49 protein-coding genes are annotated in these 53,045 nt (G+C 44.4%); 32 read left to right on the top strand and 17 right to left on the bottom strand.

Translation table 11 applies throughout. The annotated features are described in order from the left end of the window. Positions 1-65: 65 nt before the first annotated feature. Positions 66-278 carry a hypothetical protein gene (locus ABFW99_RS13550; protein WP_440707527.1) on the bottom strand — a complete coding sequence of 71 codons (213 nt, stop codon included), beginning with the start codon at positions 276-278 and terminating at the stop codon, positions 66-68. Then, positions 275-1,147, bottom strand: coding sequence for a sodium-dependent transporter (locus ABFW99_RS13545; protein ID WP_440707526.1), 873 nt, complete (start codon positions 1,145-1,147; stop codon positions 275-277). The genes ABFW99_RS13550 and ABFW99_RS13545 overlap by 4 nt, the downstream gene beginning before the upstream one ends. Before the next feature lie 179 nt (positions 1,148-1,326). On the opposite strand from ABFW99_RS13545, the gene ABFW99_RS13540 reads away from it, so the two are divergent. From ABFW99_RS13540 to ABFW99_RS13505, 8 genes are all read left to right on the top strand, one after another. Continuing rightward, complete coding sequence (locus ABFW99_RS13540) at positions 1,327-4,305, top strand: protein O-mannosyl-transferase family (protein WP_349354426.1); 2,979 nt, start codon at positions 1,327-1,329, stop codon at positions 4,303-4,305. 60 nt (positions 4,306-4,365) lie between these two features. Continuing rightward, complete coding sequence (locus ABFW99_RS13535; RefSeq protein WP_349354427.1) at positions 4,366-4,812, top strand: hypothetical protein; 447 nt, start codon at positions 4,366-4,368, stop codon at positions 4,810-4,812. A gap of 10 nt (positions 4,813-4,822) precedes the next feature. Then, positions 4,823-5,281, top strand: a complete 459-nt coding sequence (ybeY, locus tag ABFW99_RS13530; protein ID WP_349354428.1) for an rRNA maturation RNase YbeY — start codon at positions 4,823-4,825, stop codon at positions 5,279-5,281. A 33-nt stretch (positions 5,282-5,314) separates the two neighbouring features. Further along, positions 5,315-5,767 carry a hypothetical protein gene (locus tag ABFW99_RS13525; protein WP_440707525.1) on the top strand — a complete coding sequence of 151 codons (453 nt, stop codon included), beginning with the start codon at positions 5,315-5,317 and terminating at the stop codon, positions 5,765-5,767. Between the two features lie 149 nt (positions 5,768-5,916). Next, on the top strand, positions 5,917-6,453 hold the full coding sequence (locus ABFW99_RS13520) for a DUF445 family protein (protein WP_440707524.1): 537 nt from the start codon (positions 5,917-5,919) through the stop codon (positions 6,451-6,453). Between the two features lie 43 nt (positions 6,454-6,496). After that, the gene (locus tag ABFW99_RS13515) at positions 6,497-8,167 is read left to right on the top strand and encodes a S8 family peptidase (protein ID WP_349354430.1); all 1,671 of its coding nucleotides are present in this window, start codon (positions 6,497-6,499) and stop codon (positions 8,165-8,167) included. Positions 8,168-8,170: 3 nt separating this feature from the next. Further along, positions 8,171-9,607 (top strand): phytoene desaturase family protein, encoded by a 1,437-nt coding sequence (locus tag ABFW99_RS13510; protein WP_349354431.1) that lies wholly within the window; start codon positions 8,171-8,173, stop codon positions 9,605-9,607. A 34-nt stretch (positions 9,608-9,641) separates the two neighbouring features. After that, a complete protein-coding gene (locus tag ABFW99_RS13505; protein WP_349354432.1) occupies positions 9,642-11,336 on the top strand; it encodes an ABC transporter permease in 1,695 nt (564 codons plus the stop codon). A 303-nt stretch (positions 11,337-11,639) separates the two neighbouring features. On the opposite strand, the gene ABFW99_RS13500 is transcribed toward ABFW99_RS13505, so the two are convergent. Further along, the gene (locus tag ABFW99_RS13500; protein WP_349354433.1) at positions 11,640-12,659 is read right to left on the bottom strand and encodes a Fe(3+) ABC transporter substrate-binding protein; all 1,020 of its coding nucleotides are present in this window, start codon (positions 12,657-12,659) and stop codon (positions 11,640-11,642) included. 76 nt (positions 12,660-12,735) lie between these two features. On the opposite strand from ABFW99_RS13500, the gene ABFW99_RS13495 reads away from it, so the two are divergent. Beyond that, positions 12,736-13,842, top strand: coding sequence for an aromatic ring-hydroxylating oxygenase subunit alpha (locus ABFW99_RS13495; protein WP_349354434.1), 1,107 nt, complete (start codon positions 12,736-12,738; stop codon positions 13,840-13,842). Between the two features lie 6 nt (positions 13,843-13,848). On the opposite strand, the gene ABFW99_RS13490 is transcribed toward ABFW99_RS13495, so the two are convergent. Beyond that, positions 13,849-14,193 (bottom strand): DUF971 domain-containing protein, encoded by a 345-nt coding sequence (locus tag ABFW99_RS13490; protein WP_349354435.1) that lies wholly within the window; start codon positions 14,191-14,193, stop codon positions 13,849-13,851. A 43-nt stretch (positions 14,194-14,236) separates the two neighbouring features. On the opposite strand from ABFW99_RS13490, the gene ABFW99_RS13485 reads away from it, so the two are divergent. From ABFW99_RS13485 to ABFW99_RS13475, 3 genes are all read left to right on the top strand, one after another. Further along, a complete protein-coding gene (locus ABFW99_RS13485; protein WP_349354436.1) occupies positions 14,237-14,941 on the top strand; it encodes a hypothetical protein in 705 nt (234 codons plus the stop codon). 111 nt (positions 14,942-15,052) lie between these two features. Beyond that, entirely contained in the window at positions 15,053-15,541 is a 489-nt protein-coding gene (locus ABFW99_RS13480; protein ID WP_349354437.1) for a YajQ family cyclic di-GMP-binding protein, read from the top strand. 104 nt (positions 15,542-15,645) lie between these two features. Then, positions 15,646-16,044 carry a four helix bundle protein gene (locus ABFW99_RS13475; protein ID WP_349354438.1) on the top strand — a complete coding sequence of 133 codons (399 nt, stop codon included), beginning with the start codon at positions 15,646-15,648 and terminating at the stop codon, positions 16,042-16,044. Positions 16,045-16,061: 17 nt separating this feature from the next. Here the strand turns inward: ABFW99_RS13475 and ABFW99_RS13470 are convergent, their stop codons facing one another. Next, positions 16,062-16,490, bottom strand: coding sequence for a CoA-binding protein (locus ABFW99_RS13470; RefSeq protein ID WP_349354439.1), 429 nt, complete (start codon positions 16,488-16,490; stop codon positions 16,062-16,064). 88 nt (positions 16,491-16,578) lie between these two features. On the opposite strand from ABFW99_RS13470, the gene ABFW99_RS13465 reads away from it, so the two are divergent. Both ABFW99_RS13465 and ABFW99_RS13460 read left to right on the top strand, forming a co-directional pair. Next, entirely contained in the window at positions 16,579-17,010 is a 432-nt protein-coding gene (locus ABFW99_RS13465) for an FKBP-type peptidyl-prolyl cis-trans isomerase (protein WP_349354440.1), read from the top strand. Between the two features lie 85 nt (positions 17,011-17,095). Next, positions 17,096-18,241, top strand: a complete 1,146-nt coding sequence (locus ABFW99_RS13460) for a THUMP domain-containing class I SAM-dependent RNA methyltransferase (protein ID WP_349354441.1) — start codon at positions 17,096-17,098, stop codon at positions 18,239-18,241. Positions 18,242-18,395: 154 nt separating this feature from the next. On the opposite strand, the gene ABFW99_RS13455 is transcribed toward ABFW99_RS13460, so the two are convergent. After that, positions 18,396-19,631, bottom strand: a complete 1,236-nt coding sequence (locus ABFW99_RS13455; RefSeq protein ID WP_349354442.1) for a glycosyltransferase family 4 protein — start codon at positions 19,629-19,631, stop codon at positions 18,396-18,398. Between the two features lie 156 nt (positions 19,632-19,787). Between ABFW99_RS13455 and ABFW99_RS13450 the strand changes: the two genes are divergently transcribed. Next, entirely contained in the window at positions 19,788-20,660 is an 873-nt protein-coding gene (locus ABFW99_RS13450; protein WP_349354443.1) for a hypothetical protein, read from the top strand. Positions 20,661-20,731: 71 nt separating this feature from the next. On the opposite strand, the gene ABFW99_RS13445 is transcribed toward ABFW99_RS13450, so the two are convergent. Together ABFW99_RS13445 and ABFW99_RS13440 are read right to left on the bottom strand one after the other, a co-directional pair. Continuing rightward, on the bottom strand, positions 20,732-21,226 hold the full coding sequence (locus ABFW99_RS13445) for a hypothetical protein (protein WP_349354444.1): 495 nt from the start codon (positions 21,224-21,226) through the stop codon (positions 20,732-20,734). Positions 21,227-21,258: 32 nt separating this feature from the next. Continuing rightward, positions 21,259-21,918: an O-methyltransferase gene (locus ABFW99_RS13440; protein ID WP_349354445.1), complete on the bottom strand. Its 660-nt coding sequence runs from the start codon at positions 21,916-21,918 to the stop codon at positions 21,259-21,261. 49 nt (positions 21,919-21,967) lie between these two features. On the opposite strand from ABFW99_RS13440, the gene ABFW99_RS13435 reads away from it, so the two are divergent. Further along, positions 21,968-22,633 carry a lysophospholipid acyltransferase family protein gene (locus ABFW99_RS13435; RefSeq protein ID WP_349354446.1) on the top strand — a complete coding sequence of 222 codons (666 nt, stop codon included), beginning with the start codon at positions 21,968-21,970 and terminating at the stop codon, positions 22,631-22,633. Between the two features lie 15 nt (positions 22,634-22,648). On the opposite strand, the gene ABFW99_RS13430 is transcribed toward ABFW99_RS13435, so the two are convergent. After that, positions 22,649-23,716 (bottom strand): hypothetical protein, encoded by a 1,068-nt coding sequence (locus tag ABFW99_RS13430; RefSeq protein WP_349354447.1) that lies wholly within the window; start codon positions 23,714-23,716, stop codon positions 22,649-22,651. A gap of 59 nt (positions 23,717-23,775) precedes the next feature. Here ABFW99_RS13430 and ABFW99_RS13425 point away from each other — a divergent pair, with 59 nt between their 5' ends. The 6 genes from ABFW99_RS13425 (at position 23,776) to ABFW99_RS13400 (ending at position 29,834) form a co-directional block, all read left to right on the top strand. Next, positions 23,776-24,927 (top strand): glycosyltransferase, encoded by a 1,152-nt coding sequence (locus ABFW99_RS13425; RefSeq protein WP_349354448.1) that lies wholly within the window; start codon positions 23,776-23,778, stop codon positions 24,925-24,927. 66 nt (positions 24,928-24,993) lie between these two features. After that, positions 24,994-25,911: a tyrosine recombinase XerC gene (xerC, locus tag ABFW99_RS13420; protein ID WP_349354449.1), complete on the top strand. Its 918-nt coding sequence runs from the start codon at positions 24,994-24,996 to the stop codon at positions 25,909-25,911. 33 nt (positions 25,912-25,944) lie between these two features. Continuing rightward, positions 25,945-26,244 carry a ribosome hibernation-promoting factor, HPF/YfiA family gene (gene hpf, locus ABFW99_RS13415; RefSeq protein ID WP_255135417.1) on the top strand — a complete coding sequence of 100 codons (300 nt, stop codon included), beginning with the start codon at positions 25,945-25,947 and terminating at the stop codon, positions 26,242-26,244. Positions 26,245-26,263: 19 nt separating this feature from the next. Next, entirely contained in the window at positions 26,264-27,295 is a 1,032-nt protein-coding gene (gene hprK, locus ABFW99_RS13410) for an HPr(Ser) kinase/phosphatase (protein WP_349354450.1), read from the top strand. A gap of 84 nt (positions 27,296-27,379) precedes the next feature. Continuing rightward, positions 27,380-28,354: a M23 family metallopeptidase gene (locus ABFW99_RS13405; protein WP_349354451.1), complete on the top strand. Its 975-nt coding sequence runs from the start codon at positions 27,380-27,382 to the stop codon at positions 28,352-28,354. A gap of 106 nt (positions 28,355-28,460) precedes the next feature. Then, positions 28,461-29,834, top strand: a complete 1,374-nt coding sequence (locus tag ABFW99_RS13400) for a M28 family metallopeptidase (RefSeq protein ID WP_349354452.1) — start codon at positions 28,461-28,463, stop codon at positions 29,832-29,834. Between the two features lie 2 nt (positions 29,835-29,836). Here the strand turns inward: ABFW99_RS13400 and ABFW99_RS13395 are convergent, their stop codons facing one another. The 3 genes from ABFW99_RS13395 to ABFW99_RS13385 all read right to left on the bottom strand — a co-directional run bounded on the left by ABFW99_RS13395 (position 29,837) and on the right by ABFW99_RS13385 (position 32,089). Further along, on the bottom strand, positions 29,837-30,493 hold the full coding sequence (locus ABFW99_RS13395; protein ID WP_349354453.1) for a TrmH family RNA methyltransferase: 657 nt from the start codon (positions 30,491-30,493) through the stop codon (positions 29,837-29,839). A gap of 102 nt (positions 30,494-30,595) precedes the next feature. Next, entirely contained in the window at positions 30,596-31,267 is a 672-nt protein-coding gene (locus ABFW99_RS13390; protein WP_290962362.1) for a response regulator transcription factor, read from the bottom strand. Between the two features lie 120 nt (positions 31,268-31,387). Beyond that, positions 31,388-32,089 carry an alpha/beta hydrolase gene (locus ABFW99_RS13385; protein WP_349354454.1) on the bottom strand — a complete coding sequence of 234 codons (702 nt, stop codon included), beginning with the start codon at positions 32,087-32,089 and terminating at the stop codon, positions 31,388-31,390. Positions 32,090-32,253: 164 nt separating this feature from the next. On the opposite strand from ABFW99_RS13385, the gene ABFW99_RS13380 reads away from it, so the two are divergent. Both ABFW99_RS13380 and ABFW99_RS13375 read left to right on the top strand, forming a co-directional pair. Continuing rightward, the gene (locus tag ABFW99_RS13380; protein ID WP_349354455.1) at positions 32,254-32,850 is read left to right on the top strand and encodes a hypothetical protein; all 597 of its coding nucleotides are present in this window, start codon (positions 32,254-32,256) and stop codon (positions 32,848-32,850) included. An 8-nt stretch (positions 32,851-32,858) separates the two neighbouring features. After that, positions 32,859-33,542 carry a DUF2490 domain-containing protein gene (locus ABFW99_RS13375; RefSeq protein WP_349354456.1) on the top strand — a complete coding sequence of 228 codons (684 nt, stop codon included), beginning with the start codon at positions 32,859-32,861 and terminating at the stop codon, positions 33,540-33,542. Between the two features lie 4 nt (positions 33,543-33,546). On the opposite strand, the gene ABFW99_RS13370 is transcribed toward ABFW99_RS13375, so the two are convergent. Beyond that, positions 33,547-33,909: a hypothetical protein gene (locus tag ABFW99_RS13370; RefSeq protein ID WP_349354457.1), complete on the bottom strand. Its 363-nt coding sequence runs from the start codon at positions 33,907-33,909 to the stop codon at positions 33,547-33,549. Beyond that, on the bottom strand, positions 33,893-34,279 hold the full coding sequence (locus ABFW99_RS13365) for a VOC family protein (RefSeq protein ID WP_255135406.1): 387 nt from the start codon (positions 34,277-34,279) through the stop codon (positions 33,893-33,895). The genes ABFW99_RS13370 and ABFW99_RS13365 overlap by 17 nt, the downstream gene beginning before the upstream one ends. A gap of 248 nt (positions 34,280-34,527) precedes the next feature. Between ABFW99_RS13365 and rsmI the strand changes: the two genes are divergently transcribed. Beyond that, complete coding sequence (gene rsmI / locus ABFW99_RS13360; RefSeq protein ID WP_349354458.1) at positions 34,528-35,211, top strand: 16S rRNA (cytidine(1402)-2'-O)-methyltransferase; 684 nt, start codon at positions 34,528-34,530, stop codon at positions 35,209-35,211. Next, the gene (gene lnt / locus ABFW99_RS13355; protein ID WP_349354459.1) at positions 35,208-36,761 is read left to right on the top strand and encodes an apolipoprotein N-acyltransferase; all 1,554 of its coding nucleotides are present in this window, start codon (positions 35,208-35,210) and stop codon (positions 36,759-36,761) included. The genes rsmI and lnt overlap by 4 nt, the downstream gene beginning before the upstream one ends. Before the next feature lies 1 nt (position 36,762). Here lnt and sprA read toward each other — a convergent pair whose 3' ends face one another. Continuing rightward, positions 36,763-44,019, bottom strand: coding sequence for a cell surface protein SprA (sprA, locus tag ABFW99_RS13350; RefSeq protein ID WP_440707523.1), 7,257 nt, complete (start codon positions 44,017-44,019; stop codon positions 36,763-36,765). A gap of 280 nt (positions 44,020-44,299) precedes the next feature. Here sprA and ABFW99_RS13345 point away from each other — a divergent pair, with 280 nt between their 5' ends. Both ABFW99_RS13345 and ABFW99_RS13340 read left to right on the top strand, forming a co-directional pair. Continuing rightward, positions 44,300-45,727 (top strand): LptF/LptG family permease, encoded by a 1,428-nt coding sequence (locus ABFW99_RS13345; protein ID WP_349354461.1) that lies wholly within the window; start codon positions 44,300-44,302, stop codon positions 45,725-45,727. Then, entirely contained in the window at positions 45,720-46,802 is a 1,083-nt protein-coding gene (locus tag ABFW99_RS13340; protein ID WP_349354462.1) for an LptF/LptG family permease, read from the top strand. Before ABFW99_RS13345 ends, ABFW99_RS13340 begins: the two co-directional genes overlap by 8 nt. A gap of 182 nt (positions 46,803-46,984) precedes the next feature. Here ABFW99_RS13340 and ABFW99_RS13335 read toward each other — a convergent pair whose 3' ends face one another. Further along, positions 46,985-47,302, bottom strand: a complete 318-nt coding sequence (locus ABFW99_RS13335) for a DUF3467 domain-containing protein (protein ID WP_349354463.1) — start codon at positions 47,300-47,302, stop codon at positions 46,985-46,987. 46 nt (positions 47,303-47,348) lie between these two features. Continuing rightward, positions 47,349-48,341 (bottom strand): PLP-dependent cysteine synthase family protein, encoded by a 993-nt coding sequence (locus ABFW99_RS13330; protein ID WP_349354464.1) that lies wholly within the window; start codon positions 48,339-48,341, stop codon positions 47,349-47,351. A gap of 183 nt (positions 48,342-48,524) precedes the next feature. Between ABFW99_RS13330 and ABFW99_RS13325 the strand changes: the two genes are divergently transcribed. The 4 genes from ABFW99_RS13325 (at position 48,525) to menH (ending at position 52,973) form a co-directional block, all read left to right on the top strand. Beyond that, the gene (locus ABFW99_RS13325) at positions 48,525-48,800 is read left to right on the top strand and encodes a DUF4290 domain-containing protein (RefSeq protein ID WP_349354465.1); all 276 of its coding nucleotides are present in this window, start codon (positions 48,525-48,527) and stop codon (positions 48,798-48,800) included. 189 nt (positions 48,801-48,989) lie between these two features. Then, complete coding sequence (locus ABFW99_RS13320) at positions 48,990-50,453, top strand: isochorismate synthase (RefSeq protein WP_349354466.1); 1,464 nt, start codon at positions 48,990-48,992, stop codon at positions 50,451-50,453. Further along, positions 50,440-52,155, top strand: a complete 1,716-nt coding sequence (menD, locus tag ABFW99_RS13315; protein ID WP_440707522.1) for a 2-succinyl-5-enolpyruvyl-6-hydroxy-3-cyclohexene-1-carboxylic-acid synthase — start codon at positions 50,440-50,442, stop codon at positions 52,153-52,155. The genes ABFW99_RS13320 and menD overlap by 14 nt, the downstream gene beginning before the upstream one ends. Then, entirely contained in the window at positions 52,152-52,973 is an 822-nt protein-coding gene (menH, locus tag ABFW99_RS13310) for a 2-succinyl-6-hydroxy-2,4-cyclohexadiene-1-carboxylate synthase (RefSeq protein WP_440707521.1), read from the top strand. The genes menD and menH overlap by 4 nt, the downstream gene beginning before the upstream one ends. Positions 52,974-53,045: the final 72 nt, after the last annotated feature.

Here is a 53,045-nt window from a genome sequence, read left to right as displayed (position 1 = left end):
TGTCCTATTTGCTTCGTTCAGTTGTGCCATTTTGGGTGTTTAACCACTGGTGCAGCTTTGAACATCTAGGTTTTCGCATTTATCGTGAAACGCTTTCGCGTTTTTCGTGCGCCGCTTGGCCAGAGTTCAATCATGGAAATCAGGGAACTGAATGCCGCAAAAGTCAATCCAAGGAAAAACAAAATGGCAAATATTCCACCGCCTGCCATTGGTTCAAACAGCTGAGGCATCCAGATAAAGGTAAGCCCGGTGGAAGCCAGTCCGGAGGTTTTCATCACTTCCAGAATTCACCGCTTCCCATCTGTGGGCTCAAAGTGCCAAACACGGTTGAGAAAATGATGATGGCGGCCAGCAACGAAACCATGTTATTCCCGATGCCGGTCTGGAACGCAGTAATGGTAACATCATCGGTCTTGCGCATATATGCAGCATAGGTCAAAATCAGTCCCCAGGCCGCCCCGGTATCCCAGGCATTTTGCGTAAGAGCCTCAAGCCATATTTCCGGCTTCTTCAATGTTGACCAATCCGGGGTGAACAGGTACTCAATTCCAAGTCCGCTGCCTTCAAGTGAAAGTGCTTTGAACAGGGAAACGATTAGTACCAGCAACAGGGAAGGAATCAATACCTTGTTTACTTTCTCTATTGAAGAAATACCTTTAATAACGATGAACCCTCCCACACTCATCACAAATGCGTGTGCAATCAACGGCCAGTTCGAACCCTGGAAACCATCCCATATGGCATTGGCCTGCTGCAGGTTGGCGGGCAAGGCTTCGGTGATGCTGGTTATTAAATAGTAGAGACACCATCCGGCAACCACACTGTAGTAAAACATGATGGCCGTGGCTACAAAACCAACAAAACCACCCAGCCAGCCTTTCTTCTCTCCAATCAATTCAACGAAAGAACCAACCACTCCTTTCCGGCCGTTTCTTCCCATTCCATATTCGGCTATAATGAGGGGAATGGACCATAGGATCAGAAAGCAGATCCAGGCAAACAGAAAAGCACCGGCCCCTTCTTCTCCCCCGTTCTGAGCTGCTATACGTGGAAATCGCCAGATATTACCCGTTCCAATGGCGATCCCGAGCACACTTAAAATCAACCCCAGTTTGGAAGAAAAACGTTCTTTTGTATTCGCTGACATGCAAAAATATTTAAAGTTGAAAATACGATTCGAACTTTCCCGTTTTAGCTGCGAGAAGTTTAAATTCTTATGTATCTTACATTTTGATTAGTATAAGGCTGTGCTTATAATTGCGAGCCTATCATAAAATGTTATCTACGAATATCCAAAAACTTTTTTGAGCAGTTAACCAATTTTACATGCTTTCAGATCATAAAACGACCAACAGATATCTCGCCCTATTTACCTTTGTTGTCTCACTCATTATTTATACGATAACACTTGCACCTACCGCCAGTTTTTGGGATGCCGGTGAGTTTATTGCCGTTGCCCATGGCCTGCAGGTAAACCACCCTCCGGGTGCCCCCTTTTACTCCATAGTTGGCCGACTGTTTTCCATGTTTATGCCAACAGAATACATAGCCGTTAGCATTAACTTTATAAGTGCGCTCAGCTCTGCCTTAACGGTGATGTTTTTGTACCTGATTGTGGTTCGCCTGGTTCGTGAGTGGAAAGGCCATCCGGATTCCATGGAGATCATGGATAAAATCGGGATGTATGGAGGCGCTTTGGTTGGAGCACTTACGTTTGCCGTAACCGATACCTTTTGGTTTAGTGCTGTGGAGGCCGAGGTATATGCCATGTCCATGTTTTTTACCTCTATCGTAGTTTGGATGGCCCTAAAGTGGGCTGAAAATTTTGATAAGCAATACAATGAACGATGGTTGGTTCTGATTGCCTATATGTTTGGTATAGCTATTGGTGTTCACCTGCTGAACCTGCTTGCCCTGTTTTTTGTAGCACTAATTGTGTACTTCAAGCTTAAGGAATTTGAGTGGAAATCATTCTTATTAATGGGTGTCGGAGCTGTTATTGCCTTCTTTTCGGTGTATCCGTTTACCATTCAGATGATCCCGACGATGGCCAACAGTGTGGATGAAGCCACCTATGGACTTATCGGACCAATGTTGTTCATATTCCTGTTTATGGCCGCTGTTGCGTACGCAATATACTACACACATAAACACAAAATGCGCATCGCCAATATCATTGCCATCAGTTATGCCATGATTTTGATCGGTTTCTCCTCCTATTCCGTTATTATGATCCGCTCTATCGCCGATCCCCCCATTGATGAGAATGACCCCGAAACCGTTGAAGCTTTTATCAGCTACCTGAAGCGGGAACAGTACGGAGCTACTCCAATTCTGAAAGGAAATAATTTCAACGACCAAACCGGGCAAATTGACCGCTCTTCCGAAGAGTTTTTCCCCCGTCGTTATTCTCCGGCTCCAAATCATCTGGATTACTATGGCCGGTATAACTCAGACTGGTCTTACTTCTGGGATTATCAGGTTAACCATATGTATATCCGTTACTTCAACTGGAACTTTATAGGGCGTGAAGCAGATATACAGGACACGGGTTGGCGATCCGGATTTGAGGAGCCGGCCTACCCCGACAACCCCGCCAGCAATGCCTATTTCTTTATTCCGTTTTTGCTGGGTTTATTTGGGATGATCTTCCATTTTAGTTCCGACTGGAAACGGGCTCTCGCTATACTCGCACTCTTTATTGTCACGGGGTTGGCGATTATCGTGTTCCTGAATCAACCTCCATATCAGCCGCGTGAGCGGGATTATGCCTATGTCGGCTCCTTTTTTGCCTTTTCGATATGGCTTGGCCTTGGAGTCACCGGAATTATTGAACTCATTAAGCAATACGCCAACAACAGAATTCTGGGATACGCCGCTGTGGTTTTCTGCCTGCTGGCCTCTCCCGTTTGGATGGGCTATCAAAACTGGGATGACCACGACCGAAGCAACAGGTACGTCGCACCCGACTATGCGCGAAATCTGCTGGAATCGGTAGCTCCGAATGCCATTATCTTTACCAATGGTGATAATGACACCTTCCCGCTCTGGTATGCACAGGAAGTGGAAGGTATCCGTACCGATGTCCGTATTGTATGTCTGAGTCTGTTAAATACTGACTGGTATATCAAACAGCTCCGGGATCAATGGTCGCACGAATCAGCCCCGCTCCCTATCTCCCTTTCGGATGAAGAAGTGGAACGGGTAACTGCCGGTATAAGCCAGTGGCAGCCACAGGATATAACCATCCCGGTTGATAAGGAGAAGCTGAAGAATGCATTTTCCGAAGACATGAATTACAAAGAAGCCATCGGAGTTAAACCGGATACCTCTCTGCCTATTCTTCAGAAAGGAGTTGACTTTGAAATGCCTGTAGATTCCCTGGATGATGAAGTTACCTGGGCATTAAACGGCCGTTTTTACGGGCAAAACCAGCAAGGTGATCGTATTTACTATCTGCAGGTTCAGGATCGCTTGATTCTGGATATCCTGCAAACCAACAACTGGTTACGCCCTGTGTATTTTGCGAACACAGTTTCCGGTGAAAGTCAGCTTAACCTGCAAGACTACTTCCGGACCGAAGGTAAAGCTTATCGCGTAGTTCCTAAAGATTTCGGAGCCGGACGCGAAGGACACATCAATCCAAAAATCTTCACCGATCGTGTTGAGAACTTCAAATTCCGCGAATGGAATAACCCGGACGTGTATTTCGACGAGAACATTCGCCGAATGCTCAGCAACTACCGCTTTAACTTTATGGCACTAGCTATGACTTACCGTGAGGAAGGTAAGATTGACAGTGCTCAGTACTGGCTGAAGTGGGGTGAAGAGAAAATTCCATTCCGTGCTTCTGAAACCAATGAGTCGCTTAAGTTACTCTATGCGGTGCGCTATGCTCAGGTAGATCTGCATGACGACGCCGTGCGACTTGCCGGAACCGCTGTTGATGAAATCAAGGAAAAACTTGAGAAGAACCTGAATCGCTTCTCCGATATAGAAGCAGAATTCAACGAGTTAAATCAGCAGCTTCAAAGTGCCCAATCTCGTGGCGATATTCGCACACAACGTGAAATTCGCCCTCAACTGGAGCAGCTGAACAGTGATGCTCAGCAATACCTGACTGCCGTCCGAACAGCCAGGCAATCACTGGTATTGGTTCAGTACACCTATTATCAGGGTAGTAATACCGAAGAAGCAAATGCACTTGCTGAAGAAGTCAACATGCTGATGGGAAGTAGTTTCCCTCCTATGCCGGCTACTAAAGAAGCCAGCGAGCAGGAAATTCAGCGTTACGGAATCAATTAACTCTTTCATTTAAACTTAGGAGAAGGTGCCGTATATTTCGGCACAATTAATTAGCCAGCTATGATTCACCAGTTTACAAAAGAAAATATTGATGCCATCGGCCAGGTTTTGGGAACCAAGCCAAAACCGCTTGGCAACGACGTGTTCAGGTTTGAAGTGAAAAACGAGGAAGAGCCTCGAAAACTGGCCCTGGAAATCCATCTTGGGCTGGATGTGAATGACGAGCAGATGAATATGGTATCTGTTTATGCATACAATACCTTCCTTCAGCTTCACAACTGCACGGCCTTTGTAGCCAGTGAAATGCTTCAGCAGGTTACCTTTTTTGGAAAGTCCGGTGAAAAGACATCCGGGCTTATTGTTGAAAAAACAGCCGGCTGCAGCTTATATGCTAATGTGGACCACTCCATACTTAGTGGCGACTTCACCCAGCTCCCCGAAGATTTGATGATGTGCGGCATCGCCCTCTCCCTCACCGAGTCGATGGACGACGATTTCACCTTCTAAAACCACCGTCTTGAAAACTGATTCTTCCATCCTTCAACTTTTTAATGAAAGCGATGAGAAGGTTCCGTTAAGTCAATCAAAGGCAGAAACAATTCTGCATATAATTTCAGATAAAGAAAATGCTGCTTTCTCTTTGGTTGAACTCGTATTTGTGGATGAACAGGAAATTGTCCGGATAAACAAAGAGCATCTGAACCGCTATTACGTGACCGATATTATTTCTTTCCGCTATGATGATGAAGCCGATTCGGAAGGCAATGAAGCGATTGAAGGCACTCTATTTTGTTGTGCTCCCCGAATCATTGAGCAATCAGCAGAATTCAAGGAGCCGGTAGAAAGAGAATTTCAACGCATCTTTATTCACGGGTTGCTTCACCTGATTGGTTACGAAGATTCTTCAGACAAGGAAAAAGAAGCTATGACGGAGCTGGAGAATAAATATTTAGCTCTCGCTGAAACCAACAAATAAGGAATTTCTGCGTACATCAGTCCAAAACTACGGATGAAAAAACAGGACAACACAGACATTATAAAAGAGCGGAGCAAGCAATATGGTTCCCGGCTTTGGGAGCTCATTCGCACACAGGTTGAGAAACATTCTGCCCTCCCTGAACAAAAGGGCGAACTTGCCATCCCCCCAAAAAAAGTGACGGAACACCGGTGGTTAATGAATCTGCTATTTGTTGTCCCTTACCTTCTTTTGGGTGTTTTCATCATTTCTTTCTTCTGGGATTTCAACGGGATGTCAGCAGAACTCTTTGGACATACTTTTTCTTTCGAGGGGCTTTTACGGATCATCAGCATTAGCGGGCTTATCGGTTTTTTGACCAACTGGCTGGCAATCACCATGTTATTCAGACCTACCCACAAACGTCCCATTCTGGGCAGGGTCTTGTTCCCGCTCAGAAAGACCGTATTGCTTACCGGCTGGCACGTGCAGTCTCCGAAGACCTGATTAATCCGGAAATCATTAAGCAAAAAATTCACGAGTCGCAGGCTATTACAAAATATCGTGAAAAGGCCACCATTTACGTACGAAGTATTATTGACGACCCCGAATTCCGGGGTAACCTTAAAACCCTGGTCGTAAGTTATGTTGAAGAAATGATTGCCGACCCCGAAGTACGTTCATCCATAGCAAAGAAGTTGATTCAGCAGATTGATGATGCCATTGATGAGAATTCCTTCGAGAAAGTAGCTATCAAAGCCTATAGCTTTTTGAAAGGACGGGAAATGCAGGACCTCGTTGAAAGCGCACTGGTTAAACTCCCTACCGGTATCGAAAACGGGCTTAACAAAATGGATGTGTTTTTGGACGACCTTCCTGATAAGCTGGACGAACACGGCTCAGTGATTGAGGAAATGGTCACCAACCTGTTATATAAGCTTATCAATCAGCTTGATGTTCACGCATTGGTGGAAGACAACCTGCGCCAGTACGATGAAAAGAAACTCGAGAAATTGATCAAGAATGCCAGTAACGACCAGCTCCGATACATTCAGTATTTGGGAGCCGTACTGGGAACCTTTGGTGGTTTTATTATCTGGGAACCTGTTGCGAGTATCATGGTATTGACGTTTATTATCGGGTCAACGGTACTTGCCGATTCTCTGATCCTGAGAATGAAAAAGACTAACTGATCGTTATTAATTTTAAATCTGAAATTATCTACAGCAAATTTTTATGAACCCCACATCCAAGCTCTTCACCCTTCTATTCGCCACTCTCTTTACAGTGAGCTGTGCCGGAACCAAATCAACCTCTGAACCTACTTCTTCATCTGAAAAAGAAACAGAAACCGAGATGGCTTCCGAAGCAGAAGCAGAGGAAATCAAAGCTACGGAAACATGGCATCTAACCCCCTCCGATGCGACTCCATACTATGGAACCGGAGTTGAACGTGCCTATGTTGATGTCCTGGCTGGCAAATCTCCCAAGCAAAAGGTAGTTGTTGCCATTATTGACTCGGGTACCGACATCGACCATGAAGACCTGAATGATAATATTTGGGTGAACGTAGATGAAATTCCGGGTAATAATACTGATGATGACGGAAATGGATACGTGGACGATATTTACGGCTGGAATTTCATCGGTGGGCCCGACAGTACTCATATTGATAAAGATACCTACGAAGTTACCCGGCTTTATGCCAAGCTTAGTGAAGAGTATGCGGGAATGAGTAAAGACTCTGTAGCTACAGAAAATCAGGATGAATTTGACTATTACCGGGAAATAAAAGCGGCTTTTGAACGACGTAAAGAACAGAATGACCGTGAACTTACACAGGTTGGTCAGTCAAGACAGGCTATCATGTTTGCCAAGCAGGCACTCGGGGTGTCCAACATCGATTCGTTAAGTGCAGAAGACCTGAAAATCAAATCAAGCGATACCCAGCAGGTTCAGCAAGCCAAGCAAATCATGAACTACCTGAAAAGCAATGGGGCTACCGAATCTGATATACAGGATCTGGAAGATTATTACGAGCATGTGCAGGGATTAGCAAATTATGGCTTGAATCCTGATTTCAATCCCCGGGATATTGTTGGGGATGATTATGATGATCTCAGCAACCGATTTTACGGAAACAATGATGTGACCGGCCCGAGCAGCGAGCACGGTACTCATGTGGCTGGAATTGTAGGTGCTATCCGGGATAACAACCTGGGTGCAATGGGAATTGCGGATATCGAATTGATGATTTTACGAACTGTTCCGGACGGTGACGAGCGCGACAAAGATGTGGCCAACGCCATACGGTATGCTGCAGAAAACGGAGCAGATGTTATCAACATGAGCTTCGGAAAAGGGTATTCTCCTCAAAAATTTTACGTAGATGATGCTATGCAATTTGCCGACAGTGTAGGAGTCCTGATGATTTCAGGCTCCGGTAATGGCAGTGACAATGTGGACAGCACCGACTCCTACCCTACCCGATTTTACGAGAACGGCGGTTTTGCCAAAAACTACCTGAGTGTGGGAGCTACCTCATGGGAATCTGATTCAACGCTGGTAGCAAGCTTCAGCAACTATGGAAAGGAAACCGTTGATCTTTTTGCTCCCGGCGTTGATGTCTATTCCACCTATCCGGATGATGATTATAAAATGGAAAGTGGCACCAGCATGGCTTCTCCGGTTGTGGCTGGTGTTGCAGCATTAATCATGTCGTATTATCCGGAATTAACGGCTACTGAAGTCAAAGAGATTATGCTAAAAACCGTCACCAAAGTAGATCAGGTGGTTTACAAGCCCGGAACCGATGAACCCATTCACTTCTCTGAACTGTCAGCAACCGGTGGAATTATCAATGCCTATGATGCATTAAAAATGGCCGAGGAAAAAGTAAACCCATAAACATTGCCTACTCCCAATCCAGAATACGATGCCGTCGTTGTCGGTTCAGGTCCTAATGGACTAAGCGCCGCCGTTCGGCTTTCGCAGGAAGGATTGAAGGTATTGGTTTTAGAAGCCAAACCGACCATCGGTGGCGGAACCCGAACGCAGGAAATCACCGAGCCGGGCTTTTTACATGATATTTGTGCGGCCGTTTTACCAACAACGGCCGGCTCCCCCTTTCTGAACACGTTAAACCTTAAGGAATACGGACTCGAATTTATTCATCCCGAAATTCCCTATGCGCATCCTTTGCCTGAAGGAGATTCTGCCGTTTGTTATCGATCGTTAGAAAAAACAGCAGAGTCTTTAGGCGTTGACCAAAAAAATTATTCAAAACTGTTCAGCGAGTTTGTTAATCACTGGGATTATCTCTCTGAAGATATATTCGGAACACTGAGAATGCCCAAACATCCGCTTTTAATGGCAAGATTTGGTTGGTACGGGCAATTTTCAGCAAAACACCTCACTGACTCCCTGTTCAAGTCTGCCAGAGCCAAAGCCTTGTTCGCAGGTTGTGCCGCTCACAGCATTATTCCACTTGAAAAAGCTTTTAGCGCTTCATTCGGATTGGTCCTCGGAAGTTCAGCCCACTCGGTTGGCTGGCCGATAGCCAAAGGCGGATCAGCATCGGTTACTAATGCCCTGGCTGAACTATTCAAAAAACAAGGCGGAGAAATACAGACACAGTCAGAAGTAACATCTATGTCGGATATCCCCTCTTCACAGTCCGTTCTGTTTGATTTAACACCACATCAGGTTGTTGATATTGCCTTTAATCACCTTCCCAAAAAGTGCCGGGACCAACTCAGAAGATATGAGTATGGACCAGGAGCTTTCAAAATCGATTGGGCGTTATCAGAACCGGTTCCCTGGCTTAATGAGGAATGCAGAAAGGCCGGGACACTCCATCTTGGTGGTACTTTTGATGAAATAGCTGAAAGTGAAAAAGTTATCTGGGAAGGCAAGCATCACGACAAACCTTATGTGTTACTATCACAGCCAAGTTTATTTGATGATACAAGAGCTCCTGAGGGCAAACATACACTCTGGGGATATTGCCATGTTCCTAACGGTTCCACCAGAAATATGACCAAAGAAATTGAAAACCAGATCGAGCGATTTGCTCCCGGCTTTAAGGATACGATCATCAGCAAACAAACAATGACAGCCCAGAGATTTGAACAGTACAACCCCAATTATGTGGGTGGCGATATCAATGGTGGTGCGCAGGTCTTTAAACAACTTTTTGGGCGCCCTGTTTTGAAATGGGATCCTTATAAAATGCCGGCTGAGGGAATGTATATTTGTTCCTCCTCAACCCCGCCCGGTGGTGGTGTTCACGGTATGTGTGGATATAATGCAGCGCAATCTGTTCTCAAAAATGAATTCGGAATCTGATCTGATAAAAGCTAAGATAAGCGTATCTTAAGGCATGCTTAAAGCGCTACATACGACTATTCAAAATTTGCGGCCCGATTCCTCCAAAATCAGGCAGAAATCACCCAAGTGGACCATATTCAGCATGGTGATCGCACTGTTGATTTCTGTTCCTATACTCACAGTTGTATTCTCCATTTTCACACCATCCGGTGAAATCTGGAGCCACCTAGCCGAAACCGTTTTGGGAGACTATATCCAAAACTCTCTGCTATTAATTTTTGGTGTTTCCTTTGGGGTGATTGTGATTGGGGTATCAGCTGCTTGGTTGATTACCATGTGTGAATTTCCTGGACGTAAAATCTTTGAGTGGGCTTCCATCCTTCCTTTTGCCATTCCCGCTTACCTGATGGCCTATATTTATACCGATTTTCTGGACATTGCCGGACCATTGCAAACCACTATTCGTAACCTATTTGGTTTGGGGATCGATGCCTACTGGTTTCCCAATATCAGATCGATTGAAGGTGCTATTTTGATTATGTCGCTGGCGTTCTACCCCTACGTGTATATGCTGGCGCGTTCTTCATTTCTGGAACAATCTACCTCCCTTCTGGAAGCCAGCCGCATCATGGGATATTCGACCTGGCAAAGCTTCTTCAAGGTGGCACTGCCGGTAGCCAGACCCGGCATAGCCGCAGGACTTGCCCTCGCCCTGATGGAAACCCTGAATGACTTTGGGACCGTACAGTATTTTGGTGTTCAAACCTTTACCACCGGGATATACCGCACGTGGTTTGGATTGGGCGAACGACCAGCTGCTGCTCAGCTCGCAGCATTTTTGATGGGCTTTATAGTAGTGCTGTTAATTCTGGAGCGATGGTCACGAAATAAAATAAGTAATGAAAAAGCTAACTCCAGTCGCTTCAAACGACTAAACCGCTTTAAGCTGAAGGGATTCAAATCATGGTCAGCATTCACAGTGTGCTTCCTGCCCGTCTTAGCCGGATTTATTCTCCCGGTCATACTGCTACTGGAGATGTTCTTTTCAAACCTGAGCCATCTTGATTTTGAGTTTATTGAACTGGCTTTTAATTCCTTCACAGTTTCAGCGATAACAGGATTTCTCGCGGTAGGCATTGCCCTAATTATGGCTTATTCAGCACGACTCAACCCGACTAAATCCGTCAAGTTGTTCAACAGAATCAGTTCGTTGGGTTATGCTATTCCGGGTTCGGTAATCGCCGTTGGTGTACTCATCCCCTTCGGGCTTTTTGATAATTCCGTGGATGCGTTCTTCAGAGAAAACCTTGGATTTTCAACCGGCCTGCTACTTAGTGGGACGATCTTTGCGATGGTGTTTGCCTATCTCGTTCGGTTTCTGTCCGTTTCGTTTGGAGGGGTTGAAGCAAGCATGGAGAAAATCACCCCAAACATGGATGAAGCCGCCCGTGGAATGGGTTATACATTTAGCAAAGTGTTGCGTAAGATTCACATCCCCATGATGTCTGGAGGACTACTCACCGCCGGGTTGCTTGTTTTTGTAGATGTGATGAAAGAACTGCCGGCTACCCTGATCGTCCGCCCTTTTAACTTTGACACCCTTGCCGTTCAGGTGTACAGATATGCTTCGGATGAGCGATTGGCAGAATCAGCCGGAGCCGCTTTAATGATTGTGTTGGTAGGTATTATTCCGGTTATCATTATCAGCCGGACGATTGCCAAATCTAGGAAATCGGAAACGCAGTAGTTTCACCCCATGATGACGCACGCTGGGCTGAACCCCCTGCTTGTGTACCGGAATAGATCATGAATTGAGGCACCCATTGGTAGTGATTACCATGCATTCAAGTACGCAAGCATGCCGTTCACGGCTGAGACCATTAGGGATCGCTCAGCAGGATATCGATCACTGAACGGTGGATATTCCTATGCAATCAGGTAAGCATCGTTTACGGGTTTTCTCCAAACAAAAAAAAGGAACACCAAACTTCGAAGCGGTTACTTCAGAGTTCAATGTTCCTTGTTCAATATTCGTTATTCCGAAGGCGGCTTATTTCCAGCCGGCCCGGTCCATGATTTGAATGGCTTCCGGATTATTTCTTCCAAGTGCTGATACGTTTACCGCATCACTTTTGAATTCCCCAAACTCTTCCAGCACATCTGCCTTCTCAGCTTCGTCATTGATAGGATATTCGTTGTTTCCTCCGATGTAATATTTCTGAGCTTCCGTTGTAGTCAGGTATTCCAGAAATGCAATCGCATTATCTTTGTTGGGTGCATTTTTCAGAATACCGGCACCGCTGATATTAACGTGGGCACCGCGCTCATCTTCCCCCTGGTTAGGAAATACGAATGCAACCTTGGAAGCGGCTTCAAGGTCTGCTTCATCATCACCAGTAAGCATTACAGCAAGGTAATAGTGATTTGCTACGGCTACATCACACACACCAGCAGCAACACCTCTGATTTGATCTCTGTCTCCTCCCTGGGGATCACGTGCAAAATTAGACACAAGTCCTTCGGCCCATTCTTCGGTAGCCTCAGCGCCAATGGTTTCAATCATGGAAGCAACCAGCGACTGATTGTAGATGTTATTGGAAGATCGAATACATACACGACCTTCAAATCGTGGGGCCGCTAAATCTTCATAGGTCAGTTCTTCAAAATTCTCCACTGCATCAGGATTAACCACGAGCCCACGCACGCGCTTGGAAAGGCCTGCCCAAAGTCCATCAGGATGACGGAAAGAAGATGGAATGCGCTCTTCCAATGTTTCAGATTCTAACGGCTGCAGGATATCTGCTTCTTCAGCTCTCCAAAGCCGGCCGGCATCAACAGTGATGAGGATATCAGCCGGTGAATTTATTCCTTCACTTTTAACACGCTCGATAAGTTCATCAGAACCCCCTTCAATAAGGTTTACTTCGATTCCGGTTTGCTCAGTAAATTTTTCATACAACGCCTGATCAGTATCATAGTGACGTGCTGAATACACATTTACTTCTTCCTGTCCCGAACAGGAAGCAAAAATCATTGCCAGTGCAATGAGAGAAAATAGGGTGGATTTCATAAGATTGATTTTATTATTGTAGTTAGATGTTTGATGAGCCCCTAAACTAACCTTTATTTAGATTTATTCTAAACAAATGATGGCAAAAAACAGTAAAAATCTTTTCAGCGAAGAAAATCTGAACGTTGAACCCATACAAAGAGCGAAAACCATTCCCTCTCGCTGGTATTTCGAGCCAGATTTATTCGAATTTGAGCAACATTATTTATTCCAGAATCACTGGCAGTATGTGTGTCATGAAAATCAAATCAGTGAAGTCGGCGATAGTTATACTACCAACATTGCCCGGAATCCTGTAATCATTCTGAGAACGGCAGACCATGAAGTCAAAGCTTTTTTCAACGTATGCAAGCACCGGGGCGGACCGCTGGCCGTAAAGAAAGGAACCAAAACGGTTTTGCAGTGTCAGTATCATGGATGGACCTACCTCGATGACGGTTCACTCCGCGGAATACCTGACTGGAACCTTGTTGAGTTGTTCGACAAGAAAGATTTCGGATTGGAACCGGTAGAAATCAAAGTTTGGCAGGGACTCATATTTGCAAGAATAAGCAAAACCACCCCCGAATTATCCTCACTGTTATCCGGAATTGAGAAACGGATATCCCCCATCAACCTTGGTGACTTACAATTTCACTCGGAGCATGTTTACGATGTAGAATGTAACTGGAAAGTGTATGTAGATAATTTTCTGGAAGGTTATCATATCCCGATTGTGCACCCTGAACTTGCAAATTTACTCGACTACCGTGAGTATGTTACTGAAACCCAAACCTGGCATTCTCTGCAACATAGTCCATTTAAAGCACAAGAGAGTATGTACTCTCAGAATGGCGGTGAAGCCTACTACTATTTCATTTTTCCAAATATGATGCTCAACATTTTGCCCGGAAGACTACAGGTAAACACCGTAGTGCCCGTTTCACCTACAAAATGTAAAGTCATCTTCAGTTATTTTTATGATGATGTAGAAGCAAAGCAGAAATCAGGGCTCATCGACGACGACATCGCGTACAGCCACGATATTCAGCTTGAGGATGTTGAGATTTGTGAAGCCGTACAGTGCGGACTTCAATCCCGTGCATATGATCAGGGTCGGTTTTCGGTAAAACGGGAACAGGGCGTTTATCACTTCCAAAGTCTGCTCAAGAATGAGTTCAGGAAAGCGATTCAAAAATCGTAGTCTTTTCTATTTTTTATTCGAATCCGGCTGGTGATTTTCAGGATCCAGCCATCGTAAAGTTTTCCATTGGTACATTCCGGAATTATGACCATCTCCCCAGGTAATCTGTATAGCATGATTTCCAACTTGTTCTATGTTCCGGATTTCAATACGAGATGGGTTTTCTTCAAAAAAAGCTTCAGGCTCAAAGTCTCCCATGCTGCCGTGTCCACCCCGGCACATTACACAAGGGCAATTTTTTCGCAGTCCATATAGTGGAAAAACAGTGGTATGCCCATCTTCCCAGGATATTTCCAGAACCTGATCTTTATTACTAACTTCAATGCCCGTTGGCGTTGTGGATGCGTCCATCAAATATGTATTTTACTGTTAAATATCTAAGCAAAATTAACCAATGATCTGGATAATTGTATCAGCAATTGCAACAGCCGCCATCAGTACCTGGCTGGGTTATAAACGCCTGTTATATCTCGATCAACTTACCGCACGAAATATATCGTACACCCTCATTGGTGTGCTCACCCTTTTTCTAATACTGCAATGGATGCACCAAATCGGGTATTTCCCGGAAGCTATTGCCGGAGCTGTCATGGCCAATGTGTATTCTTCGCTATTTGGATTTTTTATGGGGGCTGCCATCCAGCAATTTCAGCAGAAAACCAACTGCGGTGAAATTGTATATGTGAACCGGTCTTTTTGGACAGACATTTTCCCAAGCCTGGTAACCATCGGTATTATCCTTTTTGGGATACAAAGAACTTCCTTGTTTTCGGACCTCCCTTTTACTCCTATTCGGGTTACCTCCGGTTTATCCATTATCGCCATCGGGGCGTACAGCTTCACTATCCGTTTGGTTCCAGAGTTGAGGAAGAACGGGCTGATACTGCTGGATCGTAAAATCAGTTGGGAGCAGTTTTTCACCTATTCCTGGTATTCTGAAGGGGTTATTGAAATAGAGTATAAAAGGAATGAGAAAATCCGCAGTTTTAAAACCATGATTCCCAATGAAGATCATCTCTTTGTTGAAAAAATTCTGTCTGAAAGGATTGCCGAAAAGCTGGAGAAAGACGAATTTGACGAATATGAAGAGTTGGAATGATAAAGTGATGAAGTGATGAGTGATGAGTGATGAGTGATGAGTATTTGACTTATTTCACCCTATCACCCTATCACCAAATCACCCCATTTAAAATTAATAAACTGAATACCCATGGCCTCTTTTGATATTGTTAATAAAGTAAATGCACAGGAAGTTGATAATGCCATCAACAACACCCTTAAAGAAATTAACAGTCGCTACGATTTCCGGGGGTTACACACCGAAGTGGAGTTCCATAACAAAGAAAATCGGATCCACCTGGTGGCTGCAGAAAGCATGAAACTGGAAGCCGTAAAAGATATGCTGGCGAAGAATTTCATTAAGCGGGGCATCAGCTCAAAGGTTTTGGATTATAAAGAGCCGGAAGGAACATCCCATGGACACCTGAAAATGGATGTGATTCTCAAAGAAGGAATTGACCGTGAAACGGCGAAGAAAATCACCAAAGAGATCAAAGGAATGGGTGTGAAAGTACAGCCTCAGATTCAGGAAGACCAGGTTCGGGTAGTTGGCAAGAAAATCGACGACTTACAGTCGGTAATCAAAAACCTGAAAGCCAAAGACTTCGGCGTCCCCCTCCAGTTTGTGAATATGAAGTGAAATGGTGATAGGGTGATGTGGTGATGTGGTGATTGGAAGTTTTTATTTGTAAGGAGTTTGGTTATGATCGCTCTTACTTATTGAAATGAAATAAGTTTGACGTGATGCGATTTAAAGAATGGGAGCAAAAAGTACCAAAGCAGATAAAGAATGACGTAATCTGGAAAATAGAAGCTTATCGATTGAGCCTCTATCTATCCGACTTAAGCTGGGTAGATTCTAGTAAAATTATCTCTAATAAGCATTTTGCACTAGCAGATCAATTATACAGATCCGTCGGATCGATTAGTGCAAATATAACCGAAGGCTTTTCAAGACTGTCCAATAAAGAGAAAGCACGGTTTTGTGAAATCGCGCTCGGATCCACCAGAGAAGCAAGAGACTGGTATTTTAAATCCAGACATATAATTGGTGATGAGGCTTCGCAAGCACGAATTGAGATGCTTACCTCAATAGCAAAATTACTCCAAAGCATGATATCTAATCTCAGAACCCTCTATTAAATCACCATATCAACCCATCACTTAAAATACCGGTCCCATTCTACCATGATGCATTTATTACGGATGTAAGGTAGTTTATTTTTCTCGGCAATTTCCTCGGCTTCAGGGGATGAAACATCAAGTTGAGTCCAGATAACGGGGTTTTGTCCGGTTTTCTTTTTCCATTCGGCTATGTCCCGACTTGCATCAGCTGCATATTCTGAATTACGAAATACATTCACGATATCAATTTGGATATCTTTCGGAATGTCGGTGAGGGAATCGTAGCATTTCTCTCCGTAGATTTCTTCAGGACCCGGATTCACCGGTATCACACGATATCCTCTCTCCTGCAAAAACCGAGCTGCGTAGTTGCTGGTGCGATACACATTCTCTGAGCAGCCTATAATAGCTATAGTTTCAGCCTCTGAAAGGAGCTCATTGATATTACTAATTGTTTCAATCATTAAAACCTGTCTTAATCGCCGTCAATTGTATATAAATATCCTTACCTTACGGCACTTAATCACTATGAACTAAAACAAACGATTTATTTTGTCTAAAGTAAAAGACGGTGACACCGTAAAAGTCCACTACACTGGAAAATTAGAAGACGGATCTGTTTTTGATTCTTCTGTATCAAGAGACCCATTAGAAGTAACGTTGGGTGAAGGAAAATTGATTCCAGGTTTTGAGAAAGCTGTTGTTGGTTTAGAAGTTGGAGATAAGACCACCGCTAATATTGAATCTGCCGATGCATATGGAGAGCGCAGAGATGATCTGGAAGTAACTATTGAGCGTGAACAACTTCCTGAAGATATTGAGCCTGAAGTTGGAATGCAGCTTCAACTGAACCAACCAAACGGACAGCCTGTACCTGTACAAATTACCAAAGTAGAAGAGGAAAACATCATTATTGATGCAAACCACCCTCTTGCAGGTAAAGACCTGACTTTTGATATCGAATTGGTTGAAATCATAAACTGATTTCGCTTCTTTGAAACGTAATTGATGGAGTTCTTCGAGAGAAGGACTCCATTTTTTATATCTGCTCCAAACACCAAACATTGCTATGGCCGATTTTTCCCAAAAAAGTACCATCTCCATCACCTGCCCTAAACGTATTACTCCCTATCTGAAAAAAGAGCTGGAAGATCTGGGATTCCCCATTTATAAAGTACGGCATGCAGGCATCGAAACAGAGGGTTCTCTGAACGACTGTATGATGTTGAACCTCTCACTGAGAACCGCACATCGGGTTCACTACCGGCTCAAAGACTGCCGTCCTCAGAATGCAGATCAACTGTACCGGGAGCTGGTAAAAATTCCCTGGGAAGATTATATCGATAAGCACGGCTATGTGAGTGTCACCTCCTTTATCAAAAACAAGACGGTGACGAACACGCAGTTTGCCAATATGAAGGTGAAGGATGCCATCGTGGATCGCATCCGGAAAAAAACGGGCACCCGACCCGACTCAGGACCTAACCTGAACAAGAGCGTTGTTTTTGTATTCTGGAAAAATGACCGGGCACAAATCTATTTGGATACATCCGGGGAATCCGTATCACGGCGTGGGTATCGTACCGAAACCAGTACTGCACCCATGCAGGAAACGCTGGCTGCATCACTGATTCTGGCCAGCAAGTGGAAACCCGGCAATCACTTTATAAATCCCATGTGCGGAAGCGGAACCATTGCCATTGAAGCTGCACTGCAGGCCCTTAATAAAGCGCCAGGACTCCTCAGACCCAATTACGGCATCAAACACATTCTTGGTTTTGATGAAGACCGCTGGAATGATTTACGGTCGGATTTAAAAAATAAAGCCTCCAAAGATTTTGAAGGCCGTATTATTGCCACCGACCACGATATACGAGCGGTAAATGCCACCCGTAAGAATGCCCGCACGGCAGGTTTGGATCACTTAATTGAGGTTAAAAAATGTGACTTCAGCGAAACAGAAATACCAGACGGCGACCCCGGAATTATCATGCTAAACCCTCCGTACGGTGATCGCATTGGAAATGAAAAAGAACTGGAGCCGGTGTACGAAGGGATCGGGGATTACTTTAAGCAGGAAGCCACCGGCTGGTGGGGATACGTTTTTACCGGAAACTTTGATCTGGCCAAACATATCGGACTCAGAACCAATCAGCGCATTGAATTCTACAACTCTACCATCGATGCACGGCTGCTGGAATATGAACTCTATTAATTCTTTCTTTGGGGTTATTACTTTGCTTTAGATACAAGTAATGGTCCAAGCGGACGATTGAACCATTTGAGGTTGATTAAACTATCTATTCAAGAATTCAAAGATTGAAGGACATTTTCTGCATCGGTGGTAATCAGCGAAATCCAACAATCCATCAATCTGTGTTCCTGTTCTTCGCCTCTATCCACTTCCCCATAAATTTGGTACTGGCTACCGTATGGTGCTGTAAGATAGATCCTATAAAATTCTGCTGCCTATGGGATTGCATATTTTCTATTAGAGCTTTTATTCTCTCTATCAGCTTCACTACATGCCCTTCTTTATCAAACCTATGGTTTACAATATCCTTACCATTATTCTGCTTTTTCTTCCAAAGATCTTCGTTTGTGTAAAGCTCAATAGCATAATCTGCAAATTCCTTCGGATCATTTGATACAAACCCCGGCCAGGATAAATCACCATGCATTGCCTCTGCTCCAATACCCGTTGTTACACTTGGTGTGCCACATTGCATGGCCTCAATAAGCTTTCCTTTTAATCCGGCCCCGAAACGCAAGGGGGCAAGTAACACACGGGCACTGCTCACCACTTCTTTAGCATTCTCAGCTCTTCCTTTCACTAAAAAACCTTCCTTAGGATTATGTAACTGCTCAACTTTTTGGGAGGGATAAGCGCCATAGATATGAAGTTCAGCTTCGGGTAATTCTGCCCTTATTAATGGCCATACTTCTTCTTTTAGATACAACACCGCATTCCAGTTCGGCTCATGCAGAAAGTTTCCAATAGATATAAAGTGATTTCTTTTATCATATGCTCTCCAATTACTTACTCCCTTCTCTTCAATTTGATCTAACATGAAAGGAATGTAGTGTAAAAGACTATTATTCACCCCAAAAGTGTTTTCAAGCAACTCCATTTCATACTCAGAAATAATCAGGGAAAGGTCGCACCTAAGGATGCTGGCGATCTCACGTTTTGCTTTGTCATTAAACAAATCCCGGTTATCAAATTCCCTGCCCTCCCTCCATGCCTGATATCTGGCTTCCCTTAAAAAATGAAGGTCTTCATTATCCAGGATTCGAAGTGCATCCGGGCATTGTTCAGCTACTCGCCAGCCAAATTGCTCTTCGGTCATAAACCGGTCAAATACAACCACATTTGGATCTAATTCAGAAACAAAATAATCAAAGGAAGAGTTGTTTATCTTTATAGAGGTTTTATTAACTCCGATGGCATTTAAATCAAAGGCAAATTCACTATCTGAAGCAGCCGAGGCAAAAACCACCTCCCATTCCTGAGACTGAAATGCGTCAATCAATTCCATCATTCGGGAGCCGGCCGCTGAGGAATCCGGTTCCGGCCATACCTTACCAATTATCAATACCTTCAAAGGGGGCTGCTGCATAAAATATTTATTGTCCGGCTATTTTATTCACTGTATAATTTAAGACATTTATTCACCGTTTAAGGTACTGCAAATACAATCAGCTGTACAAGCTTATCTGTTTTAGTTTAAGCGGTTCAAACAAATAATCAGGGATACATTATGAAATCATCTAAACTGTGGGTCGCTTTTCTTTCACTTTTTCTGTTTGTAGGATTAGCAACCCAAATCCATGCTCAAACAGAGACCGAGAGCACAAAAACGTACCTCATCATAAAAAATGACGGGTCAAGATATGTCGGGCAAATTATTTCACAGGATGCCCGGGAAGTCATTCTGTTAACAAAAGAGCTCGGGGAAATAGCTATTCCCAAGCATGAAATAAAAGAAATGAGAGAGTTGTCCAGCGAGGAAATAACCGATGACGGCCGTCTTAGAAGGGAAAATACCTTTGCCACCCGTTATTACATCTCCACCAATGCAAACCCCATTTCAAAAGGAGAAAATTACATTATCTGGAACCTGTACGGACCGGATGTGCAATTTGGAATCAGTGACGACTTTGGAGTTGGCCTGGTAACCACCTGGTTTGGTTCACCTATTGTTGGTTCTGCAAAATACAGCCTTGTGAAAAAGAATAATGTCGGAGTTGCTTTGGGTACTCTTTTAGGAACCGGCTCCTGGGCATCACCTGATTATGGAATCGCACTACCATTCGGTTCAGTTACTATTGGAGAAATCGATAAAAATATATCTCTTTCTGTTGGTTATGGTGCTGTATTTGGACCCGGGAGTTCAGGAGGGGGTGCTCTTTTTTCTTTAGCCGGAATGAACCGAGTTAGTGACCGGGTAAGCTTAGTTTTCGATTCTTTCGTAGTCATGGAAGATAGTGAAGCTGCTGCATTAATTATTCCTGCTATCAGACTACATTCCGGCCCTAAGAAAGCATTTCAGCTTGGCTTTGCCGGTGTTGCAGCAGATGGTGAGTTATTATCATTCCCACTCCCATTCCTACAGTGGTACAGGGCTCTGTAGTTGGTTCATGATTTAATAAGTCGGTATTCGAGCACTATTATCAGTAACCTCGAATACCGGCTTTAATTAAATCAGTTTTTACAATCACGATAAACCGTTTCCATCTTGTTGAATCTCACGGGCCACCCCTTTTCTGAAATCGTAAATAAGTGAAATGGCTTTGTAAGTACCTCCGTAACACCACAATATTTTCCGGGATGTTCTTCCCTGTATCTGATTGAAATATAATCACTGCCTCTAACCGCTTCCAGGTCTGTAATTTCGTACCCTCCGCTGTATTTCAGATCAAGCATTATCATAATCAAAGTCTGCCTTTCAAAGTCAATTTGAGGCGGTTGCGGAAATGGTTGACGACTTTTAAAAATTCTACCCCATATCTCTTCATAGTCCCCCTGATTTTTAATCACCATCTCAATGGGGGCATCTGTATTGTAGCCGTTATACGCTTTTTCAATAGTTACAATCTCTAATTCAGGTAATGGTTCATCACCAAGCATCCCAATGCACCCTGATAGAAAAACCATTGCTAAAAGTAAACCGTAAAAACTGTTTCTTGAATTTACCATGTCATCTTATTGAAGAATGTCTTAATAATTCCCTATTTCTTCCTGATTATAGTCACCCCATCCCGTACAGGCAACAGTACTTGCTCGACCCGATTATCTTGTGAGACCATTTCGTTAAACTCATGCAACGCTTGCGCTTTTTCATCTTCCGGATCTAACACTGTTCCGTCCCAAAGCACATTATCCACTACCATCAGACCGCCTTGTTTTAACAGCGGCAGTGTTTGACTGAAGTATTCTTCATAGCTCAACTTATCCGCATCGATGAATATCAGATCAAAATCCCCACTCAGTTCCGCAACCAATTCCCGTGCATTACCTTCCAGCAGCTTTATCTTGTTCTGATGATCAAACTGCCGGAAGTGTTTTGAAGCCAATTTCTGATAGCGAAGGTTCATTTCTATAGTAATGATTTCCCCATCATCCGGAAGAGCCTCTGCCATCACGATAGCAGAATAACCCGTAAAGGTTCCGATTTCCAGAATCCGCTTTGCTCCGCTTACCTGTATCAGCATCCGCAACATCTGGCCCACCAAATTTCCACTCAGCATGTCGATGTATTCCAACTCCACATCAGAAGACTCTACCAGAGCTCTAACGCCTTCTGACTCCGGTGTGGTCATCTCACGGGCATATTCTTCTATCTTCGTGTCTGTAATTTGAACGATCGGTGTGCCTCTGTACTTCTTCATAATTGAAAGATAAGACACAACCCCCTATTATCACCAAAAAAAGAACGCATTGAATTTCATCCCCGCAGACGAATCCCGCTTTTTCATCTGGTTTTTTGACCAATACACCCGCTGGTCTCTTAAACGCAGGTTCAAACAACTCTGGATTAAGCAGAAATACCATCCTGAACCCAATTCCCGTACCGTTTATTTCTTAAATCATAATCTCTGGTGGGATGGACTAATCCCACTTTATCTAAACGAAAATATCTTTCATCAAAAAGCGCGGGCCCTGATGGAAGACAAGCAGATGCAGCAGTACACGTTTTTCAGCAAGATCGGAGCTTTCTCGATTAACCTGGAAAACCCGAAGGCTTCCATTCAATCGCTGCGTTATGCGGTTAAGTCTTTGGAACGGGAAAACTCCTGCCTGTTTATTTACCCGGAAGGAACCATTACTCCGGCTTCAGATTCAGCTCCTGATTTCAAAGATGGCCTGGCCTGGCTATATACTAAAACGGAGCATGTTGACTACGTTCCCATCCATATTCATGCTCACTTTCTCCGAAGCAGCAAACCGGAGCTATATTTATCAATAGGAGAATCAGTTGATCATGATAAGTATATGAGCAGAAATGAATTAACTTCTCTTTTTGAAGCAGATATTCAGCGTTTAAATGAGGAAACCAGGCATGTTGCCGGATTTTCAGATGAAGGCTTCAAACCGCAATTTTAGCCTAAATAATTTAGGTTACCACGTCCATGGATACATAAGACGGGATTTTTGCACCCAGTGTGGGTTCTGTTGATTATCATTCAGCCTCATTTTTACCAACGGCCAGAAGACTCTATTGTAGATGTTAGATGGATGTATGTATTCTGAAAAGCCATGTGCTGCATAAACTTGCCCCTTATAGTTTACAATTGATTCACCTCTAAATCTTTGATAGAAAGGGCCGTCATCAATTTTATTTCTACATTGAATATTTACAATGGTTTTGCCTGCTTTTAACTCAATTTTTCGGGCTGATTTCAATCCAAACCAATTTCGGGTAAAATAGCTCATTTCTGCATCGCTAAATTTCTCTAACACCTGCTGATTTTCCCGGTCGATTAGCCAGGCTTCAAACTGCTCGGTGTTCCTCTTTTGCATCAGGTAATAAATGAGGGTGAAATCCTTGAAGTGATACCTCCCCCAATACCAATCCCGGAAGCTCTCCTTCATCGGTTCTTGTCCTGTATTATGATCATGATATCCTGCTCCCGAAAAGTTCAACTCCTCTTCCCCATTCCTGCCAATCATGTTCAGCTTTGTCACAACTGATACCTGAGGGTATAACAAATTCCAACTGTGCCGGTCTTCGCTTGATGATTGTATCAGACTCTTATTCACTGGCTGTGCTTTTCCGGTAACCGTTCCTTCAACCTTATGCCCCGATGGCAACTGCTGATTTAAGGTGATTTTAAATCCGGCTTCCTTTTCGTCAAAGATGTAGCTAACAGAATCATTCTGAACCGAAAGCTTTTTCTTGTCTTCATCCCAGCTAAACTCATCCTTTTCGTACTCAAGGAAGCTGTAGTACACCGTCTTTCCACCCTTATACAGTGAAACACTAATGGCCGGATAGGAAGCCTCCTTTACCTTATCCCCTTCCAGATCTCGTATGTATTGGGTTGAAAATGGGTTTGTTTGATAGAAAATGATAACGAATCCCTGTTGACCATCTTCACTGAGCCCATCGAAATACCACCATTCGTATCCACCGAACGACTTATTGAAATCCGGAGTTATATGCCTGACATTTGTAGATATATTCATAGTCAAATAAAATAATCGTATTGGTGAACGGCAACGCTCTGTTTGCTAACTTTCGTTCAATGGACATACTTCTTTACATCGCAGCTACTTATATCGGTTTTACGGTTTTTGTTTTTGTACGAAACTGGTTTGAATTCCGCTCCCTCTCAAAACATTCTTCCTTAACATCTAAAGTCAGTGAAGCACCGTTAGTAAGCATTTGTATTCCCGCACGCAACGAGGAGGCGGTTATCGAACATTGTGTCACTTCGGCCTTAAAACAGGATTATCCGAACTTTGAAGTGCTCGTGCTTGACGACAACTCCACCGACCAAACCACGGCAATACTGGATAAGCTAAGCGGAATCATAAACAACCTGCACCACCTCAAAGGGGCGCGAAAACCGGATGACTGGCTGGGCAAACCCTGGGCTTGTCATCAGTTGAGCGAACACGCAAAGGGTTCCTATCTCGTCTTTATTGATGCTGATGTGTGGCTGGAAGAAGACGCGATCTCAAAAGCTGTTCAGGCGCTTCGAACATCTGATGTAATCACCGTCTGGCCGAAACAGCAGGTGGTTACCTTCTGGGAAAAGCTGATTATCCCTATGATATATTACGGGCTTTATACGCTGTTACCTGCAAAGTATGTAGAACAAAACCCCAAATGGCTTCCCCGGAATCTTCGGCAGAAAATGGCTCCTCAATTTGCAGCCGCCTGTGGACAATTTATTGCCTTCAACAAACAAGCCTATTCCAGGATTGGCGGACATTCATCCGTTAAACAAGAAATTGTGGAAGATGTGGAGCTGGCAAAAACCGTAAAGCGGTACGGGCTTACCATCACAATGTTTGATGGGGTTGGGACTGTGAATTGCCGGATGTATCGCTCTCATAAAGAATTATTTGAAGGGCTCCGTAAGAATTTCTTTGTGGGCTTTGGCAGAAACGTCTCCCTCTTCCTTTTTATGGCCACCATGCAATTCATCGTATTTGTAGTACCATTCCTGGCATTGCTGTTTGGGGAATCTGACACCCGGACGTTTGCCGGTATACTAATTGCTATTTTCCTGATTCAACGCTGGCTACTGGATTTCCGGTTTGGGTGGAATCCATTCATAAGCCTTTTGCAGCCTGTAACCATACTTTGGTATGAAGTGCTTGGGATTCGGTGCTTATGGGATTACTTCACCGGGAAAAGAGCCCGCTGGAAAGGTCGCGAAGTCGGTTAAAAATTTATCTGTTCTTCACTAATAAGTGTTTTCTTTTTTGCAGATACATAGACATATTTAGGATGTATGAAAGCATTGATCGAGAAATATCTGAAATACCTGAGTGTAGAACGAAATGCTTCGGAACATACTATTACCTCTTATCAAAATGACCTGACCTCTTTTCTCGAATTCACAGCTGGCGTAAATGAACAGACGGAGGACCAAGTTGATATTTCTTCGATCACCCGTTTAAACATCCGGTTATGGCTGGGAGATCTTTCAGAAAAGGGATTGGCAAAAACATCCATTGCACGTAAGGTGGCCGCACTCCGGTCTTTTTTCAAATACTGCTTTAAGCGGGGATACATTGACAAAAACCCAGCCCATCTGCTGGTTGTTCCCAAGAAAGAACAGACTCTACCCAAGACAGCTACCGTGCAAGACATCTCCCGCATGATGGATAGCGTGGATACCGACACCACAAGCGGACTTCAGGACAGGGCGATCCTCGAGCTATTTTATGGAACCGGAATGCGGCTAAGTGAGTTGACCGGACTGAATGTTACAGACATCGACTTAAAGCAACGGCAAGTTACTGTTCAGGGTAAGGGCAATAAACAACGGATTATTCCATTGGGTAATACCGTGGCTTCCATCTTAAAAAAATTCATTGAAAGAAGACCGGAATTATATGGAGAACGTACCGATACCGATGCAAAAAAAGCACTGTTCATTGCTGCAAGCGGTCAGCGTATGTATGATCGGTCTGTACAAACGATGGTAGAAAATTATTTAAAACAGACCAGTGAAGTCACCCAGAAAAGTCCACACGTTTTAAGGCACAGTTTTGCAACCCATATGTTAGACAACGGAGCGGATATAAGAATCATCAAAGAGTTTTTAGGGCATGCCAACTTAGCGGCAACGCAGGTTTACACCCACACAAGCATGGAAAGGCTTAAAAATGTGTATGAGCAAGCCCACCCAAGAGCAAAAACGTAATAATTACATAACTATTAACTTAGGAGTAGAAGTATGAAAACTACATTCACAGCACGCCATTTTGAAGCCAGCGCCGATCTTCAACAATATTGCAGAGACAGCGTAGAGAAACTGGAACAGTTTTATGACCGGATTGTAATGTGCGATATTATTTTGCAACCTACTCCCTCCGATGAAAATCCGCAGCAGGCTGAAATTATTGTAAAAGTGCCCCGAAAAGTTTTAACGGCGAAAGAATCGGCCGGGTCCTACGAACAGGCTGTGCATAATGCGGTAGAAACCGTGAGCCGACAGCTCAAGAAGTACAAAGAAAAAATGCACGCTGTCAACTAAACTTATAATTTAAAAATCTATGCCATTTTCGCCCCAAGCCCCAATTCCGCGCAAGGATAAGATTAGCGTGGCTTATCTTGTTAAAAAGCTGCGCGAGCGCGTTAATATCAATTTAGAAGCGTGCGTTTCTGAAAATTGTGCTGAAGACCATTACGTGGTGGAAGCCGATTTACACCGACCGGGATTGGCGCTTGCCGGGTATAAAAAGTTATTTACCTACCAACGCATTCAGATTATCGGGAATACAGAAACCCAGTTTCTGGAGCACATGGGTAAAGACAAACAGGAAGAGTCGTTCCGGAATATCACTCAATTCGATATCCCGGTAATCTTTCTCACCGATAGCAATAAGCTGCCGGATAATTTATTCCAGATTGCAAAGGAAGCAAACATTCCCATCTTCTCCACCCCCCTTGAAACCACCCGGTTTATGTACATTTTGCGGGATTTCCTGGAAGATCAGTTCGCTATTCAAACTATGGTTCACGGCTCCATGATGGATGTATATGGAATCGGGATTTTGGTAGCGGGAAAATCCGGAATTGGTAAAAGTGAGGTTGCCCTCGACCTGGTTGAACGCGGACATCGCCTGGTAGCCGATGACGTAGTGATGCTCACCAAAAAGAACAACGTGCTGATGTCATCAGCCACAGAAATGAGTAAGCATTTCATGGAGATCAGAGGGCTCGGTATTGTGGATGTGATGTCGATGTTTGGGATTCGCGCTATCCGATACCAAAAACGATTAGAGGTAGTTTTAGAATTGACCCTGTGGGATGAAACCCGCGAGGTAGAACGAACCGGTTTAAATCATGACTCAGTAAATGTATTGGGACTGGAAATTCCCCTTATCCACCTCCCCATCACCCCGGGTAAAAACATTACGGTGATTGCCGAGGTAATTGCCATGAATTATTTATTGAAACATTATGGGTACGATCCCGCAAAAGCATTCCAGGAAAGGATTAAATCGAGCATCGGCGAAAAGACAAAAGGACGGGACATGACTCCTAAAAGAGCCATCGAATACTTTGAAGGCGATATTGAATAACTGTAACATTAGAGTTCCGGCTTACTCTTTGAATGTGATACGAAGGTTACTATCTTAGGCAAGTTTTTGGAACAAGGTTAGTATATGTCAATAAAAAATCACTATTACTACGACGAAACGAATTGCGAATTTGTACCTATTGAGTACAATCGCCTTGAACAGGTTGTTTATAATCTTTCTATTTGGATCTTGTCCGGTGTGGTTTTAACCGGCATCGGTATTATTCTCCTCTCTACTTATATAGGAACCCCGGCTGAACTCGCCCTTAAAGCCGAAAACGAAGCCCTCTACGAACAGCTGGAAAGTACTAAAGATGCCCTTGTTGATTTGGATGAACAAATCACAGCCATTGCTGAGAAAGACAACGAAATGTATCGTTCGGTTTTGGGGATGGATCAAATTTCCTACGAAGAACGACAGGCCGGTGTAGGTGGTTCGGATCCTTATGATGAATTTGACGTGTACAACGAGTCCACCTCTGAATTGTTAAAATGGACAGCTTCCAAAGTTGATAACCTCGAGCGGCGTATTGGTATTCAGAAATTGAGCTTCGAAGAAATTAAAAGCCAATACAATGTAAATAAAGAGAAGATGAGCCATATACCGGCCATCAAACCGACCTCAGGTATTTTACTTAGCGGTTATGGCGTTCGCTACCACCCAATTCTGAAATATAACCGTCGTCATAACGGGTTAGATTTCCGCGCTGATATCGGAGACCCTGTTTTCACAACCGGAAACGGTAAAATCCGATTTGCCGGTCGTAAAGGAACCCTCGGTCTTGTGGTAATTGTAGATCATGGCTTTGGCTTCGAAACCTTGTATGCTCACCTCTCTGGTTTGGGCAAAGGAATTAAAAACGGATCTAAAGTAGAGCGTGGTCAACAAATTGGTATGGCGGGCGATTCAGGGCTTTCTGAAGGGCCACACCTCCACTACGAAGTTCACTTCAAAGGTGAACCGGTAGATCCAATCTACTATCTCTTCGCAGATACTTCCCCGGAAGAGTATGCCATGTTCAAAGAAATTTCCGAGACTAATAAAAACTCGCTCGACTAACCAATGTATCAGCCCCGCATATAATTCATATTCGGGTTTTTTTGTGGCATTGAACATCCCTTTTCCCTTTCTTTGATTCGTCCACCAAAATGAATCAATCGATCCCATGAAATACATCTTACCCATTCTACTCTCTGCACTCCTTCTGTCTCCAAACTTTATGAAGGCACAATCGGTGCTCAACAATCAGCACAAAGAGCATGCTCAACAACTTATTCAAAAAGCCATGGGAAGTGATGTAGCCTGGGAACGCCTGACCTACATGGCTGATACATTTGGGCCACGATTTAGCGGCTCTGAGAATCTTGAAAACTCTATCGACTGGATTGTGGAAACCATGCAGGAAGACGGCTTTGATAAAGTGTGGACCCAGCCGGTGATGGTTCCGCATTGGGTACGCGGCGAGGAGTCGGCCACCTTACTTTCACCACGAAAGAAAGATCTGCCCATGCTGAGTCTTGGAGGCAGCGTGGCCACTCCCGAAGGTGGATTATCAGCTGAAGTTATTGTGGTTAAAAGTTTTGACGAACTGGAGAAGGTTAAAGATCAGGTAGAGGGAAAGATTGTTCTTTATAACGCTGAATTTACGTCCTACGGCCGTACCGTCCAGTATAGGGTGAATGGAGCCATTGAAGCAGCTAAACACGGTGCAGTGGCAAGTGTCATTCGCTCGGTTGGTCCTTATTCTATGCAAACTCCCCATACCGGCACTATGTACTATGATGAGGAAGTGAAGAAGATCCCCCATGCAGCCATCACCATTGAAGACGCCATGCTTATACAGCGTTTATATGACCGGGGTGAAAAGATTGAGATCAATCTGAATATTCAGGCCGAAACCTTCCCTGATACTGAATCCCGAAATGTAATCGCCGAGGTTAAAGGAACAGAATTTCCTGACGAAATTATTGTAATGGGGGGCCATATCGACTCTTGGGATGTTGGTCAGGGTGTGATGGACGATGGTGGAGGCTGTATCGCTGCATGGGAAGCGGTTCGGTTAATGAATGAATTGGGAATCAAGCCAAAGCGAACCATTCGGGTTGTGCTATGGACCAATGAGGAGAACGGGCTGCGAGGTGCCGAAGAATATCACCGATGGGTAAAGGAAGATGAAAAATCTCTGGAGAATCATGTCCTGGCAATCGAATCGGACGCCGGCGTTTTTGACCCAATCGGTTTTGGATTTACCGGCAGCGAACGGGCCTACGAAATACTCTCTGAAATAGGAACTACCTTAGATCCCATAGAATCAGGGAAGGTTAACAAAGGCGGAGGCGGAGCTGATATTGGTCCTCTGATGCGGGATGGCGTTCCGGGAATGGGCCTGGTGGTCGACGGCTCCCGCTATTTCTGGTATCATCACACAGCCGCCGATACCATGGATAAACTGGATAAGGAAGATTTTAACGAATGCGCAGCCACCATGGCCGTGTTTGCCTATGCCGTAGCCGACATTGAAGAAAAGCTGCCGTGGTAACTTTAGAGAGAAATCCCTCTTTCCTGAAGATAGGCCTTCTCGATTTGTTCGCCGGCTTTAATTGATTTTTTTAACCACAGATATTTTAACTCTTCCAGTTCTTCCTCAGAGAGCTTCCAGTTTATATCGGAGGCTCTTAGCCGGCGGGTTACGTTATACAGGCACACCGCAGCACTCACCGAAATATTAAAGCTCTCACTGAAGCCGGCCATGGGGATTTTAACGAAACCATCCGCCATTTCTTTCGCCCGCTCACTGATACCATCCAATTCGGTTCCAAATACGAGCGCCGTTTTCTGATCAAGGGGTAAGTCGTTCAGGTTGGTGTCATTTTCGTGCGGAGAGGTAGCAATCACTCTAAAGCCCTTCTCCTTTAAGCTATTCAAGCAAAGCTTGGTATTATCTTTCCGCTTTTCTCTGTACCTATGCAAAGTCAGCCACTGGTCGGCCCCGATTGTAACCTGTGTGGACGCATCAAAGGTGTTGGAGTTTTCTATAATGTGTACATCCTGAATACCAAACCCATCGCAACTCCGCAACACCGCGCTGGCATTATGAGGTTGATAAATATCCTCGACGACTACGGTAATGTGCCGTGTTCGTTGCTGAACAACCTCCTCGATCTTTTCCCATCGTGCCACTGTGGCAAAATCTTTCAAGTGTTCCGTTATCGCCCGTCTTGTAGATGCATCCATAAGCTAAAAATAAAAAAGCCTCGTACACGGCTATAGCATACGAGGCTGATAAATTCATTTAAATAATTATTCGCAACGGAATACAAATCCTTTCTTGCGAATGGTTTCAATGTAGTCTACCTCAGAATGTTCGCGGATTTTCTTTCTCAGATAACTGATGTACACATTGATATAGTTGGTCTGGGTATCAAAATGAATATCCCATACTTTTTCCGCCAGTTCTTCTTGTGTAATTACCCGGTTTCGGTTTTTGAGGAAGTAAACCAACAGATTAAATTCATTATTGGTGAGCTGAACTTTTTCACTTTTAATGGAGAACTCCCGCTTAAGTAAATCTACCTTAAGCTCGCCACAGGTAAGCTGCTGCTCACCTCCCGATTCTGTACGCCGTTTAATGGCATCCATTCGGGCTATCAACTCTTCGGTGTTAAAGGGTTTGGTCAGGTAGTCATCTGCCCCCACCTTTAAACATTTCACCTTTACATCTGTTTCCTGCTCGCCGGAGAGAATCAGAACCGGTGTTGTGACATTCTTGTCACGGATGTTTTTACACACCTCGTAGCCATCCCCATCCGGCAAACCCAAATCGAGTATGATCATATCAAAATCATTCCCTACAGCATTGGCTTCACCATCGGTCGCGTTATCAGCGGTGGATACTGAGTTTCCGTTGTGCTCCAGTACAGCTTTTACAAGCGTACGGACAGATGGATCATCTTCGATTACTAGTATATTCATGTAACTTCGCAGGGTTTTTTTGTAGCGGTTTTCAGGGGTATCGTAATGATTTATGAACTGCTTTGCAATAGCTTAATTAAAATAACTTAACAAACATTAGAGACTAAAGTATAACAAAATTCAACTTGATTCAACGTAACCTGATTCCTTCAACCAGTCTTTTGATTTTTCTATAAAAATTGGCTCAAGTTTATGTCCAGCTTCAACTAATTTAAACTCAGCATTAAATCCTTCCTGCTTTAAAAGTTCTATGCATTTCTTCTGCGGATCCGGGTAAACACTGTCATCATCTTCTCCATGAAGGGCCAAAATATGTATGTGTTTGGCTTGTTCTCTTTGTCCTTCGAATGCTTCTGTTTTTATGCGTCCACCAATTACAATCAAATCGTTTACGTGCTTAAAGCGCGACAAGGCAAAGTATCCCCCAAGGTACCCACCCATCGAATAACCGAACACACCTAAACGGTTTACTTCACACTCTTCTTTAACATCTTCAATAATATCCTGAATTAACACAGAAGCTTTTTCCATAGACTTTATAAACTGTTCCTGGCTGCCATCGTACAGATACCAGGCTCTCCCCCACTTTTCTACTTTGCGATTTCGGGATTTGTCATAAATGGGATACGGAGCCTGAATGAATAAATGATACGCCCTCAGAGTTAACATAGGTTCCGCCTTCTTCTCAAAATATTCTATGTTTTGGTTGTAACCATGTAAATAAACTATGAGGGGTTTCTTTCCTTTATCTCCCGTTTCAATCAGCTTGTAGGGAACGTCGAGATTAAATGAGGCTTTTTCGGAAATACTAACATTGCGCATAGAATAGGTTCATTTTTTGATGAGATATCGGCTTAATTTAACCCATCTGTTTTGAGGATGCATTTTTTTTAAAAACTTTTGTGATCTGCCTTAGCATACCCACCCTTTATCCACGCTTAACCCTGTATTAAAGATTTGGTAATATCTGTTTTCCATATTCCCGTATGAAAACGTATTACCGAATACTATTACTTCTGCCGATTCTGCTGATCTTCTCTACCCGCTTTGGTGCCGCTCAGCACACGAAAAGTGAGGTTGAAAAATCCATCGATCGTGATGCCTTGCCCGCCAGAGCTTTATCATTGATAAATCAATTTTGGAAAGAGCAAAAAAAAGCAGATTTTTACCGCCAATCAGACGGTGAAATGATCAGCTATGAAGTAAAGCTGAATTGGGAAGGTCACTTGTATAGTATCGAATTTGATGCTACGGGTTCGCTCATTGACATTGAGCAGCTTATCGAGTTCGAAGAACTTCCCCTTGCTTTACGGAACACCATCACAGAAGAAATAAATAATCAGTACACGACATTCAGATTTACCAGAGTTCAGCGTCAGTTCTCAGCTTTCGAAAACAATGATGAACAGATGTTAGTAGAAATTCTCGAAAAAGATTTCGAAGACCTGTTGATTCGCTACGAAATTGAAATTGACGGACAAAACAAAACAGAACTCGGTTCATTTGAAATGCTGTTTGATGTAAACGGTAATTTCATTCAGAAACGTAGAATTGTGAGACGTTCGCTGGATAATATTTGGTAATACAATACATGAACTTTTTAAAATTCAAGGTACTCCTGGCAGCAGCCATTCTGCTCCCGGTTTGTGCCTTTTCGCAGCAAGCGGATCTTATCTGGAATCCGGAACTATCGTATTCCTGGAAATCCTCTGACCGGCTGGGCTTCAACACCAAGCTTTCGGTCTTCAACTCTATCAGGGATTTTGACAACGAAGGCGCCATCCGGTATATCGAACCTCAGTTTACATTTTCCTACGGACTTTCAGCCGGAACTAAAATCGGCGGCGGTTATTATTACCGGCTCTCCACTCCAATGGTTGATGGCTATCAATACGAACACCGGTTTCTGCAACAGGTAGGATTTGTTTCTTATTTGGGCGATCGGCGACTTGCTCACCGATTGCGGCTTGAACAACGCGTTCGGTCAAGTTCCTACCAAAACCGTTTACGCTATCGGTTAAGCTATGACTTCCCCCTGGAAGGTGAAAAGCTGGATCCCGGTGAGAAGTACCTGATTCTAAAAGACGAAATGATGACCGCTTTTAATAATGATGAAGCGGATGCCGAAAACCGTGCTTCCGTTGGTTTGGGCTGGTACTTCAATTCAAAGCAAAAATTTGAATTGGGTCTTCAGTATCGCACACAAGATATATTCAGCGATGGTGGAATCAGCCATCTTTTCCTTGTAAGAACATCCTATTATCTGAATCGGTAGAGTTTTAGCCGTACCAGCCATTGGGCGTTAACTTCAGGATGTAGATGATCGGTGATTTCCAGGTAAAGGCCGAGCTGATGGCCATAATCAGGAAGGCGACATGCATAAAAGGTGTCATGGTCTCAAAGAATGCTCCCAGTATGCCTAATGTAATGGGAACTAAAATAGCTGACAGCAGCCACCATAGGACTTCGAAAAATACCAAAGTTGAAGTAAAGTAAAGAAGACTCACCACGTACTTATTGGCATCCTCTCGCAGCTTTTCTTCAATATTCAGCTTACGATATTGCTGGGCTAAATCTTTCCCGATATCATTTTCGAACTCTTTCTGGTCCAGCTCCTGCTCTATCTCATTCTTTTTCTTCATAAAAGTATTCAATCATATTCCCATCGGGATCAGCCACAAATAAAAACCGGCCTTTCTTTCGGTTTGCAGGCCCGCTCATGATCGTCACTTCTTGTTCGCGGAAGTATTTGGCCAGTTCATCCACCTGCTCAGGTTCATCCACATAAAAACCAAAATGATCTACCCGAAAATCCCGTGAAGTCGGATCATAACTTGTTTCAGCTTCCACTATAACCAGGGTGTCTTCTTTCCCGATGCGGTACACAGCCATGCTTTGACCCATAGTCTTTACGAGCTCAAGGCCAAGAATATCACCATAAAATTCTTTGGAAGCATCGATGCGGTTTACTCTTATGGTGATGTGATTTAATCCGGATGGTTGAAAATTCATATTCGTATTTATGATAAGTGTTTACATTCAATTATAACGCCACAAACATACAACCCTCTTTTTAAATTCCAAAGCGGACCGTGATGGGTGTGATGTTTTTGATTTTGATGTGATAGGATTCTTTTATTCGCTCTTTCGTTTCCATGAAAACTAAACCATCACAGTTCATCCCATTAATCACCCTCATCACAGTTGTTTTTGGAGTGAGGTAGTTTGATATTTGTGCACTTTAATCAATGAGGTAAACCGTGTCCACACTCTACATCGTAGCTACACCAATTGGAAACTTGCAGGATTTTTCACCGCGGGCCGTTGAGGTGCTGCAGTCGGTTGATTACATCGCTTGTGAAGACACCCGAACTTCCGGTCATCTTTTACAGCGGTTCCAGATTGACAAGCCTACCTTTTCTTTCCACCAGCACAACGAGCACCACAAAGTCGGTCATTTGATGAATATTCTGGATGCGCAACAAGACGTGGCTTTAATCAGCGATGCCGGTATGCCGGGTATTTCGGATCCCGGTTTTTTGGCAGTGAGAGCCGCGCTGAATGGCAATCATACCGTAAGTGTAATCCCCGGTCCTGATGCAGCAACCACAGCGGTTGTAGCCAGTGGTTTGCCCTGCGACCGGTATATCTTCGAGGGGTTTCTCCCCCACAAGAAAGGACGTCAGAAACGATTAGGTCAGCTGGCTGAAGAAGAACTCACCATCATTATTTATGAAAGCCCGAACCGCCTGCTTAAACTTTTGGGTGAACTGGAAGAACACTTTGAACCCGAGCGACTGGCAGCGGTAGCACGGGAACTCACTAAAAAATTTGAAGAAGTAATCCGGGGCACAATAAGTGAGCTCAAAACAGAGTTTGAAAGTCGTGATTCCATCAAAGGTGAAATCGTGGTAATTGTATCAGGTAAAGGATATTCAGAATGATTTTGAAAAGGTGGTCGGAAAATAAGTGGGTGCTTTCGGTTTTAGCAGGAATTTTGTTGGGCCTCAGCTTCCCTCCCCTCAATCTCTCCTTTTTAAATTTTCCCGCATTTATTCTGTTGTTTTATTTAGCGGATAAATGTGATTCCTATAAGCAGCTGGCATATTATAGCTACGCCGGCTTTGTGGTCTGGAACCTGATTGGCACTTACTGGCTGATGATGGCCAGCCTGGGCGCCGGTATTGCCGCCATACTGGCCAACAGCGTGCTTATGACCATTCCCCTTTGCCTTGCAAAATTCTTTGCTAATAAAACGAAATCCCCCATTCTGATTGCATTTCTTCAGGCAGCGGCTTGGGTTAGTTATGAGTTTTTACATCACCAATGGGATTTATCCTGGACCTGGCTTTCAATCGGAAATGCATGGTCTAATTTTATAGGGGTGATTCAGTACATATCTTTTACCGGACATCTCGGCATTACCTTTTGGGTGGTTTTGAGTTCAGCACTGGCCTATCAGGTATTTAAGACCAGACAGAAAGAATTAGCCTATGTTGCAATTGGTGTGTTCCTGATTTTCCCTGCTTGGTCGTTTGTTTTGTACGAAAGCGAAACCAAAAAAGGAGATTCTGATCTAACTCATGTGGCTATCATCCAGCCCAATCATGATTCTTATCAAAATTACGGAGGAATGAGTGGATTAACAGAGGTCGTGGACAGTTTATTTGCCCTCACCGAGCGGACGATCACCCCCGAAACAGAGTTAATTATCTGGCCAGAGAATGCCATTGACGGGTTTATTTTCGCTGATTCCCGTACAGCTCTGCGTATCGCCGACTCAGCCAGAGTCTGGAACAAAAATTTTATTGTCGGTACCGGATTGTATAAAACCTACCAGGAAGACACAGAGGTACTTTACCGGGGAACACTGCGAACCGGAGAGCCCTACAATGTTTTCAATGCCGCTCTTTTTGTAGATGACCAGGGTACTATCTCTGATTATGAGAAGGGTAACCTGGTGCCCATTGTAGAGCGTATTCCTTTTGTTGAAACCCTGGCTGCACTGGATGTTTTCGGCTGGGTTAACTGGGGAGAAATAGCCGGCTTCGGTAAAGGCACCCGGCCAGATATGATTGAAACCAAAAGCTTCAGCTCACCCGGTTTGGTATGCTATGATTCGGTGTATCCATCCTGGATTCGGCTTTTTGTTCAACAAAACGCCTCTTTTCTAACCATCATTACCAACGATGGCTGGTGGGGTGATACCAGCGGACACCATCAACATTTTGCCTATGCACGGCTTAGGGCCATTGAATTTGACCGCTGGATTGCCCGAAGCGCCAATAACGGGATCTCGGGAATCATTGCTCCCAATGGAGCTATTATCCAAAAAACAGGTTATTGGGTGCGTACCGGCTTCACGGGAACCGTTGAAAATTCAACTACCCAAACCTTCTTCACCCGATTTGGAAACTGGCTTTCTCTCTTATGCCTGATGGCTACTTTTTTCGGTTGGGGGTACTTCACATTCACTTCCCGGAAAAAAGAATAGCTTACCTGGACTGAATGGAAATCTTGAAGTTGAACCGGATTTCATGATTCGTTCGCGGGAAGTAAGCCGATGACTTCGGATTCACTTTGGTGTAGGTGTATTCAAAGTTGGACGTCACCGTTTGAGAGAAGCGGTACCCGATAACGACCGACCCATTAATTCGCTGCTGACCGGTTACAAATGGATCGGTATAATCATACTGGCTTACATCAGGCACAAAATTCACGTCACTTAATACCTCATCAATATCGGAACTGAGGGTGTACTTGCTTTCGGTGTCATCCGCAAAGCCGCCATTAATAGTAAGCGTGACATTATTCTTAATTTTCGGGAAGAACGGAATCGTCAGATTCTTGAAGGTATAATTGATTGAAGTGCTTAATCCCTTGGAAGTTCGCTCTGTAACCGTACGACTTGAAAGAGCCAGGCTGCTTGTTTTGCTTTGGTCAAAGCTTATTTGCGTCCTCAAATCCGATTCCCATGTTACATTTAGCTGAATGAGTGGTGAGAAACGCTGTTCTACGTTAATGGAGTTGGGTTCATAAAGTTCTTTTCGGTCAATAACACTAAAACCACCCAATCCCTGAGGATCCTGAACTCCGGTAAGTGTATTCAGGCTCCATCCCAGCCTGTAGGTTCCGGTATAGCCATGCGTAAGTGTGGCCGCTCTCATATTGTCACCAATAATAGGAATAAAGCTTTGAACTCCTGACCAGGTAACCCTCCAGTTTGGTTTAGGGATTGGCGTGTATCCTTTCTCGCCCACCGCTCCGGTTCCCCCTCCCAGGTAAGCTTTTCTGAAATCCTCTTCCAAAGTATTTCGATTCAACACAATCCGACCGTCTCCGTTTCCACCTTCGCTAACATCATCAGAAATAATGCCATCCTCCCTGTTAACATCAGCAAATGCCGTTTTAAGCTGGCGTTCATACAGGTTCCGGTAACCACCGCCAAATGCCCACACCGAAGAACTAATATTACCACTGGAGGAAACGGTTGAGGAGAAATCTCCCGTCGGTGACAGGGTAATCGTATTCGTCTCCCGTTCATCCCAATTTGTTGACCAGTTCAAATCAACCGTAAAGTTCTTAAACAGGTTTAGTTTGGTACCCATCGTAATTTTATCGGTATAGGTATTGTTTTTGGGCAGGTTGATAGAATTGCCCGAAGGGCTTTGCTGTATTAACTGCGACCTTGGCAATTCTTCATCAATTCCCAACCGGTAGCCAAATGGGGGAGAAAAGTTTCCATCTCCTTCACCCGCTAATGCATAGAATATTTGGGAGTCTCCCCTGTACCCGGCCTGATTTGAGGTCTTGTTCTTGTTATAAGTGATATCGATACTTTCCATACTGAAGATGGCAAGTATGGCTTTTCGGCCCAGGTATTGAAGATCTTTCATTAAGTCCGGCGAAGCCGAATCTCCATTCTCTGCATCACTGTCTTTTGCCCGATTTCTGGCAGTAGTTTCTTTTTTATCAGCATCTTCTAGCCGACTGAAGAATCCGATCTTATCAATCAAACTACCCACCCCAAACTTAACCGTATGGTCCAGCCGGAAACGATTGGAAACACCCGCTCCCAACCCGGAACCGCTCGGGCTGTTTGTCCACCCATAGCCACCCGCATAGGAGGCGGAATAGGTTAGCCATTTCAACGCCTCTATCTTATTGAACTGAGGGCGCCAGCTGGCAGTGTACGTCTCTTCATAATTAGACCTCCGTGCCGAAAGGGTATCTGTTATCAGGTTATTCAGCACCTCAAAAGTGGGTGTTAATTGGTAGGAGTTACTGTCGGCCGGCAAGCCTGTTTTATTAACATCCTCTCTACCGGCACTCGATAAATCATAATTTGTCGTGGTTCGGAATGAAATTGGGATACTTGGCGTGAAATTATAATTAAACCCAAACCCCGAACGCTGATTAAATGTATGGCTTTGCTGTAAGGATTGAACCTCTTCCATCCCGTCTTCATCAAACTCGGGACGTCGTCTCTTTTCGGTATAAGACCGGTTCAGGTTAGCAGAAGCGTTAATAGACGAAGGCATATATCCCAGCCTGATTCCGGAAAGTGCACCAACTACGGGTACATCTTCGGTAAACCCGAACGGTTGCCACAGCTTCACATTATTAAATGATAGGCTATAATTTATGGATGTATTGTAGTTCCAATCATCCTGAAATTGAATTTCCGGGTTCTTGGAACTCCCTTCGTTGTACACATAACTCAACTTCGTTTTATCGATGGTGTACTGAGCCAGCTTGCTCTTGGAATTCTGCTTGGAAATATTGGAAACATTAACCGAGAAATTATCCCGAACGGTTTCTACCGCATTAATACGCTCGTCAATAATGGTTTCTTTCTCCGACTCAGTGAGTTCATCGTTGCTGTTGGTGGCATTGATGAAGTCATCAAGGCGAATATCTCCCTGATTGGGCAAGTACTTTGGTGTTGAAATGTTCTTCCGGCTTGAAACCGTTACCGGGAAATTCCATCCATAGCGGTCGGGAATCAGCTTATGGAGGTTCACCGTTGAGCTCAGATCATATCCGATTTCATCCGCCACACTTCGGTTCCCCAAACGTGATTCTAATCCACCAAAACCGGTGGTTGTCCGGCTGAAGTTGGTATTGAAGGTAGCAAAATCAGCGAGCTTGAAACTGGCATTGGCATTTGCCTTCCACCCCTTTTCATTATCAAAACCGGATACCCGAAGTTCGTTGAGCCAGAACTCAGCATTCAGGTTTGGCGTACCCGGAGAACTTACATCGGTTGGATCGTGAGGGTTCAAAATACCCATCCCAACTTCTGAAACCCGACCGAGCGAAGGATTCCCCTTTATAGCTACCACTGCTCCTTCAACAGCATCATCTTCTTCTGGAGAAAGCTCCTGTTCAAATTTCTGGGTAAAGTCGGTAAAGCCCTGCTGGTCTCGGAGCTGCTTCAGCTCGTTAAAAGCCGACAACACAATATTCATACTGTTTTCATCATACAGCCATACTTGTTCCGCATCCATCTCCAGCTCCCCGCTTCCATCAGCGCTGTAAGGAGAGTACGGATAATCAGGATCAGAAGGCGTTACCGGCTGGCGGTATTCATAGTAATTGGCATTTAAGTCGGTACCCATTCTCACAACCAGTTCGGCATGCTCTCTTTCTTCCGGCCCATCGCCATAACCTTCCCCGTGCACAAACATTCGCATGTTGGAGTAATTCAACAAATTTAAACCTCCCGGATAAATTCGCTTCACCATCTGAATCTGGCCTGAACCCAGATTCTCAACCCCTAAAACAATAGACTGCTCATTGGCCAAAGATTGTACCTGTACCCCGCGATTTACTGCACGGATAGATCCATCCGGTTGACGATAAGGTACCGGCTCCCGGCTGGCATTCTCTTCAATGTTGATGGTGGCAATTCTGAAATCTCCGTTAAAATTCTGGCTTTCATCTATGTTTTCTACTTTTCGCCACTGACTCCCGATAAACTCAAAAGTTGCAAAACGCATGGTAAACGGCTTCTCATAACCCGACATCCACATGCGAATGTGACTGATATTCTGAAAGCCTTCAATATCCCCTACTTTGCGCTTGAACTCTGTTAACGGAATACGAACAAGATGCCATCGGTCTGCCTGCCGGGGAGCATTCACCTTATCCACAATAAAGGTGCGGTTATCAGGATCGGGATTGGTTTCTATTTCAAGACTGCTGAAATCAGCCGGATTCAGCGCTATCTCATATTGATAATAATTGTTGTTGGTCTCGATGTTGGCCCGACTGACCAATCCTTCTGTATCAGGCCGGGACGTAATGGCTCGTTTATCTCCACCGGCCGCCGGTGTGTTTCCTTCATGATAGCCCATCACCCGGTAAAAACGCTCTTGCAGCAGTAAATCCTGAACCTGAGATTCCCCGTAAAAAATATAATCGTCGTTGGATGGGTCGGCCAAAATGGACTGAAACTCATCGCTTTGTTCCCCATAAGCTATCCGCATAGAATCGATAAAGGGGCTGAAAAGGGCCGTCTCTACTTTTTCATCATCAAAGCCGTTACTGCTTGGGATTCCATCAAAACCCACGTCCTCGAGCTCCCTGTTATCGTTCGAAAACTGCCCTTGTGGAGCCGTTGGGTTGGCCGGAACATACGAACGGGGATTTTCCTGGAAGGTGTCCAGCTCCAGATTTTCCAGGTTATTGGCCAGGCCATCCTCGGAATTCAGGTCAAAGTTAGGAACCACATCTTCCGAAATAGTTCCAATCTCAATGTATAATTTACCGTCATAGTCTTCTAAGTCTTCAGCCGTTGGTTCCCTTCCACCGGGCAAAATTGGCTGAACCCAAAATTCAATAAACTCAATATTGTTTTGCGTGAGGTCTTCCTGTCCCGATGGAAGTGCGGCCGTCATACCTCCCCACTGGTTTTCCGGCTCGTTCTCCAGTTTATTTCTTAAATCGGTATTGTAGTTATACGGACCCCGCTCGGTAGGATTGTAATACACATCCAGAGTGTTGATGACTTCATCCTGGGCATTATTCGTTTCCTTACCCGGAAACACCTCTTCGGTTGGTGTGGTCTCTGATTCCGGCGTACCCCGTGCATTCCCCAGTATACTGGATATATTTCTGGGGATGGTATACCACGAAAACTGACTTCTCAGATCGGAACGGGCAATCTTGGACTCCAGCGAGTTATTAAGTGTGGCATCGGGGTTATCAAAAAAGGCTTGGTCGGGGCCATAACCGGGAACAGCAGCCGGAGCTGCAGCCAGATTCCAGCGGGTTGGGCTTGTAAAGGTGATACTGATTTCCGAACCCTCAAAGTCATCTATAAACGACAAGCCGTTCACTTCATCTTTAAAAAGCTCATTATTATCAATAGCATCCCGTACGGCATTGGTTTGGGCCACATCCGGTCGGAGTTGAGCAAATTCTCCACTCACACTGATATTTGATTCGGCCTTGGTTTGAAGCAGCGGAATTTTATCAATAAAACGGGTAATCCACGGTGTATCGAATTCCGCATCTGCATCCATTCCAAGAATGGTGTTATTAATCGACTCGTTGCCAATTCTGATTTTATCGGAAAGAGGCTGTTCCTTCAGTTTAAAGTAGGTTCCCCCAATGCTGATATCCTCACTTACCTGGTATTCGGCCCGGAGCCCGGTAAAGTTCTTCTGCCCAATTACATTCAGTTGGTTATTCTCATACTCAATCCGGATATCCTGACCGGAAGCCAGATACTGTTCACTCAAAATAGTGATCAGGCCAAAAGAATAATCCACCTCATAATCCACGCCTTCGGTCAGCTGTGTTCCATTCGCAAATACTTTCACCGAACCTTCTACCAGGCTGAACCCAAGCGAGAAGTTTCCGGATACCCCGCCTTTTGAAGTTCCCTCAATACGATAGTAATTATTCTTTGGGCTCTCATCAGCCGTAGTCTGCTTTTCATTATACAATTCGGTGTAAGAAAGGGCCTGTATCAAAGAGTCGGATGAGGAGGTTGACTCCAGGAGTTCGGTAATCCTGTTTCCAAAAGGCTCCAGGTATGGAAACATGATACTTCCGTTTCGGGGATCTAGCACGTAACCGGAAAAGTCAATGAGGTTATCAGGCTGAGCGGCACCCTGCGTATTTACCCGGTCTAAGCCTAATACCTGTAAAAGCGGAGTGTTCAGGTTTGGGAGATTGGTATCGTCAACATTACCCTGAGTAAATTTAAGATCAAGCTCAAGCCCATCTTCCGTCAGGTTCGAAACACCCAGCGAGTAGAAATTACGCATGGTAAGAGGCCAGGATTTTAAATCCGGAGTTGGGTTATTTGTTCGCAGAAGTTTCAGGTAGGTCAACTCGTTGGATGAACGGGGAGAAATATCACCGATTTCAGCAGGAGAAGTTTCGTTGCCAACGGGTTGCCTGATAAAGGAAATAGCCAGGTAAGCCCCCGAGCTTAGCGAACGATTCAAACTGATAAATCCCAGGGCTTTGTCAATGGTGTAATCCGCACCCTCTGTTAACGGACGAAAATAGCCGTTGTAGAAGTCGTTACCTGCAACTCCAAAGTCCCCGGCAGCTGCGCTCAAATTGCTCCTGTTATTCTCCAGGGTGTTATCATCAATTATATCTGCCGCCTCTGTGGGAAGGCCATAGGTGCCATCACCCCGGTCGTTCACACCTAAATCAACGAATGCAGCAGCTCGAATCGCCTCGGGATCGGTAGTATTGATCTGAGGTTCGGAAATCCACACACGGATATCGGAAATCTGGTAAGCCTGGGTCTTTTGCTGTGGATTGGAAACATTAGATTCAAATTCCTGCCGGTTGTAGAAATCCAGAAAGAAGTGTCGGTTGTTCTGATATTCAATGGGTCGGATGGAGAATTGGGTTTCCTGCGAACCTCCCGTAATGGTTTGAGTGTCGCTCTCCCCTTTTTGTTGAGAAACAACGGATGTAAGTCGCAACGGACCAAGTTCGGCAATCGATTTTATTCCAAACAGCGACGCACCACCCCGAATCAGTGAGTTCCCGGTCTCCATCGACACGTTCCCCATCTCAATCCGCTTGATGATTTCATCCTCGTATCCTTCATATACAATACTCAGGCGGTTCTGGAAATCGAATGCCCGCTCGGTATCCCAGTCGGTGGCAATAGTGAGTTTATCCCCGATGGTTCCCTGAATATTCAGCTGCAGGTTTTGGTTGAAGGTCGGGTCAACACGACGTTGTAAATCCGGTTCAATAGTCGGGTTTTCAATATTCTGAATGGAAACCCCCACATTCATATTTGCGGAACCGTTAACCCGGAGGTTTACTTCCGGTTTACCAAATATGGTTGTGAATACCGATGACTGTCCGCCCGGTATTTGAAGGCTGAAATCAAGCAAACCACGCTGTTGTTGGCTTTCTCGTTTCCCTTCTTCAATCAGGTTAAAACGTATCTGCTTTTCCTGCTGTTTACGCTTTTCAGTAATAAACTGATCAAAATTAAAAACTTGAGGTGAAGATACTTCAATACCGTCAATCTTGTGGCTGATACGGTAGGTATCGGCAGAATCCCAGGTAGCCTGATACTGTTCTTTTGCCAGTTTGATGTAATAAAGATTGCCGGGATTTATTACTCTATTATTACTCACCGGGCCCTGTGGTGGGCGGTAGATAAACTTCACCCCGTCAAGGGTACTATCCGCCTCGCTGACTGTTTTTGTAGTATCGCTGGTATCTTGCGCAGACACACCAACCAACAGCAATCCATTCATCAAACATACGAATGGCAGGTAATAAACTAACTTAAAAAAAGAATGCACCGGCTTTAATTACTGACTCGGTTATTACTTATTGTCTGTAGCGTTAGGCGATAGGCTGATCTGTTTTTATTCTAAATTAGTTTGTAGATGAAATAAATGGGTGCGGTCGATAATACTATATATTTGAATATGTTGAAAGTATAATACGATAATCCACCCTTTAATTTATAAGCGGAAAATGTCTATTATTTACGTTCCTGAAAATTAAAAAGTACCCGAGCAACAGCAAGCTTTGAATAAATTCATCAACAAACTTCAAATAGACCTGCTAAAGAGGCATCTGAACCCCTTTCTGTTCTGTTTCTTTACCCTCATGTTTTTGCTGTTGATGCAGTTTCTGATTCTGCATATCGACAAGCTGATTGGTAAAGACATTCCTTTGCTCATCATTATAGAGCTGGTAATGACAAACCTTGCCTATATGGTTGTACTGGCTGCTCCTATGGCCATACTTGTGGCTACATTGATGGCCTTTGGGAAGTTTTCGGAACTGAATGAGCTCACGGCGCTTCGGGCCTCGGGCATTAACCCAATGAAAATCATACGGCCTGTTCTGATTGCCTCGGTTCTATTATTTGTAGGATTAGCCTGGTTCTCAAATAACGTGTTACCGGAAGCCAATCAAAAAGCACGGTCTTTGTTTATCGACATTCGCCTGAAAAAGCCGGGCTTTGACCTCAAACCCAATACCTTTTATGATGGCATTGAAGGTTATACGTTTCTTGTTGAACGCATTGATAGTGAAACAGACAGCCTTTATGATATCACCTTATTCCAAAAACCGGAGAACAACCGCGACCGCGCCTACATTGTTGCCGATAAAGGATTGCTTGTTAGTAAGGGGGAACAGGCGCTTACCCTCCACCTGATAAATGGAACCAGCCTTAAGTTTCTCTCAACCGACCGCCGAAATGAAACCATGATAGAACGCAATCGGTTTGATAAACACATCATGACACTGGACCTTTCCGACCTCTCATTTATGCGCTCTGACCCCGAAGACCGCAACCGAAGCGACCGCACGATGAGCTCCAGAGCCATGATTGCCGTTGTTGATTCCCTGTACACAGAAATTGAGGAACAAAGAATCAACATGAGTGAGAACACCATGGTTTACCCTGAGGATAAATACACCGGCAGAACCTCCTACTTCAACCCAAACAAAGTACTTCCCGATACTCTGGACTATATCACTTCTGTTGAAAGCCCCTACCTGGTTACAAACACTTTTCCTAAAGCTGAAACACAGCGGATCTTTGTGGAAGAATCCATTCGCCAGATGAAAGAGTACCGGAATAACGTGGAGTCCATAAATGCCAATATAGAGTGGCGCAAAAAAAGGATAGCCCGCTACCTGGTAGAAATTCACAAAAAACTGTCTATTCCCTTTGCCTGTGTGGTGTTCATCCTTTTTGGTGCTCCGGTTGGTATTATGACCAAAAGAGGGAATTTCGGTTTTGCTGCACTCATCAGTGTCGTTGTTTTAACTTTTTATTGGGTCTCATTGATACAGGGTGAAAAGTTGGCCGACCGCCTCTTTATTACCCCACTCATAGGTATGTGGACATTTAACGTAGTCCTTTCTCTTATAGGTGTATATCTTATCATTTATCTGACAACCGACATCCGAATTACCAAGCTTTTCCGAAACCGTGATTAAACATTTTGATAAATATATATTCTTTCGGCTCTTTGCTATCACGGCTTTCGTGCTGCTCATGCTGATCTTTATTTTCATCATGATCGACTTTTCCGAGAACAGTGATGACTTTGCCGACCAGGGTGCGCAAATGGCTGAAATATTCAGGAATTATTATCTGAATTATGTTCCTGAAATGACCCGTCTGGTACTGCCCGTGGCTGTTTTCGTAGCCTGCCTTTTTCTGACCGGGCAGTTATCGGACCGGCTGGAGATAACTGCACTAAAAGCAGCCGGTGTTAGCCTGTACCGCCTTATTGTGCCCTACATTGTTTTTGCGACGCTTTGTGCAGCCGGGATCAGCCTGTTGGATGAGCATGTCATCCCCAAATCCAATGCCCAGCGGATTGCTTTTGAAGAAGAATACCTGCAGGATAAATCAGAGAAAATTGACCGCAGCGATATTTACCGGCAACCTTCCCCCGACACCAAACTTCAGGTTAATTACTTCGATAAGAATCAGCAAATTGCATATCGCATCCGGCTCATTCAGTTTAAAGATCAGCAAATCATAAAAAGCACCCGTGCAAACCGAATGGAATGGGTAGACTCAACTCAAAGCTGGAGGCTGGAAAGCGGAACCGAACGGGTGTTTACAGAAATAGGATATGAGGAAGAAGACTTCATTAAGAAGGATACTGTGCTCAATGTTTTCCCCAGAGATCTGGCCCGTACCACTTCAGATGTGTATCAGCTTACTTATGCTGAAGCCCGGGACTACATCGCTTCCATTGAACGAAGCGGCGCCGGAGGCGTGGAAATACCACAGGTACAATTTTACGGAAGGCTGGCCTACCCTTTTTCCATCATTGTGGTCATAATTGTAGGTTTTTCCTTTGCCAGTGTGCGCCGGCGAGGTGGAAAGGGAGCTTACCTGGCAGCCGGACTCACCATCAGTTTCCTGTATCTGGCCTTCATGAAGATCATTGAGCCCTTCGGCTATTACGGCACCCTTTCTCCCGAATTGGCCGCCACTCTACCCCATATTTTCTTCTTTCTTGTTGGCTTAGGGTTGTTGTTAGAAGCCAAAAAATAACAGCCTATTTCGTTCCGACGCAGAGCGTCAGAACGAGAACAAATATCCGTACCATCGCTCCGACTCGAAGCGTCAGAGCGAGTTTAAGTATAGCCAACCCTTTTCCCTGACGAAGAGCATTTGAGCGAGTAAAAATAGCAACACCTCAACATTCAACGTTCGGTGTTCCTTGTTTGATGTTCTTAAGCTTCCGGCTGCGGCCCCCGATACATATGCATATCCACCTTATCATTAGAGCTGATGGCCCCATGTTCCTGCTCGTAGCGGGCAACATTATCGTTAAGGGCATTAGCCAGTCGTTTGGCATGATCCGGGGTTAGAATCATTCTCTTGACAACCCGGGCTTTGGGAACTCCCGGCATAACGGCAATAAAGTCCAGTATAAACTCGGAAGGTGAATGCGTGATCATAACCAGGTTGGAATACGTACCCGTTGCCTCCTCTTCCTTCAGTTCAATTTCCATTTTTCCCGGATTCATCGTCTGATCTTTCTTAGCCATAAATACCTTTATTCTGTATTGTAGTGATTAATCTTAGATACAAAAATTATTCGTCTTCGTTCAGGAAGCCCTGCTCTTTCATCCACTCATCGTTGTATACCTTACCGATATAACGGGTACCGCTGTCAGGCATAATGATAACCATCACATCATCTTTACCCAGTGGATTCTCTTTGATATAGTCTAAGGCGCCTTTTACAGCAGCACCACACGACCAGCCAATCAGCAACCCTTCTTCACGTGCAAGGCGGCGTGTCACCAACGCTGAATCCTTATCATTAACCTGAAGCACATCGTCCACATATTCAAAATCAATGGTTCCGGGAATGATGTCCTCACCGATTCCTTCGGTCATGTAGGGCTTGATTTCATTCTTATCAAATTCACCGGTTTCGAAGTATTTCTTGTACACGGATCCCACACTGTCGATCCCAATTACTTTAATATCCGGATTTTTCTCTTTCAGATATTTACCGGTTCCTGAAATCGTACCACCTGTTCCCATTCCGGCTACATAATGGGTGATTTTGCCTTCCGTCTGCTCCCAAATTTCCGGTCCGGTTGTTTCATAGTGAGCCGCAAAGTTGCTTTTATTATCATACTGGTTTGGGTAATAGGAATTCTCAATCTCTTCACTGAGCCTTTTTGCCACCGAGTAATAACTGTCGGGGTGATCTGCCTCTACATTAGTCGGGCAAACTATCACTTCAGCACCCAGAGCTTTCAGTAAATCCACTTTGGATTTACTCTGCTTGTCGGTAGTAGTAAATATGCATTTATAACCACGGGTCACGGCAACCAGGGCCAATCCCATCCCGGTATTCCCTGAAGTGCCTTCAATAATGGTTCCTCCGGGTTTTAGTAAGCCTTTCTCCTCGGCATCATCAATCATCTTGATGGCTATACGGTCTTTTATGCTGTGCCCGGGATTGAAGTATTCTACTTTAGCTAAAAGCGTGCCTTCTGAATTACCGTTTACATGGTTCAGCTTGATGAGCGGTGTATTGCCTACCGCTTCCAGTATGGAGTTATGATACATAAAGTTCTTCGTGTTGGTGTTTTCTTATCTAATTCCCAAAACTAAGAAATAATTCACCGAGAGTCTGAGATATATTGGCGGAAAATTTTACCCCATTGTAAATACAGCATATTCAATTTTAATCTATGCCCATTATGGCTTATTTTGCTTCCGAATTTAATCAACCTATCTCTATTTTAATTCATGTTTATACACCAACAAAAACCCAAAGACTTTGACTGTGGCTATAATCTAGATTTGATGATTGCCGCCCTTCCCCGAATCGAAGACACCGAAGAGCGCGTTACCTATGCCAAGCGTGTGGTTGGGCTCATCAAACAAAGTCACCCTACCTGGGTTGATGACAAAGGTAAGAGCGAAGCTGCCTGGAATCATTTCTTCAAGCTGGCCGAATATGAGCCCACCGAGCACGGGATCTATAATCCCTACGCTACCGGCGAAGATGATGATGCGCAATAAACGTATTAAAGCGTAAATCTCTTTTCATCAGGCTTATCTTCTTCCTGCCTTTTTGTGGCTACGATCCACCCTGCTTCAGTTTAAAAGAAAGACTAAATAACTTCTTAAATCAGGAACTAAAATTAGTTTAACATTGCTGTAATATTCCGTACTTTCAATTTAGATTGAAAACTAAACTACAGCTTATTTATGGATTCACAGAATCCTGCATTACAAGATGTGAAAGATTGCTTCAGGCAACAGGTGTCAAAGCTTGATCTCTTCGAGGCTATAGATTTTATTTCTGAAAACCGGAAGAAATATCAATATTTATCCTTTTCGATTCAGATCCCTTCCGTAGATGCGCTCGCCGTTTTGGAGCAATATCCTGACAAGAATACCTTTCAATATTATTGGGAAAAGCCTTCTGCTGAGTTTTCTATTGCTGCTGCCGGCTCATTGGCTCGTATACAAACTACCGGTAAGGAAAGATTCAGAAATGCTTCAGATCAGGGAAAAGAGTTACTAAACACGGTGCATCACATTTCCAATTTGGATCATCATCTAGCCTCCGTTCATCTCTTGGGTGGGTTTTCCTTTTTTGATCACAATATTGGTAAGCAATGGAGAGCATTTGGTGCGGGTTCCTTTAGCTTACCTGAATGGGTGTTGGTACGGGATGGAAAGTTTACCGTATTAACGGTAACCAAAAGTATTGACCCTGCAGATTCTGAAACCGAAATCTACAATTCATTTGTCGAAACCTTTGAGAACCTTGACCGAATTTGTGATGCCGGGACTTACAGCATAGAATCAAAAAAGTCTTTCAAATCTGAAATTAACACTCCTGATACCGATTCTGAAGATTACCGCAAATGGGTGGATTCTGTTGAGAATGCCACCGACCTGATCAAATCCGGGGAATTTAAGAAAATTGTGCTCGCCCGCGATTTGAACGTTAAGCTTAAGGAACCGTTATCAGACACCCGCTTGCTTAATCACTTGCGAATTCAATATCCCGATTGCTATTCTTTTTTAATCAGTCAGGATGGAGAATCCAGTTTTATAGGCAGCACCCCGGAACGACTGGCTTCTTTTCATGACCGGGAAGTACTCACTGAAGGCCTCGCCGGCAGTATTTCGAGAGGTAAAACCGCTTCTGAAGATGCCGTGCTTGAATACGAGCTGTTGCACAGCCAAAAAGATCTCAGCGAACATGCCTTTGTACTGGATGCTATTGAGGAGAACCTGCAGCGCTTTTCAGATGTCTTCGAACATCCGGTTACTCCGGGGGTTAAGAAATTATCCAATGTTCAGCACCTGTATACACCCGTTCATGCCCGTATTAAAGATGGGGTATCACGAACGGAAGTGCTTTCACGTCTCCATCCCACCCCGGCCGTTGGCGGATACCCTCGTGAAAAAGCGATGCCATATATCAGTAAACTCGAACATTTCGATAGGGGTTGGTACGCAGCTCCGGTTGGCTGGATTAATGCAAACGGCGAGGGAGAGTTTGTGGTGGCCATCCGCAGCGGATTAATTAAATCTAATGAGGTGAGATTTTTCGCAGGATGTGGTATTGTTGAGGACTCAAACCCTCAAAAAGAATGGGATGAAACCAATCTCAAGTTCATCCCCATGCTAACTGCGTTGGAACATGCAAGAAAATGAACCGCAAAATGCTGCCTTCTACTGGAGCACTACTTTCGTACGCTCCCTGTTCGAAGAAGGTATTGAACATGTTGTTATCTCACCGGGCTCCCGCTCCACGGCTTTAACCCTGGCTTTTGCCGCTCACTCCGGATTTAAAAAGCATGTAGCTATTGATGAGCGTTCTGCCGCTTTCACCGCACTTGGCATTGGTAAATACACCGGAAAACCGGCTGTTTTGGTTTGTACTTCAGGCACCGCTGCCGCCAATTACTACCCCGCTGTGATTGAAGCTGCTCAATCCGGTGTTCCCATGATTATTTTGAGTGCCGACCGTCCTCCACACTATCGCGGATTAGGTTCTTCCCAAACCATCGATCAGTTAAAGCTGTTTGGCAACTACCCTGTCTTTTTTCATGAGGTTGGAGAACCGGATACTCATCAACGAAGTATTAATCGTTTGAAGCTGGCCGCAGCACAGGGTGTGCATCAGGCTGTGCAAAAAGAAGGCGTTGCCCACCTGAATTTTCCCTTTACCAAACCCTTTGAGCCGGACCAGAAATACCTGCGACAGGTTGAGTTTGAGAATGAAAAACAATCGCGCAGACCTTCTCCAAAATACACTCAAGAAGATGGACCTATTGAAATGGGGGAAACGTTCTGGTCGGATCTCATCTCTGCAGAACGCCCTTTGATAGTTGTGGGTCCTGCGAATAAATTAGAACAACTGGAGTTTGTTACGCTGCTTGCTCGCACCCTGGATGCGCCAATTTTAGCCGAGCCCGGTTCTCAGGTTCCCACTTCCAGGCATACCATTCAGGGATTTGATGGATTCCTGAGAAATGAAGCGAACTGGGATGAAGTAAATCCCGATTTAATCCTTCGTTTTGGAGCACAGCCTGTCAGTAAGGCACTTAATGAATTTCTCGATAAGCTTACCGAAGTTATGCAAATTAGCTTTATAGGGCCTAACCGGTGGGTGGATGGCAGCCTGTCTTCCGACAAGCAAATTACCCTCAAAGGTCCGCTTAAGATCCCTGAAGTTACAGGAGCCGCTGATAAAGAATGGATGAAAAAGTGGCGAAAAATGGAGAAGGATTTTAAAGCATTTCGGGAGCAGCAACTCCATCCTTCTGCCCCCATTACCGACGGCTATGTATTTTCCAAAGTGATGGAGAATATTCCCAAAAAAGCCTTCACCATGCTTTCCAATTCATTTCCGGTCCGGGATATGTCTTTATTCGGGGAATTTGATGGCAAAGAAATTTACGTTAACCGGGGAGCTGCCGGTATTGATGGAATTACTTCCACTGCCTTTGGAATTAGTATGGCCTCTGAGAAACCCGGAGTGTTGTTTGTGGGTGATATTGCCTTTTTACATGACACCAATGCCTTGTTGATGGCAAAGAAGATCAAGCATCCGCTCGTTATTGTTTTGTTGAATAACGGCGGGGATACTATCTTCCGGATGCTTCCCGTCCATCAGATTAAGAGTAAATACACGCCCTATTTCGAAACTCCCCAAACAGCAAAAGTAGCTGCGCTTTGCCGGTCTCACAATATCGATCATACCCTCGTTTCGAGACCGGAGCAAATTATTGCTACCTTTGAGCGACTGATTCAACGAAATGGTGTTCACGTCATGGAATGCATGACCGGAGCCGATGAGTCGATGGAACAGCGACACGCACTTTGGAATTTCGATCACAAAAAAGACGCATGAATATTCGCGTAAGAGGCATCTCTTATCACTTTGATATTCACCAGGAAATTGAAACACTGCCCTACCTTGTGCTCCTTCACGGTTTTATGGGGAGCGGAAGACAGTTTGACCACCTCATTCCTGAACTCAAGAAATTCTGCAATCCCATCACTATCGATCTTTTAGGGCATGGACAAACAAATGGAGCAGAACTTCATTATCGCTTTTCAACCAAAGAACAGGTCGCTGATGTAACCAAGCTAATCAGTGAACAATTACAGGTTCCCCTTTTTCTGTATGGATATAGCATGGGAGCACGTCTGGCCCTACAGCTTGCCCTCCACCGGCCTGACCTATACAAAGGATTGATTCTGGAAAGCAGCACCTTTGGCATTGAAGGTGAAACGGAACGACAAGCCCGGCAATCGCTGGATGCGCGTCGCTCGGATGCCATCACCGGTAACTTTAAAGGCTTTCTGGACGATTGGACAAACATGCCCTTGTTCAATTCAGCAAAACCCGCCCCTGAACTGCTCGAGAAGATGGACGACATTCAGAAAAACCAAAACCCTTTCTGGCTGGCTAACAGCCTGCAGGGATTCGGAACCGGCACCATGCCGTGCGTTCGGGATCGACTAAGTGAAATTCCCATTCCCGTTCAGCTTGTAGTCGGGGAAAAGGATTCCAAGTTCCTACACATCAACCGGCAGATGGAAAAAGAGCTTCGTGAACCGGAATTAGCGGTTGTGAAAGAGGCCGGCCACCGCGTACATTTGGATCAGCCTGAAGAGCTCATTATTGAAGCGGTGCAACGAAAATGTGAAAGCGTTTCACGATAAATGCGAAAACCTAGATGTTCAAAGCTGCACCAGGTCATACGGCTGGCACAACTCGTCAAGTAATATAAACAC

The sequence above is a fragment of the Gracilimonas sp. BCB1 genome (assembly GCF_040117685.2).
Taxonomy (GTDB): Bacteria; Bacteroidota; Rhodothermia; order Balneolales; family Balneolaceae; genus Gracilimonas.
The sequence above is the reverse complement of the archived record's forward strand: the minus strand, read 5'-3'. Positions and strand labels throughout refer to the sequence as shown.

Excerpts from the sequence above, each read along its gene's own strand:
- ABFW99_RS13375 (WP_349354456.1), top strand. The coding sequence starts at position 32,859 with ATGAACTTTTTAAAATTCAAGGTACTCCTGGCAGCAGCCATTCTGCTC.
- ABFW99_RS13540 (WP_349354426.1), top strand. The coding sequence starts at position 1,327 with ATGCTTTCAGATCATAAAACGACCAACAGATATCTCGCCCTATTTACC.
- ABFW99_RS13475 (WP_349354438.1), top strand. The coding sequence starts at position 15,646 with ATGCGATTTAAAGAATGGGAGCAAAAAGTACCAAAGCAGATAAAGAAT.
- hprK (WP_349354450.1), top strand. The coding sequence starts at position 26,264 with ATGCCATTTTCGCCCCAAGCCCCAATTCCGCGCAAGGATAAGATTAGC.
- ABFW99_RS13480 (WP_349354437.1), top strand. The coding sequence starts at position 15,053 with ATGGCCTCTTTTGATATTGTTAATAAAGTAAATGCACAGGAAGTTGAT.
- ABFW99_RS13445 (WP_349354444.1), bottom strand. The coding sequence starts at position 21,226 with ATGGTAAATTCAAGAAACAGTTTTTACGGTTTACTTTTAGCAATGGTT.
- ABFW99_RS13495 (WP_349354434.1), top strand. The coding sequence starts at position 12,736 with ATGATGGCAAAAAACAGTAAAAATCTTTTCAGCGAAGAAAATCTGAAC.
- lnt (WP_349354459.1), top strand. The coding sequence starts at position 35,208 with ATGATTTTGAAAAGGTGGTCGGAAAATAAGTGGGTGCTTTCGGTTTTA.
- ABFW99_RS13425 (WP_349354448.1), top strand. The coding sequence starts at position 23,776 with ATGGACATACTTCTTTACATCGCAGCTACTTATATCGGTTTTACGGTT.
- ABFW99_RS13335 (WP_349354463.1), bottom strand. The coding sequence starts at position 47,302 with ATGGCTAAGAAAGATCAGACGATGAATCCGGGAAAAATGGAAATTGAA.
- ABFW99_RS13515 (WP_349354430.1), top strand. The coding sequence starts at position 6,497 with ATGAACCCCACATCCAAGCTCTTCACCCTTCTATTCGCCACTCTCTTT.
- ABFW99_RS13370 (WP_349354457.1), bottom strand. The coding sequence starts at position 33,909 with ATGAAGAAAAAGAATGAGATAGAGCAGGAGCTGGACCAGAAAGAGTTC.
- ABFW99_RS13320 (WP_349354466.1), top strand. The coding sequence starts at position 48,990 with ATGGATTCACAGAATCCTGCATTACAAGATGTGAAAGATTGCTTCAGG.
- ABFW99_RS13500 (WP_349354433.1), bottom strand. The coding sequence starts at position 12,659 with ATGAAATCCACCCTATTTTCTCTCATTGCACTGGCAATGATTTTTGCT.
- ABFW99_RS13450 (WP_349354443.1), top strand. The coding sequence starts at position 19,788 with ATGAAATCATCTAAACTGTGGGTCGCTTTTCTTTCACTTTTTCTGTTT.
- ABFW99_RS13440 (WP_349354445.1), bottom strand. The coding sequence starts at position 21,918 with ATGAAGAAGTACAGAGGCACACCGATCGTTCAAATTACAGACACGAAG.
- ABFW99_RS13545 (WP_440707526.1), bottom strand. The coding sequence starts at position 1,147 with ATGTCAGCGAATACAAAAGAACGTTTTTCTTCCAAACTGGGGTTGATT.
- ABFW99_RS13330 (WP_349354464.1), bottom strand. The coding sequence starts at position 48,341 with ATGTATCATAACTCCATACTGGAAGCGGTAGGCAATACACCGCTCATC.
- ABFW99_RS13485 (WP_349354436.1), top strand. The coding sequence starts at position 14,237 with ATGATCTGGATAATTGTATCAGCAATTGCAACAGCCGCCATCAGTACC.
- ABFW99_RS13365 (WP_255135406.1), bottom strand. The coding sequence starts at position 34,279 with ATGAATTTTCAACCATCCGGATTAAATCACATCACCATAAGAGTAAAC.
- menH (WP_440707521.1), top strand. The coding sequence starts at position 52,152 with ATGAATATTCGCGTAAGAGGCATCTCTTATCACTTTGATATTCACCAG.
- xerC (WP_349354449.1), top strand. The coding sequence starts at position 24,994 with ATGAAAGCATTGATCGAGAAATATCTGAAATACCTGAGTGTAGAACGA.
- ABFW99_RS13525 (WP_440707525.1), top strand. The coding sequence starts at position 5,315 with ATGAAAAAACAGGACAACACAGACATTATAAAAGAGCGGAGCAAGCAA.
- ABFW99_RS13405 (WP_349354451.1), top strand. The coding sequence starts at position 27,380 with ATGTCAATAAAAAATCACTATTACTACGACGAAACGAATTGCGAATTT.
- ABFW99_RS13505 (WP_349354432.1), top strand. The coding sequence starts at position 9,642 with ATGCTTAAAGCGCTACATACGACTATTCAAAATTTGCGGCCCGATTCC.
- menD (WP_440707522.1), top strand. The coding sequence starts at position 50,440 with ATGCAAGAAAATGAACCGCAAAATGCTGCCTTCTACTGGAGCACTACT.
- ABFW99_RS13535 (WP_349354427.1), top strand. The coding sequence starts at position 4,366 with ATGATTCACCAGTTTACAAAAGAAAATATTGATGCCATCGGCCAGGTT.
- ABFW99_RS13385 (WP_349354454.1), bottom strand. The coding sequence starts at position 32,089 with ATGCGCAATGTTAGTATTTCCGAAAAAGCCTCATTTAATCTCGACGTT.
- ABFW99_RS13490 (WP_349354435.1), bottom strand. The coding sequence starts at position 14,193 with ATGGACGCATCCACAACGCCAACGGGCATTGAAGTTAGTAATAAAGAT.
- ABFW99_RS13430 (WP_349354447.1), bottom strand. The coding sequence starts at position 23,716 with ATGAATATATCTACAAATGTCAGGCATATAACTCCGGATTTCAATAAG.
- ABFW99_RS13470 (WP_349354439.1), bottom strand. The coding sequence starts at position 16,490 with ATGATTGAAACAATTAGTAATATCAATGAGCTCCTTTCAGAGGCTGAA.
- ABFW99_RS13390 (WP_290962362.1), bottom strand. The coding sequence starts at position 31,267 with ATGAATATACTAGTAATCGAAGATGATCCATCTGTCCGTACGCTTGTA.
- hpf (WP_255135417.1), top strand. The coding sequence starts at position 25,945 with ATGAAAACTACATTCACAGCACGCCATTTTGAAGCCAGCGCCGATCTT.
- ABFW99_RS13325 (WP_349354465.1), top strand. The coding sequence starts at position 48,525 with ATGTTTATACACCAACAAAAACCCAAAGACTTTGACTGTGGCTATAAT.
- ABFW99_RS13400 (WP_349354452.1), top strand. The coding sequence starts at position 28,461 with ATGAAATACATCTTACCCATTCTACTCTCTGCACTCCTTCTGTCTCCA.
- sprA (WP_440707523.1), bottom strand. The coding sequence starts at position 44,019 with ATGAATGGATTGCTGTTGGTTGGTGTGTCTGCGCAAGATACCAGCGAT.
- ABFW99_RS13380 (WP_349354455.1), top strand. The coding sequence starts at position 32,254 with ATGAAAACGTATTACCGAATACTATTACTTCTGCCGATTCTGCTGATC.
- ABFW99_RS13460 (WP_349354441.1), top strand. The coding sequence starts at position 17,096 with ATGGCCGATTTTTCCCAAAAAAGTACCATCTCCATCACCTGCCCTAAA.
- ABFW99_RS13520 (WP_440707524.1), top strand. The coding sequence starts at position 5,917 with ATGATTGCCGACCCCGAAGTACGTTCATCCATAGCAAAGAAGTTGATT.